At 67.6% G+C, this 55,668-nt stretch carries 55 protein-coding genes (2 of these 55 only partly in view); 34 read left to right on the top strand and 21 right to left on the bottom strand.

Annotated features, from left to right (window positions below; all coding sequences use genetic code 11):
• From lpdA to mdh, 10 genes are all read right to left on the bottom strand, one after another.
• On the bottom strand, positions 1-1,341 hold the 5' portion of the coding sequence (gene lpdA, locus LZ686_RS08725; RefSeq protein WP_349547534.1) for a dihydrolipoyl dehydrogenase. 48 nt of this gene lie to the left of the window's left edge; the window shows 1,341 of its 1,389 coding nt (coding positions 1-1,341); the start codon lies at positions 1,339-1,341; its stop codon lies off the left edge, out of view.
• Between the two features lie 62 nt (positions 1,342-1,403).
• A complete protein-coding gene (locus tag LZ686_RS08730; protein ID WP_252930711.1) occupies positions 1,404-1,805 on the bottom strand; it encodes an MAPEG family protein in 402 nt (133 codons plus the stop codon).
• On the bottom strand, positions 1,805-2,059 hold the full coding sequence (locus tag LZ686_RS08735; protein ID WP_173403896.1) for a hypothetical protein: 255 nt from the start codon (positions 2,057-2,059) through the stop codon (positions 1,805-1,807). Before LZ686_RS08735 ends, LZ686_RS08730 begins: the two co-directional genes overlap by 1 nt.
• Before the next feature lie 98 nt (positions 2,060-2,157).
• Positions 2,158-3,675: a 2-oxoglutarate dehydrogenase complex dihydrolipoyllysine-residue succinyltransferase gene (gene odhB, locus LZ686_RS08740; RefSeq protein ID WP_252930709.1), complete on the bottom strand. Its 1,518-nt coding sequence runs from the start codon at positions 3,673-3,675 to the stop codon at positions 2,158-2,160.
• A 4-nt stretch (positions 3,676-3,679) separates the two neighbouring features.
• A complete protein-coding gene (locus tag LZ686_RS08745) occupies positions 3,680-6,646 on the bottom strand; it encodes a 2-oxoglutarate dehydrogenase E1 component (RefSeq protein WP_349547535.1) in 2,967 nt (988 codons plus the stop codon).
• Positions 6,647-6,680: 34 nt separating this feature from the next.
• Positions 6,681-7,061 carry a hypothetical protein gene (locus LZ686_RS08750; protein ID WP_349547536.1) on the bottom strand — a complete coding sequence of 127 codons (381 nt, stop codon included), beginning with the start codon at positions 7,059-7,061 and terminating at the stop codon, positions 6,681-6,683.
• Positions 7,062-7,126: 65 nt separating this feature from the next.
• Entirely contained in the window at positions 7,127-8,011 is an 885-nt protein-coding gene (gene sucD / locus LZ686_RS08755; protein WP_045999684.1) for a succinate--CoA ligase subunit alpha, read from the bottom strand.
• Positions 8,012-8,092: 81 nt separating this feature from the next.
• The gene (gene sucC / locus LZ686_RS08760; RefSeq protein WP_127898268.1) at positions 8,093-9,286 is read right to left on the bottom strand and encodes an ADP-forming succinate--CoA ligase subunit beta; all 1,194 of its coding nucleotides are present in this window, start codon (positions 9,284-9,286) and stop codon (positions 8,093-8,095) included.
• A 185-nt stretch (positions 9,287-9,471) separates the two neighbouring features.
• Entirely contained in the window at positions 9,472-10,641 is a 1,170-nt protein-coding gene (locus LZ686_RS08765) for a hypothetical protein (protein ID WP_349547537.1), read from the bottom strand.
• Positions 10,642-10,708: 67 nt separating this feature from the next.
• A complete protein-coding gene (gene mdh / locus LZ686_RS08770; protein ID WP_045999436.1) occupies positions 10,709-11,671 on the bottom strand; it encodes a malate dehydrogenase in 963 nt (320 codons plus the stop codon).
• A gap of 166 nt (positions 11,672-11,837) precedes the next feature.
• Between mdh and LZ686_RS08775 the strand changes: the two genes are divergently transcribed.
• The 12 genes from LZ686_RS08775 to LZ686_RS08830 all read left to right on the top strand — a co-directional run bounded on the left by LZ686_RS08775 (position 11,838) and on the right by LZ686_RS08830 (position 20,481).
• The gene (locus LZ686_RS08775) at positions 11,838-12,578 is read left to right on the top strand and encodes a sulfite exporter TauE/SafE family protein (RefSeq protein ID WP_349547655.1); all 741 of its coding nucleotides are present in this window, start codon (positions 11,838-11,840) and stop codon (positions 12,576-12,578) included.
• Positions 12,579-12,660: 82 nt separating this feature from the next.
• Positions 12,661-13,503 (top strand): HpcH/HpaI aldolase/citrate lyase family protein, encoded by an 843-nt coding sequence (locus LZ686_RS08780; protein WP_349547538.1) that lies wholly within the window; start codon positions 12,661-12,663, stop codon positions 13,501-13,503.
• A 42-nt stretch (positions 13,504-13,545) separates the two neighbouring features.
• A complete protein-coding gene (locus LZ686_RS08785) occupies positions 13,546-14,097 on the top strand; it encodes an NnrU family protein (protein WP_349547539.1) in 552 nt (183 codons plus the stop codon).
• 1 nt (position 14,098) lies between these two features.
• A complete protein-coding gene (locus LZ686_RS08790) occupies positions 14,099-14,305 on the top strand; it encodes a DUF1737 domain-containing protein (protein ID WP_045999432.1) in 207 nt (68 codons plus the stop codon).
• On the top strand, positions 14,302-15,336 hold the full coding sequence (locus LZ686_RS08795; protein WP_349547540.1) for a MaoC family dehydratase: 1,035 nt from the start codon (positions 14,302-14,304) through the stop codon (positions 15,334-15,336). The genes LZ686_RS08790 and LZ686_RS08795 overlap by 4 nt, the downstream gene beginning before the upstream one ends.
• 245 nt (positions 15,337-15,581) lie before the next feature.
• Positions 15,582-15,974, top strand: coding sequence for a succinate dehydrogenase, cytochrome b556 subunit (sdhC, locus tag LZ686_RS08800; protein ID WP_045999430.1), 393 nt, complete (start codon positions 15,582-15,584; stop codon positions 15,972-15,974).
• 7 nt (positions 15,975-15,981) lie between these two features.
• A complete protein-coding gene (locus LZ686_RS08805; protein ID WP_349547541.1) occupies positions 15,982-16,371 on the top strand; it encodes a succinate dehydrogenase, hydrophobic membrane anchor protein in 390 nt (129 codons plus the stop codon).
• Between the two features lie 7 nt (positions 16,372-16,378).
• The gene (gene sdhA / locus LZ686_RS08810; protein ID WP_349547542.1) at positions 16,379-18,181 is read left to right on the top strand and encodes a succinate dehydrogenase flavoprotein subunit; all 1,803 of its coding nucleotides are present in this window, start codon (positions 16,379-16,381) and stop codon (positions 18,179-18,181) included.
• On the top strand, positions 18,181-18,549 hold the full coding sequence (locus LZ686_RS08815; RefSeq protein WP_052715122.1) for a hypothetical protein: 369 nt from the start codon (positions 18,181-18,183) through the stop codon (positions 18,547-18,549). Before sdhA ends, LZ686_RS08815 begins: the two co-directional genes overlap by 1 nt.
• Before the next feature lie 4 nt (positions 18,550-18,553).
• The gene (locus LZ686_RS08820; RefSeq protein WP_194885350.1) at positions 18,554-18,868 is read left to right on the top strand and encodes a hypothetical protein; all 315 of its coding nucleotides are present in this window, start codon (positions 18,554-18,556) and stop codon (positions 18,866-18,868) included.
• On the top strand, positions 18,865-19,689 hold the full coding sequence (locus LZ686_RS08825; RefSeq protein ID WP_349547543.1) for a hypothetical protein: 825 nt from the start codon (positions 18,865-18,867) through the stop codon (positions 19,687-19,689). The genes LZ686_RS08820 and LZ686_RS08825 overlap by 4 nt, the downstream gene beginning before the upstream one ends.
• Positions 19,690-19,701: 12 nt before the next feature.
• The gene (locus LZ686_RS08830) at positions 19,702-20,481 is read left to right on the top strand and encodes a succinate dehydrogenase iron-sulfur subunit (RefSeq protein WP_045999425.1); all 780 of its coding nucleotides are present in this window, start codon (positions 19,702-19,704) and stop codon (positions 20,479-20,481) included.
• 147 nt (positions 20,482-20,628) lie between these two features.
• On the opposite strand, the gene glyS is transcribed toward LZ686_RS08830, so the two are convergent.
• From glyS to LZ686_RS08845, 3 genes are read right to left on the bottom strand one after another with little or no spacing between them, the layout of a single operon-like run.
• Complete coding sequence (glyS, locus tag LZ686_RS08835) at positions 20,629-22,938, bottom strand: glycine--tRNA ligase subunit beta (RefSeq protein ID WP_349547544.1); 2,310 nt, start codon at positions 22,936-22,938, stop codon at positions 20,629-20,631.
• On the bottom strand, positions 22,938-23,414 hold the full coding sequence (locus LZ686_RS08840; protein WP_349547545.1) for a DUF6446 family protein: 477 nt from the start codon (positions 23,412-23,414) through the stop codon (positions 22,938-22,940). Before LZ686_RS08840 ends, glyS begins: the two co-directional genes overlap by 1 nt.
• Complete coding sequence (locus tag LZ686_RS08845; RefSeq protein WP_045999422.1) at positions 23,411-24,334, bottom strand: glycine--tRNA ligase subunit alpha; 924 nt, start codon at positions 24,332-24,334, stop codon at positions 23,411-23,413. Before LZ686_RS08845 ends, LZ686_RS08840 begins: the two co-directional genes overlap by 4 nt.
• A 107-nt stretch (positions 24,335-24,441) precedes the next feature.
• On the opposite strand from LZ686_RS08845, the gene LZ686_RS08850 reads away from it, so the two are divergent.
• Positions 24,442-25,725: a peptidoglycan-binding domain-containing protein gene (locus LZ686_RS08850; protein WP_349547546.1), complete on the top strand. Its 1,284-nt coding sequence runs from the start codon at positions 24,442-24,444 to the stop codon at positions 25,723-25,725.
• On the opposite strand, the gene LZ686_RS08855 is transcribed toward LZ686_RS08850, so the two are convergent.
• Positions 25,722-27,173 carry a TrkH family potassium uptake protein gene (locus LZ686_RS08855; protein WP_139597451.1) on the bottom strand — a complete coding sequence of 484 codons (1,452 nt, stop codon included), beginning with the start codon at positions 27,171-27,173 and terminating at the stop codon, positions 25,722-25,724. The two genes, LZ686_RS08850 and LZ686_RS08855, sit on opposite strands and share 4 nt — an antisense overlap.
• 118 nt (positions 27,174-27,291) lie before the next feature.
• Between LZ686_RS08855 and LZ686_RS08860 the strand changes: the two genes are divergently transcribed.
• Together LZ686_RS08860 and LZ686_RS08865 are read left to right on the top strand one after the other, a co-directional pair.
• Positions 27,292-28,413, top strand: a complete 1,122-nt coding sequence (locus tag LZ686_RS08860; protein WP_042245371.1) for a Ppx/GppA phosphatase family protein — start codon at positions 27,292-27,294, stop codon at positions 28,411-28,413.
• Between the two features lies 1 nt (position 28,414).
• The gene (locus LZ686_RS08865; protein ID WP_045999420.1) at positions 28,415-29,158 is read left to right on the top strand and encodes an RlmE family RNA methyltransferase; all 744 of its coding nucleotides are present in this window, start codon (positions 28,415-28,417) and stop codon (positions 29,156-29,158) included.
• A gap of 66 nt (positions 29,159-29,224) precedes the next feature.
• On the opposite strand, the gene LZ686_RS08870 is transcribed toward LZ686_RS08865, so the two are convergent.
• Complete coding sequence (locus LZ686_RS08870) at positions 29,225-30,277, bottom strand: helix-turn-helix transcriptional regulator (protein WP_349547547.1); 1,053 nt, start codon at positions 30,275-30,277, stop codon at positions 29,225-29,227.
• A gap of 86 nt (positions 30,278-30,363) precedes the next feature.
• On the bottom strand, positions 30,364-31,257 hold the full coding sequence (miaA, locus tag LZ686_RS08875; RefSeq protein WP_349547548.1) for a tRNA (adenosine(37)-N6)-dimethylallyltransferase MiaA: 894 nt from the start codon (positions 31,255-31,257) through the stop codon (positions 30,364-30,366).
• Positions 31,258-31,338: 81 nt separating this feature from the next.
• Here miaA and pyrH point away from each other — a divergent pair, with 81 nt between their 5' ends.
• From pyrH to LZ686_RS08920, 9 genes are all read left to right on the top strand, one after another.
• Positions 31,339-32,064: a UMP kinase gene (pyrH, locus tag LZ686_RS08880; protein WP_045999418.1), complete on the top strand. Its 726-nt coding sequence runs from the start codon at positions 31,339-31,341 to the stop codon at positions 32,062-32,064.
• Between the two features lies 1 nt (position 32,065).
• Entirely contained in the window at positions 32,066-32,863 is a 798-nt protein-coding gene (locus LZ686_RS08885; RefSeq protein ID WP_045999417.1) for an ion transporter, read from the top strand.
• Between the two features lie 86 nt (positions 32,864-32,949).
• A complete protein-coding gene (gene frr / locus LZ686_RS08890) occupies positions 32,950-33,513 on the top strand; it encodes a ribosome recycling factor (RefSeq protein WP_045999416.1) in 564 nt (187 codons plus the stop codon).
• A 7-nt stretch (positions 33,514-33,520) separates the two neighbouring features.
• Positions 33,521-34,252, top strand: a complete 732-nt coding sequence (gene uppS, locus LZ686_RS08895) for a polyprenyl diphosphate synthase (RefSeq protein ID WP_045999415.1) — start codon at positions 33,521-33,523, stop codon at positions 34,250-34,252.
• Entirely contained in the window at positions 34,249-35,115 is an 867-nt protein-coding gene (locus tag LZ686_RS08900) for a phosphatidate cytidylyltransferase (protein WP_045999414.1), read from the top strand. Before uppS ends, LZ686_RS08900 begins: the two co-directional genes overlap by 4 nt.
• Before the next feature lie 3 nt (positions 35,116-35,118).
• A complete protein-coding gene (dxr, locus tag LZ686_RS08905; RefSeq protein ID WP_217844505.1) occupies positions 35,119-36,270 on the top strand; it encodes a 1-deoxy-D-xylulose-5-phosphate reductoisomerase in 1,152 nt (383 codons plus the stop codon).
• Positions 36,267-37,589, top strand: coding sequence for an RIP metalloprotease RseP (gene rseP, locus LZ686_RS08910; protein WP_349547549.1), 1,323 nt, complete (start codon positions 36,267-36,269; stop codon positions 37,587-37,589). Before dxr ends, rseP begins: the two co-directional genes overlap by 4 nt.
• Before the next feature lie 102 nt (positions 37,590-37,691).
• Positions 37,692-39,992: an outer membrane protein assembly factor BamA gene (gene bamA, locus LZ686_RS08915; RefSeq protein WP_349547550.1), complete on the top strand. Its 2,301-nt coding sequence runs from the start codon at positions 37,692-37,694 to the stop codon at positions 39,990-39,992.
• On the top strand, positions 39,992-40,660 hold the full coding sequence (locus LZ686_RS08920) for an OmpH/Skp family outer membrane protein (RefSeq protein ID WP_045999411.1): 669 nt from the start codon (positions 39,992-39,994) through the stop codon (positions 40,658-40,660). The genes bamA and LZ686_RS08920 overlap by 1 nt, the downstream gene beginning before the upstream one ends.
• Here LZ686_RS08920 and LZ686_RS08925 read toward each other — a convergent pair.
• Both LZ686_RS08925 and LZ686_RS08930 read right to left on the bottom strand, forming a co-directional pair.
• On the bottom strand, positions 40,657-41,595 hold the full coding sequence (locus tag LZ686_RS08925; protein WP_349547551.1) for a nucleoside hydrolase: 939 nt from the start codon (positions 41,593-41,595) through the stop codon (positions 40,657-40,659). The two genes, LZ686_RS08920 and LZ686_RS08925, sit on opposite strands and share 4 nt — an antisense overlap.
• A gap of 134 nt (positions 41,596-41,729) precedes the next feature.
• On the bottom strand, positions 41,730-42,728 hold the full coding sequence (locus tag LZ686_RS08930; protein WP_045999409.1) for a Fe(3+) ABC transporter substrate-binding protein: 999 nt from the start codon (positions 42,726-42,728) through the stop codon (positions 41,730-41,732).
• 106 nt (positions 42,729-42,834) lie between these two features.
• Here LZ686_RS08930 and LZ686_RS08935 point away from each other — a divergent pair, with 106 nt between their 5' ends.
• Complete coding sequence (locus LZ686_RS08935) at positions 42,835-44,640, top strand: ABC-F family ATP-binding cassette domain-containing protein (protein WP_295167201.1); 1,806 nt, start codon at positions 42,835-42,837, stop codon at positions 44,638-44,640.
• Here the strand turns inward: LZ686_RS08935 and LZ686_RS08940 are convergent.
• On the bottom strand, positions 44,637-45,620 hold the full coding sequence (locus tag LZ686_RS08940; RefSeq protein ID WP_045999407.1) for a zinc-binding metallopeptidase family protein: 984 nt from the start codon (positions 45,618-45,620) through the stop codon (positions 44,637-44,639). The two genes, LZ686_RS08935 and LZ686_RS08940, sit on opposite strands and share 4 nt — an antisense overlap.
• A gap of 249 nt (positions 45,621-45,869) precedes the next feature.
• Between LZ686_RS08940 and rplU the strand changes: the two genes are divergently transcribed.
• From rplU to LZ686_RS08960, 4 genes are all read left to right on the top strand, one after another.
• Complete coding sequence (gene rplU / locus LZ686_RS08945; RefSeq protein ID WP_139597460.1) at positions 45,870-46,283, top strand: 50S ribosomal protein L21; 414 nt, start codon at positions 45,870-45,872, stop codon at positions 46,281-46,283.
• Between the two features lie 12 nt (positions 46,284-46,295).
• The gene (gene rpmA, locus LZ686_RS08950) at positions 46,296-46,568 is read left to right on the top strand and encodes a 50S ribosomal protein L27 (protein ID WP_045999405.1); all 273 of its coding nucleotides are present in this window, start codon (positions 46,296-46,298) and stop codon (positions 46,566-46,568) included.
• Positions 46,569-46,674: 106 nt separating this feature from the next.
• Positions 46,675-47,259 carry a GNAT family N-acetyltransferase gene (locus LZ686_RS08955; protein ID WP_232303256.1) on the top strand — a complete coding sequence of 195 codons (585 nt, stop codon included), beginning with the start codon at positions 46,675-46,677 and terminating at the stop codon, positions 47,257-47,259.
• A 63-nt stretch (positions 47,260-47,322) separates the two neighbouring features.
• Positions 47,323-48,336, top strand: a complete 1,014-nt coding sequence (locus LZ686_RS08960) for an LLM class flavin-dependent oxidoreductase (protein WP_349547552.1) — start codon at positions 47,323-47,325, stop codon at positions 48,334-48,336.
• A gap of 67 nt (positions 48,337-48,403) precedes the next feature.
• On the opposite strand, the gene LZ686_RS08965 is transcribed toward LZ686_RS08960, so the two are convergent.
• Complete coding sequence (locus tag LZ686_RS08965) at positions 48,404-49,138, bottom strand: Bax inhibitor-1/YccA family protein (RefSeq protein ID WP_045999403.1); 735 nt, start codon at positions 49,136-49,138, stop codon at positions 48,404-48,406.
• Positions 49,139-49,242: 104 nt separating this feature from the next.
• Positions 49,243-50,211, bottom strand: coding sequence for an NADPH:quinone oxidoreductase family protein (locus tag LZ686_RS08970; protein WP_349547553.1), 969 nt, complete (start codon positions 50,209-50,211; stop codon positions 49,243-49,245).
• 190 nt (positions 50,212-50,401) lie between these two features.
• Between LZ686_RS08970 and LZ686_RS08975 the strand changes: the two genes are divergently transcribed.
• The 5 genes from LZ686_RS08975 to LZ686_RS08995 all read left to right on the top strand — a co-directional run.
• Positions 50,402-50,761 (top strand): helix-turn-helix domain-containing protein, encoded by a 360-nt coding sequence (locus LZ686_RS08975; protein ID WP_042244532.1) that lies wholly within the window; start codon positions 50,402-50,404, stop codon positions 50,759-50,761.
• Between the two features lie 136 nt (positions 50,762-50,897).
• Positions 50,898-51,683, top strand: a complete 786-nt coding sequence (locus LZ686_RS08980; protein ID WP_349547554.1) for an inositol monophosphatase family protein — start codon at positions 50,898-50,900, stop codon at positions 51,681-51,683.
• 24 nt (positions 51,684-51,707) lie between these two features.
• Entirely contained in the window at positions 51,708-53,066 is a 1,359-nt protein-coding gene (gene mgtE / locus LZ686_RS08985; RefSeq protein WP_045999401.1) for a magnesium transporter, read from the top strand.
• On the top strand, positions 53,063-53,605 hold the full coding sequence (locus tag LZ686_RS08990; RefSeq protein ID WP_349547555.1) for a 5-formyltetrahydrofolate cyclo-ligase: 543 nt from the start codon (positions 53,063-53,065) through the stop codon (positions 53,603-53,605). The genes mgtE and LZ686_RS08990 overlap by 4 nt, the downstream gene beginning before the upstream one ends.
• Before the next feature lie 421 nt (positions 53,606-54,026).
• Positions 54,027-55,668 carry the beginning of a vitamin B12-dependent ribonucleotide reductase gene (locus LZ686_RS08995; protein WP_349547556.1) on the top strand. It continues 1,931 nt past the right edge of the window, so only the first 1,642 of its 3,573 coding nucleotides appear in the window; it begins with the start codon at positions 54,027-54,029; the stop codon falls past the right edge of the window.

Genomic DNA, 55,668 nt, shown 5'->3' on the forward strand with positions numbered 1-55,668 from the left:
GGCTTCCGACACGGTCGGATGCGCGTGGCAGGTCAGGGCCAGATCCTCGGCCGAGGCGCCGAATTCCATCGCCACGCAGACCTCGTGGATCAGGTCGCCCGCCGATGGGCCGATGATGTGGCAGCCCAGGATGCGGTCGGTCTCGGCGTCGGCGATCAGCTTGACGAAGCCATCGCCCAGGAACTGCGCCTTGGCGCGGGCATTGCCCATGAAGGGGAACTTGCCGATCTTGACCTTGCGCCCGCCTTCCTTGGCCTGCTCCTCGGTCAGGCCGACATTGGCGACCTCGGGGGTGGTGTAGATCACGCTGGGGATGACGCCATAGTTCACATGGCCATGCTTGCCCGCGATGACCTCGGCCACCGCCATGCCCTCGTCCTCGGCCTTGTGGGCCAGCATCGGGCCGGGCACCGCGTCGCCGATGGCATAGACGCCCTTGATGCTGGTCGCCCAGTGGTCGTCGACCTTGACGAAGCCGCGATCGGTCATGGTCACGCCAAGCGCGTCGAGGCCCAGGCCCTCCACATGCGGACGGCGGCCCGTGGCGACCAGGACCACGTCGGCGGTCAGGTTATGGGTGCTGTCATCCTTTTTCAGCGCATAGGTAACGGTGGCCTGGCCGTCCTTGGCCTCGGCCGACTGCACGGCGGCGCCCATGACGAAGGACAGGCCCTGCTTTGACAGCATCTTCTGGAACTGCTTCTGCACCTCGCCGTCCATGCCGGGGGTGATGACGTCCAGGTATTCGACCACCGTCACCTTGGCGCCGAGGCGGGCATAGACCGAACCCAATTCCAGACCGATGACGCCTGCGCCAATCACGACCATGGATTTCGGGATCTTGGGCAGGGCCAGCGCGCCGGTGGAATCGACGATCACGCCCGCGTCGTTGTCGACCGTCACGCCCTTCAGCGCGGCGGGGGACGATCCGGTGGCGATGACGATGTTCTTCGTCTCGTGGACGGTGTCGCCGACCTTGACCTTTCCGGCTTCGGGGATCGAGGCCCAGCCCTTGATCCAGTCGATCTTGTTCTTCTTGAACAGGAATTCGATGCCCTTGGTGTTCCCCTGGACCGTGTCGGCCTTGTAGGACTGCATCTTGGTCCAGTCGACGTCGACATGGGCGTTCATCAGGCCCATCTTCTCGAAGTTCTCATGCGCCTCGTGCAGCATGTGGCTGGCATGCAGCAGGGCCTTGGAGGGGATGCAGCCGACGTTCAGGCAGGTTCCGCCAAGAGCCTCGCGGCCCTCGACCACGCCGACCTTCAGGCCCAGCTGCGCCGCGCGGATGGCGCAGACATAGCCGCCGGGGCCGGCGCCGATCACGATGAGATCATACATGGCAGTTCCTTTTATCAGACCGCGGCCGGGGGCTTCGCGCACCCGGGCCCCGCGGGGTATTTTCACAAAGAAGAAATCAGGGCAAAGAGGATCATCAGCACCGTCGCCGCAAAGCCGACAACCCAGATGATCGAGCGGCCCGGCACCCAGCCCCGCACATAGGCGGGGATATAGAGGATGCGCGCGGCCACATAGGTCCAGGCGCAGATCGCGGTCAGCGTGCCGGATGCGTCTCCAAGCGTGACCACGACCACCGCCAGGGTGAACATGATCAGGCCTTCGAAATGGTTGTTGAAGGCTCGCTGCAGGCGGCCGGCCGTCCCGGTCAGCTCGACCTTGCCGCCGTCGCGCGGGCTCATGGCAGCACGGCGGCCGACCTGGCGCTGCGCCATCACGGAATAGGTCGCGAACTGCGCGGTCTGGATCAGGCCGGCGACGGCTAGGGCGGCGACCTCGGGGGGCATCAGACGGTTTCCACGAAATGTGCGTCGGTGGCGGTGACGCCGGCCTGGGTCGCGAAGACCGCCGCCGCGCCGTCCAAGTAATCGCGGGCGGCCTTTGGGTTTCCGACCTGGAACAGCGCCCAGGAATGACCGTCATCCTCGCGCCACAGTTGCAGCAGCGTCAGGCCGTTGCGGCCCCGATCCTCGGCATCGGCGTCGAAGGCCGTGCGGAACGTGGCAGGGTCGGCATGGGTGTAGCGGACGATCAGTTGCATGGGTCAGGCTCCGGTTCGTGACGGCCCAGCTTTGGTCCTGCGCCGGCGGCAGCGCAAGCCCGTGGTACGAGAGGGGCCCCGAAGGGCCCCCGGCGGGATCAGAGATCCATCAGCAGGCGGCGCGGATCCTCCAGCGCTTCCTTGACGCGGACCAGGAAGGTCACGGCGCCCTTGCCGTCGACGATCCGGTGGTCATAGGACAGTGCCAGGTACATCATCGGGCGGATGACGATCTGACCGCCGACGACCACGGGACGCTCCTGGATCTTGTGCATGCCCAGGATGCCCGACTGCGGGGGGTTCAGGATCGGCGACGACATCAGCGAGCCGTAGACGCCGCCGTTCGAGATGGTGAAGGTGCCGCCCTGCATCTCGGCCATGGACAGCTTGCCGTCGCGGCCCTTCAGGCCCAGCTCGCCGATCTCCTTCTCGATCGCGGCAAAGCCCTTCTGGTCGGCGTCGCGTACGACCGGCACGACCAGACCCGACGGTGTGCCCACCGCGACGCCCATGTTGACGTAGTTCTTGTAGACCACGTCGGTGCCGTCGATCTCGGCATTGACCTCGGGGACTTCCTTCAGCGCGTGGCAGCAGGCCTTCACGAAGAAGGACATGAAGCCCAGCTTGACCTTGTGCTTCTTCTCGAAGGCGTCCTTGTACTCGTTGCGCAGGCCCATGATCGCGGACATGTCGACCTCGTTGTAGGTCGTCAGCATCGCGGCGGTGTTCTGCGCGTCCTTCAGGCGGCGGGCGATGGTCTGGCGCAGGCGGGTCATCTTGACCCGCTCCTCACGCGCGGCATCCTCGGCCGGGCGGGGGGCGGCGGGGGCCTTCGCGGCGGGCGCGGGGGCTGCCTTGGCTTTGGCCACGTCCTCCTTCATCACGCGGCCGTCGCGGCCCGAACCCTGGACCTGGTCGCGGGTGACGCCCTTTTCGGCCATGGCCTTCTTGGCCGAGGGTGCATCCTCGACGTCGCGCGGCTTGGTCTCCTCGGGACCGGCATTCGGCAGGACGGTCTCCTGCGCATCCGACGCCTTGGGCGCGGCGGTGCCGGCGGCACCCTCGGTGATGATCGCCAGGCGCGCCTTGGCGTCGACGGTCGCGCCTTCCTCGGCCAGGATCTCGGCTAGGACGCCCGCGGCGGGGGCCGGGACCTCGACCGAGACCTTGTCGGTTTCCAGCTCGCACAGCATCTCGTCGGCCTCGACGCGGTCGCCCGGCTTCTTGAACCAGGTGGCGACGGTCGCCTCGGTCACGCTTTCGCCCAGGGACGGGACCATCACGTCCACGGAATTGCCGCTCATTGTCTTCTGTTCCTCGGTCTTTTCGGCCGGTGCTTCGGCCTTGGCAGGTTTCGGGGCGGGGGCGGCGGCTTCGCCACCCTCGCTGATCTGGGCCAGCAGCGCGTCGGGCCCGACCGTCTCGCCCTCGGCGGCGACGATCTCGGCCAGGGTGCCGGCGGCGGGGCTGGGCACCTCGACGGTGACCTTGTCGGTCTCCAGCTCGCACAGCATCTCGTCAACCTCGACGCGGTCTCCGGGCTTCTTGAACCAGGTGGCGATGGTGGCCTCGGTGACGGATTCGCCCAAGGCGGGCACGCGGACTTCGGTGGTCATCGGATCATCCTTCAAGGTTCAGGGCGTTGGCGACCAGCGCCTCTTGTTCGGCCTTGTGGCGCGATGCCAGGCCCGTGGCGACCGAGGCCGCGGCGTTCCGGCCCGCATAGCGCGCGCGGGTGTGCTTGGCGCCAAGCCGCTCCAGCACCCATTCCAGATAGGGCTCGACAAAGCTCCAGCCGCCCTGGTTCTTGGGCTCTTCCTGGCACCAGACGACCTCGGCCTGCTTGAAGCGACCCAGTTCCTTAACCATCGACTGTGCCGGGAACGGATAGAACTGTTCCAGACGCAGCAGATAGGTGTCGGTGATCCCGGCCTCGTCGCGGGCCTTCAGCAGGTCGTAGTAGACCTTGCCCGAACACACCACGACGCGCTTGATCTGGTCGTCGGCCACCAGCTTGGTGTCCGAACGGCCGCGCTGCGCGTCGTCCCACAGCACGCGGTGGAAGGTCGAACCCGACTGGAACTCCTCGGCGCGGCTGATGGCCAGCGGGTGGCGCAGCAGCGATTTCGGCGTCATCAGCACCAGCGGCTTGCGGAAGCCGCGGTGGATCTGCCGGCGCAGGATGTGGAAGTAGTTCGCGGGCGTGGTGCAGTTCGCGACGATCCAGTTGTCCTCGGCGCATTGCTGCAGGAACCGCTCCAGACGGGCCGAGCTGTGCTCGGGGCCCTGGCCCTCGAAGCCGTGCGGCAGCAGCATCACCAGGCCGGACATGCGCAGCCATTTCTTCTCGCCCGAGGAGATGAACTGGTCGAACATGATCTGCGCACCGTTGGCAAAATCGCCGAACTGCGCCTCCCACAGGGTCAGCGTGTTGGGCTCGGCCAGCGAATAGCCGTATTCGAAACCCAGCACCGCGTATTCCGACAGCATGCTGTCGATGACCTCATAGCGGGCCTGACCCTCGGCGATGTTGTTCAGCGGATAGTAACGGTCCTCGGACTTCTGGTCGATGAAGGCCGAATGCCGCTGGCTGAACGTGCCGCGGGTGCTGTCCTGACCGGACAGGCGCACGCCATGCCCCTCGGTCACCAACGAACCGAAGGCCAGCGCTTCGGCCGTGGCCCAGTCAAAGCCTTCGCCCGTCTCGAACATCTGCTTCTTGGCTTCCAGCAGGCGGCCCACGGTCTTGTGCAGGGTCAGCCCATCCGGCGCGTTGGTCAGCGCACGGCCGACCTGGGTCATCACCTCGGGGGTGATGCCGGTCTCGCCGGCGATATAGTCCGTGCCCTCGCGGTTCAGGCCCGACCACTTGCCGTCCAGCCAGTCGGCCTTGTTCGGCTTGTAGTTCTTGCCGATCTCGAACTCTTCGTTCAGGTGCGCCTGGAAGGCGGCCTTCATGTCCTCGATCTCGCCCTCGGGGATCAGCCCGTCGGCGACCAGGCGTTCGGTGTACAGCTGCAGCGTGGTCTTCTGCGCCTTGATCTTGGTGTACATCGCCGGGTTCGTGAACATCGGCTCGTCGCCTTCGTTGTGACCGAAGCGGCGATAGCAGATGATGTCCAGAACCACGTCCTTGCGGAACTTCTGGCGGAACTCGATGGCCACGCGGGCGGCATGGACCACGGCCTCGGGGTCGTCGCCATTCACGTGGAAGATGGGCGCCTCGACCATCAGCGCGATGTCGGTCGGATAGGGCGAGGTGCGGCTGAACGCCGGCGCGGTGGTAAAGCCGATCTGGTTGTTCACCACGATGTGGATGCAGCCGCCCGTGCGGTGACCGCGGATGCCCGACAGCTGCAGGCATTCGGCCACGACGCCCTGGCCCGCAAAGGCCGCGTCGCCGTGCAGCAGGATCGGCAGGACCGAGCTGCGGTCCGTCAGGTCGCCCAGCTGGTCGCCCTTGGCGCGCGCCTTGCCCAGCACGACCGGGTTCACGGCCTCCAGGTGGCTGGGGTTGGCGGTCAGCGACAGGTGGACATTGTTGCCGTCGAATTCACGGTCGGCGCTGGCGCCCAGGTGGTATTTCACGTCGCCCGAACCGTCCACGTCCTCGGGCTTGAAGCTGCCGCCCTGGAACTCGTGGAAGATCGCGCGATAGGGTTTCGACAGCACGTTGGCCAGGACCGACAGGCGGCCGCGGTGCGGCATGCCGAACACGATCTCCTTCACGCCAAGCGCGCCGCCGCGCTTGATGATCTGCTCCATCGCGGGGATCAGCGCCTCGCCGCCGTCCAGGCCGAAGCGCTTGGTGCCCATGTACTTGACGTGCAGGAACTTCTCAAAGCCCTCGGCTTCGACCAGCTTGTTCAGGATGGCGCGACGGCCTTCGCGGGTGAAGGCGATCTCCTTGCCGTAACCCTCGATCCGCTCCTTCAGCCAGGCGGCTTCCTCGGGGTTCGAGATGTGCATGTACTGCAGCGCGAACGTGCCGCAATAGGTACGGGTCATCAGGTCGGTGATCTGGCGGATCGACGCGATCTCCAGGCCCAGGACGTTGTCGATGAAGATCGGACGGTCCATGTCGCCGGGACCGAAGCCGTAGGTCGAGGGCTTCAGCTCGCCATGATCGGGCACTTCGCGCAGGCCCAGGGGGTCCAGCTGCGCGTGCAGGTGTCCGCGGATGCGGAAGGCGCGGATCAACATCAGCGCGCGGATGCTGTCCAGCACGGCCTGACGCATCTGGTCGGTCGACAGCTTCAGGCCCTTTTCCTCGGCCTTGGCGGCGATCTTCTTGATCGCGGCGTCGGCGTCGCCCCTGGACGCGGAGGGCCATTCGCCGGTCAGGGCGCTGGTGGTGTCATCCTGGGGGACCGGCGGCCAGTCGGCGCGCTTCCAGCTTGCACCCTCGGATTCGCGGACGGCCACGTCCTGATCGTCGCCAAGCGAGCGGAAGAAGCTGTCCCAGGCTTCGTCCACCGCGCCTGCGTCCTTGGCCCACTGGCCGTACAACTGTTCCACATAGGCCGCGTTATGGCCCTGCAGGAACGAGGAATCGTGGAAATCGGTGTTCTTTGGCTGGTCGGTCATGGCTGGTCCCCGTTCAGGGCAAATATGGGTTGGATCAGGCGCAGTAGATGTCGAAGATGCGGGCGCCGGGATCGGCGGTCGGGTCAAGCCGGGGCTGCTGCTGGATCCGCAGCGGGGCCCGACGTTCAAGGCCGCACAGCGCGACGGCGGTGCGGCTTTCGGCATTCGGCGGGGCATAGGCGGGGCGATAGATCACCCGCCACCCGAAATCCCGACGAGAGACGGTGCGCACCGATTCCGGCGGCAGGCCGCTGGCCTGGTGCAGGTTGGTGCGCGCCGGGATGCCGCCGGGCAGGATGTCGTTGGTCATCCTGTCCCCGCAGCCCGCAAGGCCCAGCAGCGCCACAAGCGACAGCCACCGGCCCGCGCGGGGTGCGGATGCTGTCATGTCGCGTTGGCCTGCCTGCTGGTCCACGGTCTTTCCCTTTGCGTCAATCCGCCCCCCAACAGGTGGGTACCGGGGGGCGGACTGTCAAATCATCAACCCTTGATCGCCTTCAGCACGGCCTCGCCCAAGCCCGCGGGGCTGTCGGCGACGATGATGCCGGCCTTCTTCATGGCCTCGATCTTGGATTCCGCGTCGCCCTTGCCGCCCGACACGATCGCGCCGGCATGGCCCATGCGACGGCCCGGAGGCGCGGTGCGGCCCGCGATGAAGCCCGCGGTGGGCTTCCACTTGCCCTTGCGCTTCTGCTCGGCCAGGAACTCGGCGGCCTCTTCCTCGGCCGATCCGCCGATCTCGCCGATCATGATGATCGACTCGGTCTCGGGATCGTCCAGGAACATCTGCAGCACGTCGATATGCTCCATGCCCTTGATCGGGTCGCCGCCGATGCCGACCGCCGAGGACTGGCCCAGGCCCACGTCCGAGGTCTGCTTGACCGCCTCATAGGTCAGCGTACCCGAACGCGACACGACGCCCACCGACCCGCGGCGGAAGATGCTGCCCGGCATGATGCCGATCTTGCATTCGTCGGGGGTCATGATGCCGGGGCAGTTCGGCCCGATCAGGCGCGACTGCGACCCGGCCAGCGCGCGCTTGACGCGCATCATGTCCAGCACCGGGATGCCTTCGGTGATGCAGACGATCAGCGGGATCTGCGCGTCGATGGCTTCCAGGATCGAATCCGCCGCGAACGGGGGCGGGACATAAATCACGGACGCATTGGCACCGGTCTTGGCCACGGCCTCGTGGACCGAGTTGAAGACGGGCATGCCCAGGTGATCCGTGCCGCCCTTGCCCGGCGTCACGCCACCGACCATCTGCGTGCCATAGGCGATCGCCTGTTCGGTGTGGAAGGTGCCCTGGGATCCGGTGATCCCCTGGCAGATGACTTTGGTATTCTTGTCGACGAGAACGGCCATCATGGCCTCCTTGCGTAAGCGGCGCCAGACGCACCGCGATGTTCCAGAGGAGGACGCGCGTGACCCGCGCGCCCGGATGGATCAGCCCTTGACCGCTTTCACGATCTTCTCGGCGCCGTCCTTGAGGTCGTCGGCGGCGATCACGTTCAGGCCGCTGTTGGCAATGATCTCCTTGCCCAGCTCTACGTTCGTGCCTTCCAGGCGGACGACCAGCGGGACCTGCAGACCGACTTCCTTCACGGCGGCGATGATGCCCTCCGCGATGATGTCGCAGCGCATGATGCCGCCGAAGATGTTGACCAGGATGCCTTTGACGTTCGGGTCGCTGGTGATGATCTTGAACGCCTCGGTGACCTTCTCGGTCGTGGCGCCGCCGCCGACGTCCAGGAAGTTGGCGGGCTCGGCGCCGAACAGCTTGATGATGTCCATCGTGGCCATCGCCAGGCCTGCGCCGTTCACCATGCAGCCGATCTCGCCGTCCAGCGCGATGTAGTTCAGGTCGAACTTGGAGGCGGCCAGCTCCTTGCTGTCCTCCTCGGTCTCGTCGCGCAGCGCCATGATGTCGGGCTGGCGATAGAGCGCGTTGTTGTCAAAGCCCATCTTGGCGTCCAGGCACTTGATCTGGCCTTCGGGCGTGACGATCAGCGGGTTGATCTCCAGCATCTCCATGTCCTTCTCGATGAACATGCGATACAGGTTCTTGACCAGGGCCACGCACTGCTTGACCTGCTGGCCTTCCAGACCCAGGGCAAAGGCCACGCGGCGGCCGTGGAAATCCGACAGGCCCGACGCCGGATCGACGCTGAAGCTGACGATCTTCTCGGGGGTGTGCTCGGCCACTTCCTCGATGTCCATGCCGCCCTCGGTCGAGGCGACGAAGCTGACGCGCGAGGTCTGGCGGTCCACCAGCAGCGCCAGGTACAGCTCGCGCGCGATGTCGCTGCCGTCCTCGATATAGATGCGGTTGACCTGCTTGCCGGCCGGTCCGGTCTGGTGCGTGACCAGGGTGCGGCCCAGCATCTGGCGGGTCAGCTCCTCGGCTTCCTCGACCGACTTGGCCAGGCGGACGCCGCCCTTCTCACCGGCCGCAGCCTCGGTGAAATGGCCCTTGCCACGGCCACCGGCGTGGATCTGCGCCTTGACGACCCACAGCGGACCGTCCATCTCGCTGGCGCAGGTCTTGGCCTCGTCGGCCTTCATCACGATGCGGCCTTCGCTGACGGGCGCGCCGTATTGACGCAGCAGCGCCTTGGCCTGGTATTCGTGGATGTTCATCTCGACCCCCTCATTCGGTTCGACAGATTTGGGGCCTTGTGCCACGCATGAAGGGCACACAGAAACGAATTCCCCGTAAATTGCCGAAAACCGGCGGGAAGCCGCCGAATGTGATCACAGCCAGATTTGCCGTGATCACAAACATCCGCGCCGATAGCGCAAGCAGGTTGATTCGCGCGCCGCGGTCAGTTCAGGAGCAGCATGTAAAGCCCCGCCTGGCCCTGAAAGCCGTTCAGGAACCGGTCCCAGTTGTCGCGCCCGACGGTCAGGCCGGGGCGGGCATAGGGCAGGGCGGCGGTGCCCTGGACCCAGTCCGCCACATCGACCGGGCGCGGATCGTCCAGCCACATCGCCAGGTCGACCCCATGTCCGGGGGCAAAGCGCCAGAAGGGGATCAGCATCCGGCCGGCCAGTGCCTGGTCGACCTCGTCCAGGATCGCCAGCCACATCGACCCCGTCTCCGGCGGCAGGGCAAAGCCAAGCGCCGCCTGCTGGGCATCGTTGGGAATCCATTCGCGGTCGTCGTCGGTCTCCTGCGCGACCTCGGTCCAGAAGACGCGGTTGGCGGCGACCATCGCCCGCAGATGATCCCCCGCGGCGCGGGTCAGCGCAGGGTCGGGCTGGCGGCGCAGCGTCTGGATCACCACCGCCACCCGGTCCACGATCGGGCCGAAGGCGCGGGCCTGTATGTCGAAATTGGGCGCGCGGGCCATCTGGCCGGGCGGTTGGGCAAACTGTTCGGCCAGCGCCGCATCCAGCGCGATCCGCTGCGCCAGCGCGGGTTCGGGATCGAAGGCCAGGATCAGCGTCGCCACCCCGTCGATCAGATGCGTATAGGCACGCAGCCAATGGATGTCGGCGGTGTCGAACCGCACCACAGCTAGGCCTTCGGGCAAAGGCAGGCCCGACAGCGCCGCCAGATCCTCGGCCGGACCGCGCGTGCCGTCGCCGTCGACGTCCAGCCACAGGTCGCGCACGTCCAGGGTCAGCGTCGCGGGGCCGTCGGGCAGGGCGTCGCGGGTGTCCTGCATGGCCTGCGATAGGTCGCGCATCATCGCGGTGACGAAATCGGCCGTCATCGGTTGCGGATCGGGGTTCGGCGGCAGCGTCGCCCCTAGCAGCGGCAGGGGCACCAGCGGGTCCGTCGCGCCGATCCGGTGGCGGGCCTGGAACGCGGCCTCGACCCCGCCCAGGAACCGTGTCGCGGCGATGGCCAGGTCGCGGTCGGCCGAGGGCGCCTGCGCCAGCAGCTGCGTTCGTGCCCCCATCAGGCCCCGGTCCGCGATCAGCGCCGACGTCTCCTGCGCCAGGGCGGGCGCGGCAAGCAGCGACAGGACAGCAAGAAGGCAGCGCATGGCACACCTGAAACGGGAAACGGCGCGCCGATCATGGCGCGCCGTTCCGGGATTTCGCAAGCGAAGATCAGGCCAGCGAGGAATCGATGCCCTTGCAGGCTTCGACCAGACCCTTCACGGCCTCGATCGACTTGTCCATCATCGCCTGTTCGTCGCGGTCCAGCTTGATGTCGATGATCTTTTCCACGCCGCCGGCGCCGATCACGGTCGGCACGCCGACATACATGCCCTTCAGGCCATAGGCACCGTCCACATGCGCCGCGCAGGGCAAGACGCGCTTCTGGTCTTTCAGATAGGCCTCGGCCATCTCGATGGCGCTGGTCGCGGGGGCATAGAACGCGCTGCCGGTCTTCAGCAGGCCCACGATCTCGGCGCCGCCGTCGCGGGTACGCTGAACGATGCCGTCCAGTTTCTCCTGCGTGGTCCAGCCCATCTTGACCAGGTCCGGCAGCGGGATGCCGGCCACGGTTGAATAGCGGGTCAGCGGCACCATCGTGTCGCCATGGCCGCCCAGCACGAAGGCCGTCACGTCACGCATCGACACGTTGAACTCCAGCGACAGGAAGTGCCGGAAGCGCGCCGAATCCAACACGCCGGCCATGCCGCAGACCTTGTTGTGGGGCAGGCCGCTGAACTCGCGCAGCGCCCAGACCATCGCGTCAAGCGGGTTGGTGATGCAGATCACAAAGGCGTCGGGGGCGTGCTTGGCGATGCCCTCGCCCACGGATTTCATGACCTTGAGGTTGATGCCCAAGAGGTCGTCGCGGCTCATGCCCGGCTTGCGCGGAACGCCCGCGGTCACGATGCAGACGTCGGCGCCGGCGATGTCGGCATAATCGTTGGCGCCCTTCATGCGGGCGTCGAATCCTTCGGACGGGCCCGATTGCGCGATGTCCAGCGCCTTGCCCTGCGGCGTGCCTTCCGAGATGTCGAACAGGACGACGTCGCCCAGTTCCTTCATCGCGGCCAGATGCGCCAGCGTGCCGCCGATCTGCCCCGCACCGATCAGTGCGATTTTGGGTCGGGCCATGGATAACCTCCGATTGGGTGGTGAAAAGTTGCGGCAGGGGTAAGCGGTCGCGCAAGGAATCGCAAGACGGTCCCACGGCCGGGTGGCATGGTTGTGCTAACACTTGTCTTCATCCCCGCCACGGGCCACAGATTGCACGTCGTGCAGGGAGAGGCCCATGCTGGAATTGTCGGGCGCGGGCTGGGCGCTGGCCGTGATCGCGGCGATCGCCGTGGGCCTGTCCAAGGGCGGGCTGGCGATGGTGGGCATCATCAGCGTGCCCCTGATGTCGCTGGTGATGTCGCCGGTGCAGGCGGCGGGGCTGCTGCTGCCGATCTACGTGGTGTCCGACGTGGGCGGGCTGATCGCGTTCCGCCGCAACCTGGACCGGCGCGTGCTGATGCTGGCGCTGCCCGGGGCGATGGCGGGAATCGCGGTGGGCTGGGCGACGGCCAGCGTCGTGCCGGTGCGGGGCGTCACGTTGATCGTGGGGGTCATCGGGTTGGGATTCGCGCTGAACGCGCTGATCCGGCCGGCACTGGACGCCGTGCCCCGGCCCGCGCGGGGCAGGGCGGCCACCATCTGGGGCGGGCTTGCGGGTTACACCAGCTTCGTCAGCCATGCGGGCGCGCCGCTGTGGCAGGTCTATGCCCAGCCTTTGCGTCTGTCGCCGCTGATCTATGCGGGCACGACGACCTGGTTCTTTGCCATCGGCAACTGGGTCAAGCTGATCCCCTATGCCGCCTTGGGCCAACTGTCGCCGGCGAACCTGGCCACGGCGGCGGTGCTGATGCCGGTGTCGCTGGCGGCGGTCTGGGTGGGGCTGCGGCTGGTGCGGATCATTCCACCCGCGCTGTTCTATCGGCTGATCACCTGGGGCCTGCTGGCGGTGTCGCTGCGGCTTATCTGGCAGGGGCTGGCGGGCTGATCGCCGCAGTGCGGCATTTTTCGCTTGCCATATATGGCGCAACGCGGCACCAAGGCGCAACATTGTTGCCCGGAGGTTTCTCATGGCTCGTCCCTACCGCTCGGTTCTGTACATCCCCGCTGCCAATGCCCGTGCGATGGAAAAGGCCCGCGGCCTTGCCGCCGACGCGATCATCTTTGACCTCGAGGATGCCGTGGCCCCTGATGCCAAGGCCACCGCGCGCGATGCGCTGGCCCAGGCCCTGACCCAGGATTACGGCCCCCGCGCGCGGATCGCGCGCATCAATGCGCTGTCCACGACATGGGGCGTGGACGATGCCAGCACCTGCGCCGGGCTGGACATCGATGCGGTGCTGGTCCCCAAGGTGGACGGCCCGGACGATCTGGACCGCGTGGCCGCGCTGATCCCCGACACGCCGCTCTGGGCGATGATGGAGACGCCCCTGGGCATGCTGAACGCCGCCGCCATCGCGGCGCATCCGCGGCTGGCGGGGATGGTGATGGGCACGAACGACCTGGCCAAGGATCTGGGCAGCCGCTTTCGCGCCGACCGCCTGCCGATGATGGCCGGGCTGGGGCTGTGCCTGCTGGCGGCCAAGGCGCATGGGGTGGTGATCGTCGACGGCGTCTTCAACGCCTTCAAGGACGATGACGGCCTGCGCGCGGAATGCGAACAGGGCCGCGACATGGGGTTCGACGGCAAGACCCTGATCCACCCCGCCCAGCTGGAGATCGCCAACGCAGCCTTCGCGCCCACCGAGGCGGAGGTCGCCCTGGCCCGCCGCCAGATCGAGGCCTTTGATGCAGCCACCGCGCAGGGGCAGGGTGTGGCCGTCGTCGATGGCCGCATCGTCGAGAACCTGCACGTCGCCACCGCGCGCCAGACGCTGGACCGTGCGCAGGCGATTGCGGCCATGGCGCAATAAGGGCAGTCTGCGCGCCACAAGCTCCAGCAAGAGGAAAGCCAGATGCTGATCCTGATCCTAGGCGTGGCCCTGTGGTGGGCGGCGCATCTTTACAAGCGGGTGGCCCCCGCCAGCCGCGCCTCGATGGGCGAGCGGGGCAAGGGCATGGTCACGGGCCTGTTGGTCCTGTCGATCATCCTGATGGTCATCGGCTATCGCGGGGCCGAGGGCGCGTTCTTCTGGGGGCCGAACCCGGCACTGGTGGGAATCAACAACCTGCTGGTCCTGGTGGCCCTCTATCTGTTCGCGGCCAGCGGCATGAAGACCCGCGTGACCGCGATGACGCGCCACCCGATGCTGTGGGGCTTTGCCCTGTGGGCGGCGGCGCATCTGCTGGTGAACGGCGACACGCCGTCCTTCATCCTGTTCGGCGGCCTCTTGGCCTGGTCCTTCGTCGAGATGGTGGCGATCAACCGCGCCAGCCCCTGGGTCCGCCCGACCGGACCCTTCCCCGCCCGCAAGGAGGCGATGGCCGCCGTCGGCGCCGTCATCGTCATGATCGTGATCGGCCTGATCCACGGCTGGATCGGCCCCTGGCCCTTCGGAGGAGCCTGACATGCCCCTGATCTATCGCTGCATCACCGACGACGACACGTCCAAGTTCTGCCACCGCGTCAGCGAGGCCCTGTCCAAGGGCTGGTCGTTGCACGGCAGCCCGTCCATGGCCCATGACCCGATCAAGGGCGTGATGCGCATGGGGCAGGCCGTCACCAAGGAGATCGAGGCCGAATACCACCCCGACATGAAGCTGGGACAGCAATGACCAAGACCAATCCCGGCCGGTTCTTCGAGGATTACACCGTCGGCCAGACCATCCGCCACGCCGTGCCCCGCACCGTGGCGGAAGGCGAACGGGCGCTGTACCACGCGCTGTATCCGGCGCGGCACGCGCTGTATTCGTCGGACGAATTCGCGATCACCTGTGGTTTGGACGGCAGCCCGCTGGACGATCTGCTGGCCTTTCACACGGTCTTCGGCAAGACGGTGCCCGATGTCAGCCTGAACGCGGTGGCCAATCTGGGATACGCCCAAGGGCGCTGGCTGCGGCCGGTCTGGCCCGGCGACACGCTGCGCGCCGAAAGCCAGGTGATCGGCCTGCGGCAGAACTCCAACGGCCAGTCGGGCGTGGTCTGGGTGCGGACCCAGGGCCTGAACCAGGTCGAGGAGGTCGTGCTGGACTATGTCCGGTGGGTCATGGTCCGCAAGCGCGACCCCCAGTCCCCCGCGCCCGAGGCGGTGGTTCCCGATCTGGCCGACAGCGTCGATCCAGCCGACCTGATCGTGCCGGAAGGGTTGAGCTTTGCCGAATACGACTTTGATCTGGCAGGGGAACGGCACCGGTGGGGCGATTATGCCGTGGGCGAGGTCATCGACCATGTCGACACCGTCACCATCGAGGAGGCCGAGCACATGCTGGCCACCCGCCTGTGGCAGAACACGGCCAAGGTGCATTTCGACGCCACGCATCGTCCCGACGGGCGGCGGCTGATCTATGGCGGCCATGTCATCAGCCTGGCGCGCGCGCTGTCCTTCAACGGGTTGGCCAACGCGCAGATGATCGTGGCGCTGAACGCCGGCGCGCATGCCAATCCGTGCTTCGCCGGCGATACGGTGCGCGCCTGGTCCCAGGTCCTGGACCGTGCGCCGACGGATGCGCCGGGCGTCGGCGCGATCCGCCTGCGGCTGGTCGCGACGCGGAACGGCGCGCTGGCCGGCACGCTGCGCGACGATCAGGGCAAGTATCTGCCGGACGTGCTGCTGGATCTGGACTATTGGGCGCTGATGCCGGTGTGACGGCGCGTCGAGTCGCGACGTTTCGATGTCCGCCGCTAACGGCGGGAAACCTGTGATCACAGCCGCCGCGCCTGTGATCACAAAGCCCCATTTCCGCGTCATTTGCGCGCGCGGGGTGGTATCTGCGGATGACAGATGGCATCTGTAGCGTCAAGAACGGCACCAATCGCCAGCCCGCGCGGCCAGCCCGGTCCCTTCCGGGCCCCTGCGACGGGACAAGCTGAACCGACAAAGGAGGGCCGCCGATGGCCGACGTGAACCGGGGCAACCGGCCCCTTTCCCCCCATCTTCAGGTCTATCGCCTGCCGATCCCCGCGGTCACCTCGATCCTGACGCGCATCACCGGGCACGCGCTGTCGGCGGGCATCCTGCTGCTGGTCTGGTGGCTGGTCGCCGCGGTTAGCAGCCCCGGCGCCTTCGCCACGGCCGATTGGGTCCTGCGGTCCTGGCTGGGCTTCCTGATCATGACCGGCTCGACCTGGGCGCTGTGGTTCCATGCCCTGTCGGGCGTGCGTCACCTGTTCTACGACAACGGCCTGGGCCTTGAGATCGACGAGGCCAAGCGCGGCTCCTGGGCCATCATCATCGGTTCGGTCGCGCTGACCGTGCTGAGCCTGATCATCTTCTTCATCGGCTGAGGGCATCATGCGTTACATCACCCCCCGCAAGGCCGCCCAGGGTCTGGGCTCTGCCCGCGCCGGCACCGCGCATCACTGGAACATCACGATGAGCAGCTATGCGCTGATCGTGCTGACGCCCTTGTTCCTGATCGCCGTGGGCGGCGCCATCGGCCTGCCCCAGGATCAGGTCGTGGCCCATTTCGGCCGACCCTTTCCCGGCATCATCACCGCGCTGTTCGTCATCGTGGGCATGATCCATTTCATCAGGGGCTCTCAGGGCGGGGCGATCGCGGACTATGTCCACGGCACCGCCCAGCAACTGACGATGGTCGCCATCGCGATCTTTGGCTGGGGCGTGATCGCCGCCGCCATCTTTGCGCTGGCCAAGATGGCCTTCACCCTTCCCGCGATCTGAGGACGACATGGCAGCTTACGAAACAATCGTTCATGACTATGACGTGGTCGTCGTCGGGGCCGGCGGCGCGGGTCTGCGCGCGACGCTCGGCATGGCCGAACAGGGGCTGCGCACGGCTTGCGTGACCAAGGTGTTCCCGACGCGGTCGCATACCGTGGCGGCTCAGGGCGGCATCGCCGCGTCGCTGTCCAACATGGGCCCCGACAGCTGGCAGTGGCACATGTACGACACCGTCAAGGGGTCGGACTGGCTGGGCGACACCGACGCCATGGAATACCTGGCGCGCGAGGCCCCCAAGGCCGTCTACGAACTTGAGCATTACGGCGTTCCGTTCAGCCGGACCGAGGACGGGCGCATTTATCAGCGCCCCTTCGGCGGTCACACCACCGAATACGGCGAAGGCCCCCCGGTCCAGCGCACCTGCGCCGCGGCCGACCGCACCGGCCACGCCATCCTGCACACCCTGTACGGCCAGTCGCTGAAGAACAACGCGGAGTTCTTCATCGAATATTTCGCGCTGGACCTGATCATCACCGATGGCCGCTGCACCGGCGTCGTCTGCTGGAAGCTGGACGACGGCACGATGCACGTCTTCAACGCCAAGATGGTGGTGCTGGCGACCGGCGGCTATGGCCGTGCCTATTTCAGCGCGACCAGCGCCCATACCTGCACCGGCGACGGTGGCGGAATGGTCGCCCGCGCGGGCCTGCCGCTGCAGGACATGGAATTCGTGCAGTTCCACCCGACCGGCATCTATGGCTCGGGCTGCCTGATCACCGAAGGCGCGCGGGGCGAAGGCGGTTACCTGACGAACTCGGCAGGCGAGCGGTTCATGGAGCGCTATGCGCCCACTTACAAGGACCTGGCCAGCCGCGACGTCGTCAGCCGCTGCATGACGATGGAGATCCGCGAAGGTCGCGGCGTCGGTCCCGACAAGGACCACATCTTCCTGAACCTGATGCACCTGCCGCCGGAGACGCTGGACCTGCGCCTGCCCGGCATCAGTGAAAGCGCCAAGATCTTTGCCGGTGTCGATCTGACCCGTGCGCCGATCCCGGTCCTGCCGACGGTTCACTACAACATGGGTGGAATTCCCACGAACTATTGGGGCGAAGTCCTTGCGCCGACGGAAGAAAATCCCGATGCGATCTTCCCCGGCCTGATGGCCGTGGGCGAGGCTGGCTGTGCGTCGGTGCATGGTGCGAACCGTCTTGGGTCGAACAGCCTGATCGACCTGGTGGTGTTCGGCCGCGCCGCCGCGATCCGCGCCGGCGAGGTCGTGGACCGTGCCGGTGCCGTTCCCGCAACCAACAAGGCCGAGGTCGACCGCGCGCTGGACCGTTTCGACGGGCTGCGCCATGCCAAAGGCACCATGGCCACCGCGGAGCTGCGCGACCAGATGCAGCGCACGATGCAGCTGGATGCTGCCGTCTTCCGCACCGACAAGACCCTGGCCGAGGGCGTGGTCAAGATGGAGGGCATCGCGGGCAAGATGGATGACATCAAGGTTACCGATCGCGGATTGATCTGGAACACGGACCTGATGGAAACGTTGGAGCTGACGAACCTGATGCCCAACGCCCTGACAACGATCGTCGCGGCCGAGGCCCGCAAGGAGAGCCGCGGCGCCCATGCGCACGAGGATTACCCTGAGCGGGATGACGCCAACTGGCGCAAGCATTCGCTTGCCTGGGTCGATGGGAACAAGGTTAAACTGGCCTACCGCCCCGTCCACCTGGAGCCGTTGACCACGGCCGAGGAAGGCGGGATCGACCTGCAAAAGATCGCTCCGAAGAAAAGGGTTTACTGATGCGCTTCAATCTCATCGCCGCTTTCGGCATTGCCGCCGCCACCCTGGCGGGCTGCGTCGCCCCGGTCCCCATGACCGGCCCCGCCGTGCCGACCGCCCCCGGCGTCGCGCCCGCGCCGACCGTGCTGGACGCGGCGTCGCGCCAGATCGCCCGCAACGTCGTCGACAGCGAGATGCAGCGCCGCCTGCCGGGCGTCAACGTCACGCCCTATACCGACTGCGTGGTCAACAACGCCTCGACCGCCGAGCTGATCGACATCGCGCAGATGTCGCGTTCGGGCGTGACCGGCACCGCCGACAGCGTGGCCGCGATCGTGTCGCGTCCGGCGACGACGCAGTGCATCGCCGCCGCGGCGCGCACGGCGTGATCTGATGATCGCGCGGGCAATCTTCGTGGGTCTGCTGCCTGTGGTGGCGGCCTGCGGTCCGGTCCCGGTGGACCAGGCCGAACGAAGCTGCCTGCGCGACGCCGAAATGGCCGAACGCCCCCGCGGCAGCATCGCGATGGGCGTCGGCTCGGGGTCGGGGGGAACGCGCGGCTTCGGCAGCGTCGAGCTGGAGATCAGCAGCGACTACATCCGCGGCCGCGATCCGTCCGACGTCTTCAACCGCTGCGTCCAGCGCCGGTCGGGCCAGATGCCCGAGCGCGCGCTGGCCGACCAGCCCGGCTGGCGGGGGACGCGGTGAGCCGTCCGCTGTTCCTGCATGTCGGCGTCCAGAAGACCGGCACCACCAGCCTGCAGCGGTTCCTGCGCCGTTCGGCCCCGGCGCTGGCGGACGCGGTCGTGATCCGCACGCCCGAGGAGGGGACGCCGATGCGTCCGCTTGGACGTGCGGCCATCGCATGCAGCCTTGCACCCGACGATGATCACCGCGCCACGCTGGTCGCGGCATTCGAGACGGTGCTGGACGGTCTGCCGGACGACGACCGCCCGGTGATCCTGTCCCATGAGAATCTGGCCGGTGCGATGCCCGGCAACGGCGGAGAGACCCGTCTGTTCCCGGCACTGCCCGCGATGCTGGCGACGCTGGTGCAGGTCGCGGCCGATCGCGGCTTTGCTCCGCATGTCGTGATCTATACCCGTCGGATGACGGCGTGGCTTCCATCGGTCTGGGCGCAGGCCGTGCGCACCGACGGCTATGCCTTGACGCTGCCCGAATTCCGCGCGCAGACGTCCGAACTGCCCGGATGGGGCGACCTGCTGTGGCGGTTGGACGACGCGCTGTCGACTGTTCCCGTTACCCGGCTGCGGCTTGAGGACGAGGCGGACGCCGATCGTCCCGGCCGTCAGCTGCTGTCGCTGGCGGGCGTCCCTGACGCGCGTTTGGACGCATTGCCGCCGCTGGAATCCCGCGCGATGGAGCGTCTGACGCCCGGCGCCACCGAATTCCTGCGCCGCCTGAACGGGCTGGCGCTGAACCCTCATGCCCGCGACCGGGTGGCCGATCTGGTGGCCCGGTCGCAACCCCTGTTTGCGGCCCATGTGCCGTCCGAAGGCACTCTCTGAAAGGAGCTACCCATGGTCCAGTTCACCCTGCCCAAGAACAGTCAGATCCGCGTCGGCAAGACTTGGCCCAAGCCCGAGGGCGCAACCAACGTCAAGAAGTTCAAGATCTACCGGTGGGACCCCGAGACTGGCGAGAATCCGCGTCTGGACACGTATTTCGTCGATCTGGACAAGTGCGGGCCGATGATGCTGGACGCCCTGATCAAGATCAAGGCAGAGATCGACCCGACCCTGTCCTTCCGCCGGTCCTGCCGCGAGGGGATCTGCGGGTCCTGCGCGATGGTGATCGACGGCGGCAACAAGCTGGCCTGCATCTTCGGCATCGACGAGGTCAAGGGCGACGTCGCGATCTATCCGTTGCCGCACATGCCGGTGGTCAAGGACCTGGTGCCGGACCTGACGCATTTCTATGCGCAGCACGCGTCCGTGAACCCCTACCTGCAGACCAAGACGCCGACCCCCGGCAAGGAGTGGAAGCAGTCGATTGAGGACCGCAAGAAGCTGGACGGTCTGTACGAGTGCATCCTGTGCGCCTCCTGTTCGACGGCCTGCCCGTCCTATTGGTGGAACGGCGATCGGTACCTGGGGCCGGCCGCGCTGCTGCACGCCTATCGCTGGATCATCGACTCGCGCGATGAAGCCACGGGCGAGCGTCTGGACGAGCTGGAGGATCCCTTCAAGCTGTACCGCTGCCACACGATCATGAACTGCACCAACACCTGCCCCAAGGGGTTGAACCCCGCCAAGGCCATCGCGTCGATCAAGCACATGATGGTGGAACGCGCGGTCTGACTGCGTCCCGCGACGGCGGGCGGGGGGCCAGCCCCCCGCACCCCCCGCCGAGGGGACGTGCCGTCCCGTCGGGCTCCCCTGCGGCAGGGCGGACATACAAAGACGGCCCGGAGAGCAATCTCCGGGCCGTTTTCGTTTGGTGGGGCTTTAGCCTTCGATGCGGGTGAAGTCGGCGATCTGGCGACCGGCTTCGCGGATGCGGGACAGCAGGTTCAGGCGGTTGCGCCGGACGATCTGGCTGCCGGTGTTGACCTGCACGGCCTCGAAGAACGCGTCGATCGGCGTGCGCAGGGCTGCGATGGCGGTCATGGCTGCGGGGAAGTCCTGCCTGGCCATCGCGTGGCGGATCGCCGGTTCGGCGGTGTCCAACGCAGTGAAGAGGGCGCGTTCCTGGTCCGTCTCGGCGAACTTGACGTCGGCGCCGAAGCTGTATTCGACGCCGTCCTTCTCCTCGGCCTGCGCCAGGATGTTTCCGGCGCGTTTCAGGCCTTGGGTCAGGTTCTTGCCGTCCTCTGTCGCCAGCATGGCATTCAGCGCGGTGGCGCGGTTCACCACCTGCACGAGGTCGTCGCTGCCCTCCTGCGCCAGCACCGCGTCGATGATGTCGTGGCGGATGCCCTGATCTCGCAGATAGACCTTGAGGCGGTCGTGGAGGAAGGACAGGAGGTCAGCACTATCCTCATCAAAGACCGAATAAGAATCCTTGTGCTTTAGGCGCGTCCCGTCCGACAGGCTCCAGAAATCATCCAGCGGTATTCGCGTGGTTTCTTTCCTCAAGAGGGTGGGCAGCTTCTCTTTGGCTAGCAGCCTAAGCGCCGCAACAGCATTTTCTCGTTCGGTTTGAGTAGACGTAGCCAGTCCAAGACTATTCAGGACTTCCTCATAGTGCTTGGCGCCGGCATCCATCTCCAACCCAATTTGACGTTGGTAGAATGGTGCAAGAGCCAACTCAAACAGGGGAACCAGATTGATTTGCCAGTTTCCTGCATTGATGAGGCGGATGACTCCTAATGCTCCTCGCCGGAGTGCATAGGGGTCCTTTGAACCAGTCGGCTTCTCCGCGATAAACCAGAAACCCGCCAGCGTGTCGATCTTGTCGGCTAGCGCCACGGCGACCGAGACGGGCGCGGTCGGAACCGCGTCGGAGGGACCAAGGGGCGAATAGTGGTCGCGGGCGGCGTCGGCGACGGCCTCGGGTTCGCCGGCCTCCAGCGCGTAGTAGCGGCCCATCGTGCCCTGCAGTTCGGGGAACTCTCCGACCATGGCCGAGCGCAGGTCCAGCTTGGCCAGGCGCGCGGCGCGTTCGGCCTGATCGGGATCGGCGCCGACCAAGGGAGCGATTTCGCGGGCCAGGGCCGCGATGCGTTCGATCCGGTCGGCCTGCGAGCCGAGCTTGTTGTGGAAGGTGACCGAGGACAGGCCCGCGGCCCAGGCCACCATGCCCGATTTCGCCTCGCGCAGGTCGTTTTCCCAAAAGAAGGCCGCGTCCGACAGGCGCGCGGCCAGGACGCGCTGGTTGCCGGCCAGGATCGTCGCGCCGTCGTCGGGCGTCTGGATGTTGGCGACGGTCACGAACCCTTCGATCCGGCCCGTTGACGGATTGCGGGCCGAGAAGAACTTCTGATGCTCCTTCATCGAGGTCTGCAGCACCTCGGGGGGCAGGGCCAGGAAGCGGTCCTCGATCACGCCCATCAGGGGCACGGGCCATTCGACCAGGCCCGCGACTTCGGCCAGCAGGGCGTCGTCGGGGACGATCTGCCAGCCGCGGGCAAAGGCCAGGTTGTCGGCCTGCGACCGGATCTCGGCGGCGCGCTCCTGGGTGTCCAGCATCACGCGGGCGCGGCGCAGCTTGGCGGCATAGTCGTCAAAGCCGCTGACCGTGAACGCGTCTGGCGCCATGAATCGGTGGCCGCGGGTGGTGTTGCCCGCCGCGATGCCGTCGACGGTCAGCGGCACGACGGTCGCGCCGGCCTCGTCCGACAGGATGCACAGGATCGAATGCAGCGGGCGCACCCACCGCAGGCCGCCCGTCCCCCACCGCATGGATTTGGGCCAGGGGAAATTGCGGATCGTCGCCTCCAGCACCTCGGCCACGATGTCTGCGGCGGGGCGGCCGGGCTTGGTGACGGTGGCGTACCAGACCTGTCCCTTCTTGTCGTCGCGGGCCTGCAGCTGGTCGCGGGTCAGCCCGGTGGAGCGCAAAAAGCCCTCCAGCGCGGCATCGGGGGCGTCGGTGCGGGGGCCCTTGCGGTCCTCATGCGTGGTGGGGCTGGCGGCGGTCAGGCCCTCGACCGCCAGAGCCAGGCGGCGCGGCGTGCTGAAGGCACCGGCGCTGGCATAGGTCAGGCCGGCCTGAACCAGGCCATCGGTCACCAGGCGCTTGAGGTCCTCACGCGCGCGGGCCTGCATGCGGGCGGGAATTTCCTCCGAGAAAAGCTCGATCAGCAGGTCGGGCATCAGTCCATCACTCCGCGTTCCGGGGTCTTGTCGTTGTATTGGTGCCAGCCGTAGACGCGGCCGTCGGGATAGATCGCCAGCACGCGGTCCACGTCGGGGCGGATCTCGCTGACCGACAGCACGGCGCGGGCGGCGCCGCTTTCCAGGTCGCCGCCGATCCGCGCCGCGTCGAAGCAGGCGAACCAGCCGGGCGCGTTCAGGGGCGTGGCGCCGTCGAAGGGCAGGGCGTCGGTGGGAACCGTGTCCACCGTGGCGCAGGCCCGCCAGCGCAGCGGGCTGCTGTCGGCATCGATCCCCTCGAACCCGGTCAGGGTCAGGGGTCGTTCGCCGGCGGGGGTGGTCACCGCAATGGCGGCATCGAGGCCGGTCGGGTCGATCGGGTCATAGTACAGGTATTCCTGCGCGTACCACATGCCCGCGCCCGCGGCGATGGTGCTGCCCAGCAGGGCCAGCGCCGCGACCTTGCCCCAGTTCACGCGGGCGACCCCGCCGCATCGGTGGTCAGGAACAGATCGGCGCAGCCCTTGGCCAGCGCCCGAACCCGGCCGATATAGGCCTGGCGTTCCGTGACCGAGATCACGCCGCGCGCGTCCAGCAGGTTGAACAGGTGGCTGGCCTTGATCGCCTGGTCATAGGCGGGATGCGCCATCGGGATGGTGCGGCCCGCGCCGTCGGTGCGGTCGGCGGCCAGGATGCGGGCGCATTCAGCCTCGGCGTCCTTGAAATGCTGGAACAGCATGTCCGTGTCGGCCTGGTCGAAGTTCCAGCGCGAGTATTCCTGTTCGGTCTGGCGGAAGATGTCGCCATAGGTCAGCGCGATCGGGCTGTCCGGGTCGTTGAAGGGCATGTCCATCACGTGTTCCGCGCCCAGCACGTACATGGCCAGGCGTTCCAGGCCATAGGTCAGCTCTCCGGAGACGGGGCGGCAGTCATGACCGCCGACCTGCTGGAAATAGGTGAACTGGCTGACCTCCATGCCGTCGCACCAGACCTCCCAGCCCAGGCCCCATGCGCCGAGCGTAGGCGATTCCCAGTCATCCTCGACGAAGCGGACGTCATGGACCATCGGGTCCAGGCCGATGGCGCGCAGGCTGCCCAGATACAGCTCCTGCAGGTCGGGGGGCGACGGTTTGATGATGACCTGGAACTGATAGTAGTGCTGCAGGCGGTTGGGGTTCTCTCCGTACCGGCCATCGGTGGGGCGGCGCGACGGCTGGACATAGGCCGCGGCCCAGGCCCGCGATCCAAGAGAGCGCAGCGTGGTCCCGGGGTGGAACGTCCCGGCGCCCACCTCCATGTCATAGGGCTGCAGGACGGCGCAGCCCTGGCCTGCCCAATAGGTCTGCAGCGCCAAGATGATCTCCTGGAAACTGCGGGGTCGGTTGGGGCTGGTCATCGGGCCATCCTTTTGCGTAGATCGGGCAAGGCGTCTTCTAGGCGCGCGATGCAACAGGGTCAATGAAGGCCCGACGGCGGGGGGACACCCGCGACAGGATGGACAGGATGACGACGCCTTTGCGCTTGGTGATGGGATTGGTCCTGGCGGGGGCGCTGCCCGGTGCGGCGCTGGCCCAGGGCGCGGTGATCCGTCTGGAGGCCAAACGCGATCCCCAGGCGGCGGCGCTGGCGGCGCAGGGATGGGCCGACCGGTTCGACGGGGTCGTGACGCTGGCCCTGCCGGGCGGCTGGACGGGGATCGCCATCGGACCGCTGCCCGAGGATCGCGCCGGGCCCCTGCTGGAGCGGCTGAAGCAGGCCGGCAAGGTGCCCCAGGACGCGTTCGTCAGCACGCCCGCGCCGGGGACCGCGCTGGTGCCGGTGGGCGATACTTCGGCGACGGCCCCGGCTGTGGTGGCCCCGCCGCCCCCCGACGCCTATCTGCGGCTGGAATCGGTTCAGGCCGAACCCGAGGCCCGCGCCGCGCTGGCGCGGATCCGGGCCGATTTCCCCGAGGCCGGGCTGTGGCGCCTGCCCGACGGGTGGTTCGCGGTGGCGCTTGGCCCGGTGGCCGACGATGCGGCCGCCGCCTGGCTGCCGGTGCTGGCCAAGGCCGACATGATCCCGGACGACGCCATGCTGGCCCGCGCCGCCGATCTGGGCGAGGCGCTGGACGCGGGCCAGGCCCCGGACCTGCCCGCGCCCGGCGCGCCCGAACCCCTGCCGCCGCTGGACCAGGTCCAGCGCGCGTTGCGGTGGGCGGGGCATTACGACGGCCAGATCGACGGCAAGGACGGTCCCCGCACCCGCGCCGCGATCCAGGCCGAGATCACGCAGACCCGCGCCTCGACCGATCCGGGCACGGCGCTGCGGCTGCTGGCGGAACGCCGTGCGGCTTGGGCCGACGCGCAGGGGCTGGCACCGCTGGTCGACGCGGCGACCGGGCTGACGGTCACCGCCCCCCTGCGCGCGCTGACCTTCGACCGGGCCGAACGGGCGCTGTCGATCTATGGTCCGAAGGACGGATCGGGCGCGGCGCTTATCCTGTTCAGCCAGCCGGGTGGCCAGCAGGAGCTGCTGGATCTGGCCGGTCTGGTCACGGCGCTTGGCTGGGTGCCCCGGCCCGACCGCGTGGTCAAGCCGGGCCACGTGACCCTGCATGGCGCGAATGACGCCCATATCGGTGCCGCCGAAGGCTGGGTCCGCGATGGCCGGGCCGAAGGCTTCGTGCTGATCTGGCCGGCGTCGGACGCGGAAACCCAGACCCGCCTGCAGGCGGAACTGAGCGACAGCCTGACGCGCCACGGTCCCGGCGCGAATGCCGGCGCCGCGCCCACCGCGCTGCCCTAGTCGCGCCAGAACCGCGGCAGCAGCAGGACCAGGACCGACACCAGCTCCAGCCGGCCCAGGAACATTCCCACGGTCATCAGCCACTTGGCCGAGGTCGGAAATTCCGCGATCGAGCCGTTGCGCGTCACCTCGGGGCCCCAGACGGGGCCGATATTCGCGATGGCGGTCCAGGCGGCGGTCAGCGCGGTGCGCGGGTGCAGGCCGGTCAGCGACAGCCCCACGATCAGCAGGCCGAAGGTTAGGAAGAACAGCGTGAAGAACGCCATGACCGAATCGACCACGTCCTGTTCCAGCGGCTGGCCGTCATAGCGCAGCGGATAGACGCGGTGGGGCGAATGCATCCGGCGGATCTGGGCGCGCACGGCCTCGAACAGGACCAGATAGCGGAAGACCTTGACCGAACAGCCGGTCGATCCGGTGCAGCCGCCGATCAGCCCGCAGATCACCAGGATCATCAGCGGCAGATGGCCCCACTGCGTCACGTCGGTGGAGGCGAAGCCGGTCCCCGAGAAGGTCGAGATGACGTTGAACACGGTCTCCCGCAGCATCTCCTCGGGGTGGCCGGTCTGGCCCAGCCACAGGACGCGGTACAGCAGGATGATCACGCAGGCATAGCCGATCCAGCGCAGATAGGCGCGCACCTGGATGTCGCGCCACAGCGGTTTCGCCTGGCCGCGCATCAGCTGGACCATGCGGATGAACGGGATCGACGCCAGCACCATGAAGACCGACGACGCCCATTCCGCAGGCCCCAGGAACGCCCCGAAGCTGGCGTCGTAATTCGAGAAGCCCCCGGTCGAGATCGTGCTGAACGCCTGGACGACGGCGTCGAACCCGGTCAGGCCCAGGATCAGATACGTGATGATGCAGGCCCCGGTCAGGATCAGGTACAGCTGCGTCATCTCGGTCGCGATCTGGCCGGCGCGGGGCAGGACCTTGCCAAGCGTGTCAAAGCCTTCCGACCGGAAGAACTGCATGCCGCCGACCTTCATTACCGGCAGGAAGACCATCGCCACGACGACGATCCCCAGGCCCCCGGCCCAGTGCAGGATCGCGCGCCACAGGTGGATGCCGCGCGCCAGCGAATCCAGCTGCGGCAGGACCGTGGTGCCGGTGGTCGTGAAGCCTGACATCGATTCGAACATCGCGTCGGTGAAGGTCGCGTTCGGCGCGCCCAGCATGAACGGCAGGGCGCCGAACAGGGGCAGGACCAGCCAGATCCCCGACGTCAGCAGGAACGCCTGATGCAGCGACAGGTGGTCATAGCGCCCGGCCGTCGCCACCGCGACGAAGACGCCCGCCGCCATGGTGATCACCGCCGATTGCAGGAACACCATCCAATGCGGGTCGCCATGCCACCAGTCGACCACCATCGGCGCCAGCATCATGCCACCGATCGCGGTCAGGATCTTGCCGATCGGATGGGCAACGGGACGGATGTCGATCATCGCTTCTGGTTGCCGCGCCCCCGCGCGCCCGTCAAGTGGCCGCGGCGGTCGCGGCCCCTTGAATGGTCGCCGATGGCAGGTTACGTTTTGTTCAACTTGTCATCGGAGGGCGTGTGTTATGACGCCCAAGCGTCCTGCGGGTGCGGACGCGTTCCCGAGAAATACGGTCGAGCCGTCGGGCACCCGACAACCTGATGAAGGGGCGCTGTATGCTGCCTTGGATTTGGGAACGAATTCTTGCCGGATGCTGATTGCCCGACCGACGGGCAGTCAGTTCCAGGTCGTCGACAGCTTCTCCAAGCCGGTTCAGCTTGGTCAGGGGCTGGAAGCTTCGGGACGCCTGTCCCGCAGCTCGATGGCGCGTACCGTGCACGCGCTGCAGGTCTGCAAGCGCAAGCTTGATCAGCACAAGGTGCGCAACATGCGCCTTGTGGCGACCGAGGCATGCCGGCGCGCGCGCAACAGCCGCGATTTCCTGCGCACGATCCGGCGCGAGACCGGCCTGCCCATCGAGATCATCGGCGCCGAGGAGGAAGCACGGCTGGCCGTCATAAGCTGCGCGCCGCTGGTCAGCCACAAGACCGAGACGCTGATGGTCGTCGACATCGGCGGCGGATCGACCGAACTGGTCTGGATCGACCTGGAGGATGTGGAGCCCAAGGAGCGACCCCGCGCGATCATGCGCCTGTCGGACGGTTTCGGGAACCCGCAGCCGGGCGGCGCCCGCGTGGTCGACTGGATCAGCGTGCCGTTGGGGGTCGCGACGCTGCGCGACCAGTTCGCGGATGTCGAGGACGACCAGGGTCGCTTCGCGCTGATGTCGTGGTTCTTCGAGGAGGCGCTGGCGAATTTCACCCCCTATGCGGACGGATCGCCCGACGAGGGGTTCCAGATCATCGGCACATCAGGGACGGTCACCACGGTCGCGGCCAGTTTCCTGGGCCTGCGCCGCTATGACCGAACCAAGGTGGACGGGCTGGAGATGACCAGCGACCAGATCGACCGGGTGATCCATTCCTATCTGCAGCTGGGCCCCGAGGGGCGGCGCACGGACCCGCGCATCGGGCGCGAACGCCATGCGCTGATCATGTCGGGCGCCGCGATCCTGCAGACGCTGATGCGGGTCTGGCCCACGAACAAGCTGTCGGTCGCGGATCGCGGCCTGCGCGAGGGGTTGCTTTATGCCCAGATGGTGCGCGATGGGGTGCTGGCGCCGGAAGGTTTGAACGGAGTGGCATGAGATGACGAAGACACCGACCAGCCGGGACGGCAAGACCAGCGGCCGCGGTGCGCGCGATCTGCGCGTGCGGGTGAAATCGGCCAAGGGGCGCAAGCTGTCCTCCACCCTGTGGCTGGAGCGGCAGCTGAACGACCCCTATGTGGCCCGCGCCAAGCGCGAGGGCTACCGCGGGCGCGCGGCCTACAAGATCTTGGAGCTGGACGACAAGTACCGCTTTCTAGTGCCCGGCGCGCGGGTGCTTGACCTGGGCTGCGCGCCCGGTGGCTGGTGCCAGGTGGCGGTGGCCCGCGTGAACGCCTTGGGCACGAAATCGGGCAAGAAGGTCGGGCGGGTGCTGGGTCTGGACCTGCAGGAGGTCGATCCGATCGCGGGGGCCGAGATCCACGTGCTGGACTTTCTGGAGGACGGGGCCGACGACAAGGTCAAGGCCTGGCTGGGCGGACCTGCGGATGTGGTGATGTCCGACATGGCGGCGGCATCGTCGGGGCACAAGAACACCGACCACAACCGGATCGTGGCGCTGGTCGAGGCTGCGGCGCAGCTGGCCTTCGACGTGCTGGAGCCGGGCGGTACTTTCGTCGCCAAGGTCCTGGCGGGCGGTGCCGAGACCGACATGCAGACCATGCTGAAGAAGAACTTCACCAAGGTCGCGAACGTGAAGCCCCCCGCCAGCCGCAGCGATTCGTCCGAGAAATTCGTGGTGGCCACCGGGTTCAGGGGCCGCGAGACCCCCGCCGAGGACTGATCACCCCTTGCGTCCCGCGACGCCGGGGGACTGGCCGTCCCCCGGACCCCCTGCTGGGCGCCCAGCCTAATCGTGGGGTGGGGCGTTTCGCATCTGGCTGCGGTACGCCTCGGGCGTGCGGCCGGTCGCGGCGGCAAAGGCGCGGGTGAAATGGGCGTGGCTGGCATAGCCAAGGTCCTGAGCCAGGCGCGGAACGGGTCGGTCGGTATGGCGCAGCAGTTCGGCCGCGCGGTCCACCCGAAGTTCATGCAGCAGGTCGATGGCGCGATGGCCCCGCGCCTCGATGCAGGCGTGGTCCAGATGGGTCAGCGTGGTGCCCAAGTCCTGCGCCAGATCGGCCAGGGTCCGGCACGACCCCATCTCGACCGCGGCCAGCGCCAGGAAGCGGTCGACCAGCGGGCGATCCGTGTGGACCGCGCCGGGATCGGTCCGGTGATCCCGCGGCGGGTCCAGACGCGACAGGCGCAGCGACAGCATGTTCAGATAGCAGCCTAGGGTGCGGTGATCGGGGCTGCGGGCGGCCTCGGCCATCAGTTCGGCCAAGGTGGCCGACAGCAGCGCGGCACCGGTGCCCGGGCATCCCGCGACCACCGAACGGGGCAGGGGCGGATCGACCTGCGCGGTCAGTTCGGGCGCGATCAATAGCACCTGACCCTCTGCCCCGTCCAGTGGGCGGGCGGCGAAGGCGGTTCCGGCGGGGACGAAGCGGACGTCGCCTGCGACGAGAATGCCGCCGCTGCGCGGAAAGTCGATGCGCATGCGCCCGTCGGTCACCCAGATCAGCACATGGTCGGGGCGCGTGCGCGGCTGGACGGGCACGGCACGCCCGCCCCAGGTGAAGGCGCCTGCAGGCAGCAGGCGAAGGCTGGCCTGCCGCGGCCCGAACCGGTGCGAGGCGGGCGCAACGCGGACGGACAGCGCCTGCGGAACGGCCACGCGGTCCGCGGCCCTTGCCCGCTGCACGGGCATGGGCATGGGGGCGGTGCCTTCGGTCTGCAGGTGAGGGCCGTTGACGTCGATCTGGCCGCCTTGCCCGCGGATGCCCCGACCAAGTGGCGCCAGCCGGGTCGGCGTGAATGGAAACCCCTTGGTCCAGTCAGAGCGATCCCATACCGACATGACACCCTCCCACATCACGGATCCTATCGGCGGATTATCGCCGATCTGTGGGAAAACTCAATGAACGCCGTATGGGTTTCCGGGAATTAAACCGTGATCAGCCCGGCGTTGCCCGCCTGCCACATCTGCCAGTCGCGCATTCGGCCGCGGAACCAGACCCGCTGCGCCTTGGCATATTGCCGTGAGGCGATGATGGCGCGTTCGGTGGCCTCGGCCAGGGTCGCATGACCCTGCAGGTGGGCGACCAGATCGGGCGCGCCGATGGCCTTGGCCCATTGCGCGGCCGGGTCCCACAGCGGCAGCATCGCGCGTACCTCCTCCAGGGCGCCCTGGTCCAGCATCGCGTGAAAGCGCGCGGCGATCCGGTCCGCCAGCCAGTCGCGGTCACTGGTGATCAGCACGCGCTGACAGTCGTCGGGGGCCAGCAGGGGCGGGGGCGTGTCGTCCTGCCAATCGGCGATGCCGCGGCCGGTGGCGGTCAGAACCTCCCAAGCGCGCTGGACGCGGACCGGGTTCGCAAGATCGATCTGCGCGCGTGTGCGGGGGTCCAGTTCGGCCACCATCGCGGCCCGACCACCGCCCGCGATGCGCGCGTCCGCCGTGGCGCGGATGGCGGGGGGCGTCGGCGGAATCTGCGCCAGCCCGCGGGTCAGCGCGGTCAGGTACAGCCCCGTGCCGCCCACCACGATCAGCCGCCCCCGCAGCGCCGCGACCTGGCGCAGCCAGTCGCCGACCGACCAGGCGGTGCCCGGCGCGACATGTCCGTAGAGGGCGTGGGGCGCCTGTGCCAGGTCGGCGGCGGACGGGCGGGCGGTCAGCACCTGCCAGCAGGACCAGACCTGCAGGGCATCCGCATTGACCACCGTGCCGCCCTGTGCCCGCGCGACCGCCAGTGCCAGCGCAGATTTGCCGCTGGCGGTGGGTCCGGCGATCAGCAGGTGGCGGGCGGCGTCGATCTGTGTCAGGTCAGGGTCACGCATGGCCGATCCGGGCAGTTGATCCGGCAGCCCTTTTGCGACATTTAACGGCGCGATGAAAGCAGCCGGCGACAGGAGCCCCCTATGACCACCGAAGTCCCCAAGCAATATGGCCGCGTGATGCTGAAAATCTCGGGCGAGGCGCTGATGGGCGATCAGGGATACGGCCTGCATCCGCCCACCGTCGCCCGCATCGCAAGCGAGGTCGAGGCCGTCCAGGCGATGGGCGTCGAGGTCTGCATGGTCATCGGCGGCGGCAACATCTTCCGCGGTCTGCAGGGCAGCGCCCAGGGGATGGAGCGGACCACCGCCGACTATATGGGCATGCTGGCGACGGTCATGAACGCGCTGGCCATGCAGTCGTCGCTGGAAAGCCGCGGCCTGCATTGCCGCGTCATCAGCGCGATCCGCATGGACGAGGTCTGCGAGCCCTACATCCGTCGCCGCGCCATCCGCCACCTGGAAAAGAAGCGGATCGTGATCTTTGCCGCCGGCACCGGCAACCCGTATTTCACCACCGACACCGCAGCCACCCTGCGCGCGTCGGAGATGAACTGCGAGGCGATCTTCAAGGGCACCAAGGTCGACGGCGTCTATGACAAGGACCCGGTCAAGCATGCCGACGCGAAGCGGTACGGCAATGTCAGCTATGACGAGGTGCTGCAGAAGCATCTGGGCGTGATGGACGCATCGGCCATCGCGCTGGCCCGCGACAACAAGCTGCCGATCATCGTCTTCTCGCTGGACGCGCCGGGCGGGTTCCGGTCGATCCTGGAAGGCCGCGGCACCTATACGCGGGTCCACAACTGATATGACCACCAGCCTGCGGGGCCGCGTCGACGGCTTCATCCACGGGCCCCGGGCCCAAGGCGTGATCACGGCCGTGATCCTGTTCAACGCGCTGATCCTGGGGCTGGAAACCTGGCCGCGGGTGATGGCGGCGGCCGGCCCGCTGCTGATCGCGCTGGACCGGGTGTGCCTTGCGATCTTCGTGATCGAGATCGGGCTGAAGCTCTATGCCCGCGGGCTGCGGTTCTTCCGTGACGGCTGGAACGTGTTCGACTTCATCGTCGTGGGAATCGCCGTGCTGCCCGCGACCGAAGGGCTGTCGGTCCTGCGCGCCATGCGCATCCTGCGGCTGCTGCGCATCGTGTCGGTCACGCCCCGCCTGCGCCGCGTGGTCGAGGGATTCCTGTCCGCGCTGCCCGGCATGGCGTCGGTCTTCCTGCTGATGGGTATCATTTTCTACATTTTCTCGGTCATGGCGACCAAGCTGTTCGGGCCGACCTTTCCGGACTGGTTCGGGGACATGGGCAATTCGGCCTATTCGCTGTTCCAGATCATGACACTGGAAAGCTGGTCGATGGGCATCGTGCGCCCGGTGATGGAGGTTCACCCGAACGCCTGGCTGTTTTTCCTGCCTTTTATCCTGGTCACCACCTTTGCGGTGATGAACCTTGTGGTGGGTCTGATCGTGAATTCGATGCAGGAGGCCCACCAGGAGGAAGGCACCGCTGCGACCGAGGCCTATCGCGACGAGGTCCTGGCCCGGCTGGCCCAGATCGAGGCGCGGCTGTCCGCGGGCGAACCCCCGCGGAACGATCCCTGACGGGGCCGAAAAGCGGGCAAAGGCTTTGCCAAGCTGCGGCATTCCCGTTACAAGCGAAAAAAATTCAAAGCAGAGGCAGTCCGACAATGGCTGAGGACATCGAGATCGATATTGACGACCTGGAGCGCCGCATGAAGGGCGCGATGGAAAGCCTGCGGGGCGAATTCGCCAGCCTGCGGACCGGCCGGGCCTCGGCCTCGATGATCGAGCCGGTGCAGGTCGAGGCCTATGGCCAGATGACCCCGATCAACCAGCTGGGCACCGTCAACGTGCCCGAACCGCGCATGGTCACGATCAACATCTGGGACAAGGGCATGGTCAACAAGGTTGAGAAGGCCCTGCGCGAAAGCGGCCTGGGGATCAATCCGCAGACCAACGGCACGATCATCATGCTGCCGATCCCGGAACTGAACGAGGAGCGTCGCCGCGAGCTGACCAAGGTCGCCGCGCAATACGCAGAGAGCGCCCGCGTCTCGATCCGCAACGTCCGCCGCGACGGCATGGACCAGGTCAAGAAGGGCAAGGCCAACGGCATGCCCGAGGACGACCAGAAGCTGTACGAGACCGAAATCCAGTCCCTGACCGACCGTATGATCGCATCGGTCGACGAGGCGCTGACGGCCAAGCAGGCCGAAATCATGCAGGTCTGATCCGACGATGGCGTGGGGCTTGTCGAGAGCTGCCGAAACTGGGGGGACGACCCGTCCCCGCCATGTCGCGGTCATCATGGATGGCAATGGCCGGTGGGCCACCGAACGCGGCTGGCCGCGTCTGGTCGGTCACCGTCGCGGGGCCGAGCGGGTCAAGCAGATCGTCCGTGCCTGCCCCGACTTGGGGGTGGACTGGCTGACCATCTATGCCTTCTCGACCGAGAACTGGAAGCGCTCGACCGAAGAGGTTCTGGGTCTGATGAAGATCTTTCGCCGCTATATCCAGCGCGAGGCCGAAGACATGTCGGCCGAGGGCGTGCGGATGCGCTTCATCGGCGAACGCGGCCGTCTGGACCGCAAGCTGCAGGACCTGATGGCCTCGATCGAGGCGCGGACGGCGGGCAACACGCGGCTGAATCTGACGGTCGCCATCAACTATGGCGGCCGGGACGAGCTGGTCCGTGCCACCGGGCGTCTGGCCGAACGCATCGCCCGCGGCGACGTGATCAACCCGACAGAGGCCGACCTGGCCGATTGCATGGACACCGCCGGGCATCCGGATCCCGACCTGGTGATCCGCACCTCCGGTGAGACGCGGACCTCGAACTTCCTGCCCTGGCAGGCGGCCTATTCGGAATACGAATTCACGCCGACCCTGTGGCCCGACTTCACCCCCGATCACCTGGCGACGATCCTGGACCGCTTCGGCCTGCGCGACCGGCGCTTTGGGGGCGCATGACCTCAGCACGGCATTCCGCCGGGTCCGTGCCCGGCGCTGGCGGTCCCGGCAAGTCGGGCGGCAAATGGGGCGACCTGTCGCGTCGTGTGGCGTCTACCCTGGTCCTTCTGGGCATCGGCGTGATGCTGGCGGTGGCGCAGGGACCGTGGCTGCGCCTGGGCATGGCGGTCATCTCCGCGATCACCTTCTGGGAGCTGGCGGCCATGACCGGCTGGCGCAACCCGGCGCGGCACGTGACGCTGTTCGGACGGTCGCGCCCCATCGCGCTGGCCGCGATCGCGGGCGTGTCGCAGGCCTTTGCGCTGACCGGGATGCCCTGGGCGTGGGTGGCGCTGGCCGTTCCGATCCTGCTGGGCCTGCCGGGCGCGGCACGGCGCGACCGCGCGACCTATACCCTCTTCGGCATCGCGATCCTGATCGTGGCCTTCGGCCTTGTTGGGTTTCGTGAGAATTACGGACTGAACTTTGTCCTGTGGCTGATGGGGGTCATCATCATCTCGGACACGGCGGGGTATTTCTTTGGCCGCATCCTGGGTGGCCCCAAGTTCTGGCCCGCGCTCAGCCCAAAGAAGACCTGGTCGGGCACCATCGCAGGCTGGATCGGCACCTGCCTGTTCGGCGCGATCCTGTGGATGGCGGGGCAGGGTGACGCAACGCTGATCTGGGTGTCGCCCATCGTCTGCCTTGCCGGGCAGATGGGCGATCTGGCCGAAAGCTGGCTGAAACGGCGCGCGGGAGTCAAGGACAGCTCGAACCTGATACCGGGGCATGGCGGGTTCATGGATCGTTTTGACGCAGTGACCGGCGCGGTCCTGGCGACCATGCTGATCGGGTTTCTGACGAAACTGCCCGTGGTGAACTGACCGATGCGACGCATTTCCATCTTCGGCGCGACCGGGTCGGTCGGCGCGAACGGCGTCGATCTGATCCGCCGCGATCCGCAATCCTATCAGGTCGTGGCCCTGACCGGCGGGCGCAACATCGCACGGCTGGCGCAGATGGCGCGCGATCTGCGCGCCCAGATCGCCGTCACCGCGCATCCCGAACTGCTGGACGACCTGCGGACCGCTCTTGCCGGCACCGACGTCCAGGCCGCCGCCGGCGAGGCCGCGCTGATCGAGGCCGCGCACCGGCCCGCCGACTGGATCCTGTCGGCCATCGTCGGCGCCGCGGGCCTGGCGCCGGGTCTTGCGGCGCTGTCACAAGGCGGTGTGCTGGCCTTGGCCAACAAGGAATCGCTGGTCTGCGCAGGCGCGCTGCTGCGGGATACCGGCGCGCGGTCGGGTGCCACGATCCTGCCCGTCGACAGTGAACATTCCGCTTTGTTTCAGGCGATTGGGGCCGATAAGCTGGAATCCGTCAAGGATGTGACCATCACCGCATCGGGCGGCGCGTTCCGCGATTGGCCGCTGGAGCGGCTGGCGGCCGCGACGGTGGCCGAGGCATCGACCCATCCGAACTGGGCAATGGGTCAGCGGATCACCATCGACAGCGCCTCGATGTTCAACAAGGCGATGGAGGTGATCGAGGCCAAGGAGTTCTTCGGCCTGACCGCCGACCGCATCAAGGTTCTGGTCCACCCGGAATCGATCATTCACGCGATGGTCACCCATCATGACGGCGGCACCATAGCCCATCTGGGCGCCCCCGACATGCGCCATGCGATCGGCTATGCGCTGCACTGGCCCGAACGGCGGCCGCTGCCCGTGGCCGCGCTGGATCTGGCCGCGCTTGGCAGCCTGACCTTCCGCGCCCCCGACGAGACGCGCTGGCCCGCCCTGCGCCTGGCGCGCGAGGTGATGGCCGCGGGCGGGGCCGCCGGCGCGGTCTTCAACGCCGCCAAGGAACAGGCGCTGGACGATTTCATCGCCGGGCGCATTCGCTTTACCGACATGGCCCCCCGGGTCGAGGCCACGCTGGAGGCGCTGTCCGCCCAGCCCGGCTTTGCCCGCGACCCCGAAGACCTGCCCGCCGTCCTGCATTGGGATGGCCTGGCCCGACGAAAGGCCGCCCAGTGATCGACGCCTTTGCCCAGACCGCCGGCACGCTGCTGGCCTTCGTCACCGCCCTGGCGGTCATCGTGACCGTCCACGAATACGGCCATTACATCGTCGGCCGCTGGTCGGGCATCCGGGCGGAGGTGTTCAGCGTGGGCTTTGGCCCGCGCCTGTTCTTTCGCCGTGATCGTCGCGGGACGCTGTGGCAGGTCGCGGCGCTGCCGCTTGGCGGCTATGTGCGGTTCCTGGGCGACGACAACGCGGCCAGTGCCGGGCCGGGGCGCGCTGTCGACCCCGTCCTGCGCCGCCAGACCTTGCAGGGCGCGCCGCTGTGGGCGCGGTTTGCGACGCTGCTGGCGGGGCCGGTGTTCAATTTCGTGCTGTCGATCCTGGTCTTCGCGGGCTTCGCGATCGTCCAGGGCCTGCCCGTGGACGAGGTGCGCGTGGGCGCCGTCAGCGAGGCGCCGCCCGCCATCGTCAACGACCTGCAGCCCGGCGACCGCATCCTGGCCCTTGGCGGCCAGCCGGTCGCCACCTGGCGCGACATTGGCGCGCTGACCGAAACGCTGCCGGTGGCCGGGCAGCAGGACTGGCAGGTCGAACGCGACGGCCGGACGCTGACCGTGACAGGCCCCGACCCGATGCCGGCGCGCATCGGCGGCGTGGCGCCGCGCAGTGCCGCGGCCGATGCCGGCATGCGCGCGGGCGACGTGGTGCTGGCCATCGACGGCCAGCCCGTCACCCGCTTTACCCAGATGCGCGAGGCGGTCGAGGCTGCCGAGGGCCGGCCCCTGGCCCTGCGCCTGTGGCGCCCCGGCACCGGAGAGCTGGACGTGACCCTGTCGCCCAAGCTGTCGGACCTGCCCGCCGATGGCGGCGGGTTCGAGCAGCGCTGGCTGATCGGGGTGACGGGCGGCGAAAGCTTCTTCTCGCCCCAGACTCGCAGTGCCGGGCCGCTGGAGGCGCTTGGCCTGGGCGTCGGGCAGACCTGGGGGATCATCACGTCGTCGCTGACGGGGATGTGGGCGATGATCTCTGGGCAGATCGGCACCTGCAACCTGGGCGGCGCGATCAGCATCGCGGAAAGCACCGGTCAGGCAGCCAGCGCGGGCGGCGCCAACTTCCTGTGGTGGATCGCGGTCCTGTCGGCGGCAATCGGGTTCCTAAACCTGCTGCCGATCCCCGTGCTGGATGGCGGCCACCTGATGTTCTACACCTACGAGGCCGTCCGCGGACGCCCGCCGTCGGACAAGGCGCTGAACCTGCTGACCGCGATCGGCATGGCGGCGGTCCTGTCACTGATGATTTTCGGGCTCACGAACGATCTTTTCTGCCCTTGACGCGCTTGCGGTTTTGACAGCCCCGCCCCGATGGGGCTACAGACCATAGGCAAAACGACAGCCCGAACCGGGCGCGTGCAGGCGGATACAAGAGGGGCCATCATGGAACGGAAACTGGGCAAGGGCGCATTGGCGCTGGTGACGTCCCTGGCGATCGCGGCGCCAATCGGAATGATCCCGCAGCAGGCCGCCGCCGTGGTCTTCGGCAGCATCCAGGTTCAGGGCAACCAGCAGATCGAGACGGGCGCCGTGCTGTCCACGCTGGCCTTGCCGCAGGGCCAGGACCTGAGCCCCGGCCAGATCAACGACGGTTTGCAGCGCCTGCAGAATTCCGGCCTGTTCGAGACGGTCGAACTGATCCCGCAGGGGTCCATCCTGGTCGTGCGCGTCAGCGAGTACCCGATCGTCAACCAGATCACCTTCGAGGGCAACCGCCGCCTGAACGACGAGCGTCTGGCCGAGATCGTGCGCAGCCAGTCGCGCCGCGTCTATCAGCCCAGCCAGGCCATCCAGGATGCCCAGGCCATCGCCCAGACCTATGCCGCCGAGGGGCGCCTGGCCGCCCGCGTCGATCCGCGCATCATCCGCCGCAGCGGCAACCGCGTCGATCTGGTCTTCGAGATCCGCGAAGGCAACGTCACCGAGATCGAGCGCGTCAGCTTTGTCGGCAACCGCGCCTATTCGGACCGCCGCCTGCGCAACGTGCTGGAGACCAAGCAGGCGGGCCTGCTGCGGACCTTCATCCGCCGCGACACCTTCGCGCCCGAGCGCATCCCCCTGGACGAACAGCTGCTGACCGATTTCTATCGCTCGCAGGGTTACGCCGATTTTCGCGTGCAGGGCGTGGCGCCCGAAATCGCGCGTGAACGTGACGCGTTCTTCATCACCTTCAACATCTCGGAAGGGCCGCGCTATCGCTTTGGCCGGGTCGAGACCGTCTCGGAGATCCCGGGCGTCGATGCGTCGCTGTTCGCCGAGCAGAGCCGTGTCCGGCGCGGGTCGTTCTACAACCCGTCGGTCATCGACACGTCGATCCGCCGGATGGAGACGATCGCCATCCAGCAGGGCCTGAACTTCGTCAACATCGAGCCTCGCGTCACCCGCAACCCGGAAAACCAGACGCTGGACTTGACTTTTGCGCTGACCCGCGGCCAGCGCGTCTTCGTCGAGCGCATCGACATCGAGGGCAACACCACGACGCTGGACCAGGTGATCCGCCGCCAGTTCACCACCGTCGAGGGCGACCCCTTCAACCCGCGCGAGATCCGCAATTCGGCCGAACGCGTGCGGGCGCTTGGCTATTTCGCGGATGCGCAGGTCCAGACCCGCGAGGGCAGCAGCCCCGACCAGGTCATCGTTGGCGTCAATGTCGAGGAACAGCCGACCGGGTCGCTGTCCCTGGGCGCCAGCTATGGCGTTAATTCGGGCGTGGGCTTCAACATCGGCCTGACCGAGCAGAACTTCCTGGGCCGCGGCCAGACCCTGGGCCTGCAGCTGCAGACCGCGACCGACGACCGCGCTGCCGGGGTCACCTTCATCGAGCCGTTCTTCCTGGGCCGCGACCTGCGCTTTGGCTTCTCGGCCAACTATACCGAGACCGAGGGCCTGAATTCGGATTTCGACACCCGTCAGATCCGCATCCAGCCGTCGCTGGAATTCCCGATCTCGGCCAATGCGCGGATCGAGCTGCGCTACCGCATTTCGGAGGACAAGCTGTCCAACGTGACCGAGGACAGCTCGGCCCTGCTGATCGCCGAGGAGGGCACGCGCCTGACTTCGTCGCTTGGCTATACCTACAACTGGGATTCGCGCCGCACCGGGCTGGATCCGCTGACCGCGTACCGGTTCCGCTTCTCGCAGGATTTCGCGGGTGCGGGGGGCGACACGAAGACGATCACCACGACCGCGCTGGCCGGCGTCGAAAGCACCGCCTGGCGCGAGAGCGTGACCCTGCGCGGCGAGGTCGAGGCGGGGGCGATCTATACCTACGGCGATTATTCGACCTGGATCCTGGACCGCTTCCGCACCGGCAACCGCGTCCGCGGGTTCGAGCCGAACGGCATCGGGCCGCGCGACCTGGCCGCGGTGAACGAGGACGGCCTGGGCGGCAACTTCTACTGGGCGGCGCGCGGCGAGGCGCAGTTCCCCATCGGCCTGCCCGAGGAATACGGCATCCAGGGCGGTCTTTTCGTCGATGTCGGCTCGCTGTGGGGTCTGGACCGGACCATCGGCACCGGCGGCGTCCCGGTCGATGACGACATGTACACGCGCGCCGCGGTCGGCGCGTCGATCTTCTGGACCACGCCGATCGGTCCGCTGCGCTTCAACTTCTCGCAGGCGCTGCAGAAGGAAGACTATGACCTGGAACAGAATTTCGACCTGACGATCCAGACGAACTTCTGATGCCGGTCCTTCGGACGGGACTGGGGCTGGTGGCGGCGGCGTTGATGGCGCTGCCCGCTGCCGCGCAGGATGCGACGGTGCCCGACATCCCGGCGCCCGAGATCCCGCCGATCGCCACGCCGCCCGTCCTGCCCAACAGCACCATCCCCAGCCCCGAGGAGGCGGCCGAAAGCGCGCCGATCCTGACGCTGGACCAGGAGGTTCTGTACCTGTCCTCGGCCTGGGGTCTGCGCGCGCAGGCCCGGCTGGAGGCCAAGGGCGAGGAGGTCACTGCCGAGAACGACCGCCTGACGCAGCTGCTGTCGTCGGAGGAGGCGCGCCTGACCGAACAGCGCAGCACGCTGCCCGCGGCCGAATTCCGCGAGCTGGCCGAAAGCTTCGACATCCGCGCGACGCGCATCCGCCGAGAGCGCGCGCAGGCGGTCCAGGACCTGAATGCCTGGGCCGAGGCCGACCGGGCGGCCTTCTTTCGGGCCGCGCTGCCGGTGATGGGTCAGGTGATGCAGGACCGGGGCGCCGTGGCGGTTCTGGACCGGCGCACGATCTTCGTGTCGCTGGACGCGATCGACGTCACTGAACAGCTGGTCGCGGCGCTGGACGATCGCATCGGCGACGGAGAGGGGGTCGTGCCGCTGCCCGAACCGCCCCCGTCCGAGGATGCGCCCTAGGGCAGCCGCGCGATGCGGTCGTGGATCATGTCAAACAGCGCGTCGCGGTCCACGTCCTTGAGGAACAGCGCGTTGGGTGTCCGCCCGCTGACGCGCCACCAGTCTGCGACGGTCATGCCGGTGGTCCAGCGGCCCTCGATCTCGATCTCGACGTTGATGTGGCGGCCCTGGAACAGGTCGGGGTCCAGCAGCCAGGCGATGGTGCAGGGATCATGCAGCGGCGCGCCGAGGCTGCCGTATTTCGCGGTATCGAAGCGTTCGAAGAAGTCGGTCCAGCCCGCGACGGCCGGGCCGCAGCGGCCGGGCAGGGCGCGCATCGCCTCGACCCAGGCCCGGTCGGTCAGCGCCTTGTGCGTCACGTCCAGCGGCATGACGACCAGCGGCACGCCCGCGGCGAACACCTCGGCCGCGGCCTCTGGATCGACATAGATGTTGAATTCGGCCGCGGGGGTGATGTTGCCCACCTCGAAATAGGCGCCGCCCATCAGCACGATCTGCTGCACGCGTCCGATGATGTCGGGGGCGCGGCGGAATGCCTCGGCGATGTTGGTCAGCGGGCCGATGGGCACCAGCGTCACGGTGCCCGCATCATGGGTGCGCAGGGTCTCGACGATGAAATCGACGCCGTCCTGCGCCTGCAGGGGCAGGGTGGGCGCGGGCAGCTCGATTCCGTCCAGCCCGGTCTTGCCATGCACGTGTTCGGCCGTCACCAGATCGCGCGCCAGGGGTCGGTCGCGGCCTGCAAAGACCGGCACGTCGGTCCGGCCCGACAGTTCGACCACCTTGCGGGCGTTCACCTCCGTCAGGGCCAGCGGCACGTTGCCGGCCACCGCGACGATGCCCAGGACCTGCAGTTCCGGAGAGGCCAGCGCCAGCAGGATGGCCACCGCGTCGTCCTGACCGGGGTCCGTGTCGATGATGATCTTCTGTGCCAAACCGCGTCTCCAAGGCTCACAAGCGGCGATGATTGCGTCAGCAACGAAAAAGGCGCAAGCCCGCGCCTGCGCCTTTTGCGGACATCTGTAAGTTTCCTTGCGTCGGGGGGTTGGGGCCCCGACGCAAGAGGCCGTCACCCGTCGAAGTTGACGCGCTCGATCAGGTCCAGCGCCTGCGGGCGCAGGTCCGAGATCTCGGTCAGCGTCAGGTCGTCGGCGGTGAAGTCGCCCCAGCTGGCCACCAGCTCGGACCGCTCGACACCCTCGGTCACGGGGAACTCGTTGTTGGTTTCGGCATAGATGCGCTGTGCCTCTTCGCCGGCCAGGAACTGCATCAGCTGCAGGGCCGCGTCGCGGTTCGGCGCGGACTTGGTCATCGCCACGCCGGACACGTTCACATGCGTGCCGCCATCCTCGAAGGTCGGGAAGACGATACGGACCGATTCGGCCCATTCCTTCTGCTCGTCATCCTTCAGCATCGCGCCCATGTAGTAGGTGTTGCCCAGGCTGATGTCGCATTCGCCGGCCCAGATCGCCTTGACCTGGTCGCGGTCGCCGCCCTCGGGACGCTTGGCCAGGTTCGACTTGACGCCCTCCAGCCAGGCAACGGTCTCCTCCTCGCCGTGATGGGCCAGGTAGGCCGCGGTCAGCGCGACGTTATAGTCGTTGGTGAAGCTGCGGGTGCAGATGCGGCCTTCCCATTTCGGATCGGCGAGGTCCTCGTAGGTGGTGACCTCTCCGTCGGCCACGCGCTCCTTGCTGGCATAGACGATGCGGGCGCGGGTGGTCAGGGCGAACCACTGGTTCTCGTCGTCGCGCAGGCCGGCGGGGATCGCCTCCAGCGCCGGGTCCTCGACCGGCTGCAGGACGCCCGCGTCCTTGACCTCGCCCAGGCGGGCCACGTCGACGGTCAGCACCAGGTCGGCGGGCGAACGGTCGCCCTCGGCCTGCAGGCGCTCGACCATGCCCTTGTCGACGAAAGCCACGTTGACCGGAATGCCCGTCTCGGCGGTGAAGGCGTCGATCAGCGGCTGGATCAGCTCGGGCTGGCGGTGCGAATAGACGTTCACTTCCTGCGCCAGGGCCGGCATGGCGGTGGCACCCAGCAGCGTGGCGATGATCAGGGGACGCATGTTGACTCCTTTGGTCAGAATTCCCGCGTCTTGTGGCAATTCCGACCGAACCTGTCAAGCAATGCGGTGGATTGACCCCGACGCGGCGCCGGGCTAGGGCGCGGTCATGGCACGCGCACCCCTTTTGCAACTCTCCGAGATCTCGCTGACCTATGGCGGCGATCCCATTTTCGAGGGCCTGTCCCTGAACGTCCAGCCGGGCGACCGCGTCGCGCTGGTCGGTCGGAACGGGTCGGGCAAGTCCACCCTGATGAAGGTGATGGCCGGTTTCGTCGAACCCGACCGGGGCGAGGTGGTCCTGGCCGCCGGTGTCTCGACCGGCTACATGGAGCAGGACCCGGACCTGTCGGGCTTCGAGACGCTCGGCGAGTTTGCCCGCGACGGGTTGGAGCCGGGCGAGGATTACCGCGTCGACATGGCCGCCGAGGGCCTGAAGTTCGACCCCGATCGCCCCGTGGCCACCGCATCGGGCGGCGAGCGTCGCCGCGCGGCCCTGGCCCGCCTGCTGGCGCAGGCGCCCGAGTTGATGCTGCTGGACGAGCCGACCAACCACCTGGACATCGAGGCCATCGGCTGGCTGGAGGACCATCTGTCCCAGACCCGTGCAGGTTTCGTGCTGATCAGCCACGACCGCGCCTTTCTGCGCCGCCTGACCAAGGCGACGCTGTGGATCGACCGCGGCCAGGTCCGCCGGCAGGAACGGGGCTTCGAAGGCTTCGAGGATTGGCGCGAGGCGACCTGGGCCGCCGAGGATGACGCCCGCCACAAGCTGGACCGCAAGATCAAGGCCGAGGCCCGGTGGGCCGTCGAGGGCATCAGCGCGCGCAGGAAGCGCAATCAGGGCCGGGTCCGCGCCCTGGCCGCCCTGCGGGCCGAGCGCAGCAGCCAGATCCGCCGTCAGGGCACCGCCGCAATGGCGTTCGACAGCGGCACTACCAGCGGCAAGAAGGTGGTCGAGGCCACCGGCATCGCCAAGGCCTTCGGCGACAAGACCATCCTGCGGCCCTTCGACTTGCGCATCCAGCGCGGCGATCGCATCGCCTTTGTCGGGCCGAACGGCGCGGGCAAGACCACGCTGATCAAGATGCTGACCGGAGAGATCGCCCCCGACCAGGGCACGGTCACGATGGGCACCAACCTGGAGATTGCGGTCTTCGACCAGGCCCGCGCCGCGTTGAACCCCGACCAGACGCTGTGGGAATCGCTGACCGGCGACCCCGAGATGCGCGTGTCGGGCCGCGCCGACCAAGTGATGGTGCGGGGCCAGCCCAAGCATGTCGTGGCCTATCTGAAGGATTTCCTGTTCGACGACGCCCAGGCCCGCGCGCCGGTCCGCAGCCTGTCGGGCGGCGAGAAGGCGCGTCTGCTCTTGGCGCGGCTGATGGCGCGGCCGTCGAACCTGCTGGTCATGGACGAACCGACCAACGATCTGGACGTCGAGACGTTGGACCTGCTGCAGGACCTGCTGGGCGAATATGACGGCACCGTGCTGCTGGTCAGCCACGATCGCGATTTCATCGACCGCGTGGCCGACACCACCGTGGCGATGGAGGGTGACGGCCGCGCCACCGTCTATGCCGGCGGGTGGAGCGATTATCAGGCGCAGCGCGGCGAGACCGTGGTCGAAGAGCCCGTCGCGGTCGCCAAGACCGCGCCGGTGACGGAAAAGCCCAAGGCCGCGCGCGATGGCCTCAGCTTCACCGAACGGCACCGGCTGGACGCGCTGCCCGGCATCATCGCCAAGCTGGAGGCGGAGATCGCCAAGCTGTCGGAATTCATGTCCGACCCGACGCTGTTCCAGACCGCCCCGGCCAAGTTCGAAAAGGCCAGCCTGGCCTTGTCCGAACGCCAGGCTGCCCTGGCCGACGCCGAGGAGGAATGGATGTCGCTGGAGGAAAAGGCCGCCGTCTAGGCGGCCTTCCCCTCGCCGCGGGCAAGGTGGTTCTGCAGCCAGCCATGGGCGAAGGCGATCTTGTGCCGGACCGGCACGGTCAGCACGAACGGGTAGAGGTCGCTGTTGTCCAGCGCGCGATTGATGTCGTTGACCGCGATGGTGATCTCGGCCGCGATGTTCAGCAGGCGGTAGGGATCGGTCTCGGAATAGGGATGATAGTCCGGCGGCACCCCCGGCATGTCCAGATGCGTGCTGCAGAAGCTGTCGGCCACGTCCGTCAGGTGCAGCAGGTGGGCGACCGTCTCGGCCCAGTCCTCGTGCGGGTGCGAGGTGGCATAGCTGGTGATGAAATCGCCTGCCGGGTCGCGCGGATCGGCATAGTGGTTCTTGAGGGCCTGGGCGTAATCGGCCCGCTCGTCGCCGAAGACGGCGCGGAAGGCGGGCAGGAAATCGGGCAGCACCTTCAGGCGGTCGAACAGGAAATGCGCGATCTCGTGGCGGAAATGGCCGACCATCGAGCGGTACTGCTCGCCCAGCTTCAGCTGGCGTTTCAGGCGGATCAGCTCGTCCGCCTCGGTCACGTTGATGGTGATCTCTCCGTTGGCATGGCCCATGATGATCTGCTGGTCGCGCCCGCCGGTATGTTCCGACAGCATCAGGAACCGCGGACGCCGCCCCGGATCGGCCGGCGTGAACCAGTCCCATTCCGCAAGGTTGGCCAGAACCCACCGCTTGGCGCGTTCGGCGCTGGCCAGCAGGCGCTGGTTGTCGCCGATGTTCATCACCGGCACGACATGCGACATGGCGCAGGACGCGCAGAAGCCGCCCGGAACCTCGGCCGCCCAGTTGCAGGCGATGCGCGGGCGGTTGGCACAATGGGGGGCGTCCGCCACCATCCGCCGCAAGACCGGCGCATAGACCAGCGGCTCTCCGCACAGACAGATCAGGTTGTGGAAATAGGCGCGCGTGCCGCAATGCGGGCAGGAGAAGCGTTGCATCAGCTGGGGTCCGGTCCTGTCAGTGGCAGGGTACAAGCCCCGCGGTGCCGCAGGGTTCCGCACCATCGCACCGGCCTTGACAGGCAGGCCCGGATCGGGCAAATGCAGCGCACCGGCAGGGCATCCGCCCTTGGCCGGTCGATTGTTTTTAACGACACCCGCACAAGGGTGCGCCGTCCGAAGGCGGGGTTCGCCCCCCAACGCCGACATTGTCGGGGCCGCAGGACGCGGTGATGAAGGAAGAAAGCGATGTTCGCGGTTCTGAAAACTGGCGGCAAGCAGTACAAGGTGCAGGCGGGCGACGTCCTGCGCGTTGAAAAGCTGAATGCCGCGGCTGGCGATACGGTCCAGTTCAACGATGTGCTGATGGTCGGCTCGACCCTGGGTGCGCCCCTGGTCGCCGGTGCCTGCGTGCAGGCCACCGTGATCGAGCAGATCAAGGCCGACAAGGTCATCACCTATGTCAAGCGCCGCCGCAAGCACAGCTCGCAGCGGACCCGCGGTCACCGCCAGCAGCTGACGCTGCTGCGCGTCACCGACGTGCTGGACAAGGGTGCGGACAAGACCGGCGTCAAGACCGCCGTCGGCGCCCGCACGAAGGTCGAGGCCGCCGATGCGCCCGCCAAGACCAAGAAACCGGCCAAAGACGCCGCTGAAGCCTAAGGAGAACGACCCATGGCACATAAGAAAGCAGGCGGTTCTTCCCGCAACGGCCGCGACAGCGCGGGACGCCGTCTTGGCGTCAAGCTGTTCGGTGGCCAGGCCGCCATCGCGGGCAACATCATCGCACGTCAGCGCGGCACCACCTGGTGGCCGGGCGTGAACGTCGGCATGGGCAAGGATCACACCCTGTTCGCGCTGACCGACGGCCATGTGAGCTTCAAGAAGGGCCTGAAGGGCCGGACGTTCATTTCGATCGTCCCCGCCGAGCTGGAAGCAGCCGAGTAACCTTAGCGTAATATTCTGATGCTAAGGGGGGATCGGCGAGAGCCGGTCCCCCGAACCGTTTTATCGTCACATTTATTGATCGGTTTCTTGGGGAGGAAACATGGTGATGTCTGCACCCATGCGCGAGGGGAGTCGTCTGGACGACCTTGCGCCCGTCTTGGCCGATGGCCCGGCCCAGCCCGTGATCGCGACAGAGCGGTTCACGCTGCGACCGCTGCGGGCCTCTGATGCCGGCCTGATTGAACATTACACCGCCGACCGACGCGTGGCCGAAGGCACGCGCGCCATCCCCCATCCCTTGCCCCGCGGCGCCGCCGAGAGTTTCGTCGCCCGCTCCCTGGCCGCAGATCGGTCCGAGGATGTCTGGGCCATCGACGGGTCGGACCACAAGCTGGCCGAGCTGCTGGGCGTCGTGTCGCTGACCCGCATGGAGGGGTCGCAATCGGAACTGGGCTTCTGGATCGGCGCGGGCTTCTGGAACACCGGCTTCGCGACCGAGGCCGTGGCGGCCCTTGTCGCGGCGAACCCGCACGGGGCACGGACCCTGTTCGCCGAGGCGTTTCAGGACAATCCAGGATCGGCCCGGGTGCTGACCAATTGCGGCTTCGTCTATCTGGGCGATGCCGAAAGCTGGTCCGTCGCGCGGGGCGGCCGGGTGCCGACCTGGACCTATCTGCGCAAGATGGCCTGAACGACTGCCTGATATGTCCTGTCCCGTTATTGCAAAGCGGGGCAGGCGGCCTAGATCAGGGGAATGACACAGCATCTTCCCTATTCCGTTCTCGACCTGTCGCCGGTTCCCGAAGGGTTCACGGCGCAGGACGCCATCCGCAACACGATCGACCTTGCCCAACATGCCGAGGGCTGGGGCTATCACCGCTTCTGGTTGGCCGAGCATCACAACATGCCCGGCATCGCCAGCGCCGCGACCGCGGTCCTGATCGGACTGGTCGCACAGGCGACCACGACGATCCGCGTGGGGGCGGGCGGCATCATGCTGCCCAACCACGCGCCGCTGACCGTGGCCGAGGCCTTTGGGACCCTGGCCACGGCCTTTCCCGACCGCATCGACCTGGGCCTGGGCCGCGCGCCCGGGGGTGACGGCGCGGTGATCCGCGCCCTGCGCCGGGATCCGATGGCCGACAGCTTTCCGCAGGACGTGGTCGAGCTGCTGGACTATCTGGGCCCTGAACGCGCGGGCGCGGCCGTCCGCGCGCTGCCCGGAGAGGGGACGAACATCCCCGTCTGGATCCTGGGAAGCAGCCTGTTCGGCGCGCAGCTGGCGGCGCATCTGGGCCTGCCCTATGCCTTTGCAAGCCATTTCGCCCCCGAACAGCTGGAACAGGCGCTGAGCATCTATCGCGAACGGTTCCGACCCTCGCCTTGGGGGCGGAAGCCTTATGCGGTGCTGGCGGCGAACGTCTTTGCCGCCGACGACGCCGGAGAGGCCGCCTATCTGCGCACGACGATGCAGCTGGCCTTCGCGCGCCTGCGGACCGGCCAGCCCGGCAAGCTGCCGCGCCCGGTCCGCGACATCGACGCCGAGATCGGCGCGCAGATGCGCCAGGCCGTCGACGGTGCGCTGCGCATCAGTGCCGTGGGCGACCGCGAGCGCGTCCGCGACCAGCTGTCGCGTCTGGTCGAGACCTATCGCCCCGACGAGGTCATCCTGACCGGCCAGATCCACGATCACACGGCCCGGCTGCGCAGCTTCGAGATCGCGGCCGAGGCGGCATCGTCCCTGCCGCCGGTCCGGCAGGCCGCCTGAGACCCCGCCATGCAAAAGCAAAAGGCCCCCGTAAGGGGGCCTTTTTTCATGTCGCAGGTGCGTTGGATTATTCGCGGTTGCCCATGAAGGACAGCAGGAACATGAACAGGTTCAGGAAGTCCAGGTACAGCTTCAGCGCGCCCATGATGGCGGACTTGCCCAGGAAATCCGCACCGGAACCCTGCATCTGCAGGTAGGTGTTCTTGATGTTCTGCGTGTCATAGGCGGTCAGGCCCGCGAAGATCAGCACGCCGATGACCGAGATCGCGAACTGCATGGCCGAGGAGGCGATGAAGATGTTCACGATCGACGCGACGATCAGGCCGATCAGGCCCATCAGCAGGAACGTGCCCCAGCCCGACAGGTCCTTCTTGGTTGTATAGCCCCACAGGGACAGGCCCGCGAAGGCGATGGCCGTGACCAGGAAGGTCTGGACGATCGACACCCCGGTATAGACCAGGAAGATCGAGCTGATCGAGACGCCCATCAGCGCCGCGAAGGCGTAGAAGACCCCGGTCGCCGCCGAGACGGACAGCCGGTTCAGGGCCGCGCCAAAGGCGAACACCATCAGCAGCGGCGCGAACATGATCACCCACCGTAGCGGCGAGTTGTACAGCGTGTTGGCCACGGCCGGGTTGGTCATGGCGGCGGTCGCGGTGCCATAGGCGGTCGCGGCGGTTACACCCATGCCGACCGCCATCAGCCCATAAACCTTGTTCATGTAGGCCCGCAGGCCCTGGTCGACCGCCGCCGTGCGGTGGCCTACGCCCTGCGCGGTACGGTACGTGTTGTAATCTGCCATCGATGTCTCCCTTGGAAGGCATGCCGACGCAGCGCCGGCTTGGGTCCAATATCGGTGGAAAGGCAGGATTTTTCAATGCCGCGCTTGGCTCAAATGCGTCAGGATCACAGCGTGATGACCACTTTGCCGACGCTGCGCCGCTCTCTCAGCATGGCGTAGCCCTGGGCCAGATCGTCCAGGGGCAGAGTGGCGCCCGCGACAGGGTCCAGCCGGCCCGCGCGGAACAGGTCGAACAGCGCGTCGATGCTGTCCCGCAGCGCCTGCGGGTCCAGCCCGCGATAGCCGCCCCAGTAGAAGCCATGGATGGCGATGTTCTTGACCAGCGTGTGGTTCAGCGGCAGCACCGGGGGGCGACCGCCGGCAAAACCGATGACCAGGAACCGCCCGCCGGGACGCAGGGCGCGGAACGCAGCCTCGCCCGGTTCGGCGCCCACGGGGTCATAGACCACGTCCGCGCCGCCAAGATCGCGCAGCGCCGCGCGCAGATCGGGGCAGGTGGCGCTGTCGATCACGTGGGATGCCCCCGCCTGGCGGACTATATCGACCTTGTCGGCGCCGCGCGCGATGCCGATCACCCGGGCCCCCATCGCGGCGCCGATCTGCACCGCGGTCAGCCCGACCCCGCCCGCGGCCCCCAGAACGACCAGCGTCTGTCCCGCCTGCAGCGCGCCGCGCCCGGCCAGGGCCAGGTGACTTGTCCCATAAGCCACCTGAAAGCCCGCCGCCTGTTCCAGCGTCATGGCGTCCGGAATGGCCTGGACGGCCCCCGGATCGACCGCCATCACCTGCGACATCGTGCCCGGTGCCGAAACGACCACGCGTGTGCCGACAACCAGGCCCGATCCGGCAGGCGCCGAGAGGACGGTGCCCGCCCCCTCCAGCCCCGGCACGAAGGGCGGATCGGCCGGTTCCTGGTACTGTCCCTTGGCTTTGAGCAGGTCGGCAAAATTCAATGCCGCCGCGCCCATGCGCAAAAGCACCTGATCGGGACTGGCCACGGGGGGCGGAACATCCCGGATCACCGGGTCCTGCCCCAGGGCCGAGATGAAGGCTGCGCGAATCATTTGTGACATGTATTGTGGCCCTCGGATGTTGTCTGCACGTTCGCATCCCCGCTGGCCAAGTCAACGCGATGCCGATATGGCCGCAAGGACACCCCTGGACCTGTCTTTATGGTCAGGAAAGCCCCGATTAACCAAGTTGACACTCGAAAATTGTGCCTTTCCGGGCTAGAGCATCCTGAGATTGCAAAAGGTTGGGGCAATGAAGCATAGTGTAGATGTTCACGTTGGTAAGCGTATCCGCCATCGTCGCTGGATGATTGGCATGACTCAACAGCAACTCGCCGACAAGGTCGGCATCAAGTTCCAGCAGATCCAGAAGTACGAGACCGGCATGAACCGCGTCTCGGCCTCGCGTCTGTGGGACATCGCGCGGGCGGTCGACGTTCCGGTCAGCTTCTTCTTCGAGGGCCTGTCCGAGGGCGAGGTTCCCGGCGTGGTCGAAGGCGACATCTTCGCCGACAAGGAAGCGCTGCAGCTGGTGCGCGCCTATTACGCCATGCCCGAGGCACAGCGTCGCCAGATCTTCGAGCTGGCCCGCGTCCTGTCCGACGCCGCCTGAAAGGCCTGACCGCCAGAAGGCGGATGACCCTGCCGCCGTCCCGCGCCGCTTGACCGCCGGACGACGGCCCCCTTTGACCGCTGGTCCCCCGGCGCATGACAGGCTACACCCGGCGTGACGACACGCAGGGGGCCGCATGCAGGACGCAGACCAGATCACCCGCACCGCGCATCTGATGGCAGACGCTGCCCGTCGGGCGATCCTGCCGTGGTTCCGCCACGCGGATCTGGCGGCCGACAACAAGCGGTCGGCCGATTTCGACCCCGTGACCCAGGCCGACCGCGATGCCGAACGCGCGATGCGCGACGTGCTGGCGCGCGAGCGGCCCGATGACGCCATCCTGGGCGAGGAATATGGCGCGACCCCCGGCACCAGCGGGCTGACCTGGATCCTGGATCCGATCGACGGCACGCGCGCGTTCCTGTGCGGGGCGGCCAGCTGGGGCGTGCTGATCGGCCTGTCCGACGGGCGGGACGTCATCTATGGCCTGATCGACCAGCCCTATGTCGGCGAGCGGTTCGAGGGCGGGCTTGGCCATGCCCGGCTGACCTCGGCCGCGGGCGAACGGGCGCTGCGCGTGCGCGGCGGCACGCCGCTGGAGCGCGCGACGCTGCTGACGACCTTTCCCGAAATCGGCACGGCGGCCGAGGCCACGGCCTTTCGCCGCGTGGCCGACCGGGCGCGGCTGACGCGATACGGGCTGGACTGCTATGCCTATGGCCTGCTGGCCTTGGGCCAGGTCGATCTGGTGATCGAGGCGGGGCTGCAATCCTATGACATCGCGGGTCCGCTGGCGGTGGTGCAGGCCGCGGGCGGCATCGTGACCGACTGGCAGGGCGGGTCCGCCGCCCAGGGCGGTCAGGTGATCGCCGCCGCGTCCGAGGCGCTGCACCGCGCGGCGCTGGATCTGCTGAACGGCTGACACGACAAGAACGCAGGGGGCAGCATGGCCGACGAAAACCGCGCGACCGAAACCGACGATCTGCTGGACCGCGTCGACGCGGCGGTCGAGGCCGGCGACCGCGCCGCACTGGACGCGGCCCTGGAGCCGATGCACCCGGCCGACATCGCCGACCTGATCGAGCGGCTGACCCCCGGCGACCGCCGCGCCTTCCTGACGCTTTACGCCGACGGCATCGACGGCGATGTCCTGTCCGAAATCGACGAATCCATCCGCGAGGAGGTGCTGGAGCAGCTGCCCCGCGCGGTCCTGGACGATGCTGTCCGCGAGATGGACAGCGACGACGTCGTCGACCTGGTCGAGGACCTGGACGACGCCGAGCGGGCGCTGATCCTGGCCGCGCTGGATGCGGGCGACCGCGCGGCGGTCCAGCAGTCGCTGGCCTATCCAGAATATTCCGCCGGCCGCCTGATGCAGTCCGAGGTCGTCACCGCGCCCGAGCATTGGACCGTGGCCCGCGCCATCCAGTTCCTGCGCGCCGAGGAATGGCTGCCCGAACAGTTCTATCACATCGTCCTGGTCGATCCGCGCCGTCATCCGGTGGGCTATGTCACGCTGGGTCGCCTGCTGGCATCGCGCAGCGACGCCACGCTGCGCGAGCTGGCCGAGGACAGCTTTCGCACCATCAGCGCCTTTGCCGAGGAGGCCGAGGTCGCCTATGTCTTCAACCAGTATCACCTGATCTCTGCCCCCGTCGTGGACCGCGATGACCGCCTGGTGGGCGTCATCACCATCGACGACGCGATGCAGGTCCTGGACGAGGAGCATGAGGAGGACATCCTGCGCCTGGCCGGGGTGGGTGACGAATCCAGCATCTCGGACAGCGTGATGCAGACGGTGCGCCAGCGCGTGCCGTGGCTGGCCACCAACATCGTCACCGCCCTGGCCGCCGCCAGCGTCATCGCCTTCTTCGAGGACGCCATCGCCCAGCTGGTGGCTTTGGCCGTGCTGATGCCGATCGTGGCGTCGATGGGGGGCAACGCGGGGACGCAGACGCTGACCGTCGCGGTGCGCGGCCTTGCGACGCGCGACCTCAGCCGGGCCAACGCCCTGCGCGTCGTCCGGCGCGAGGTCATCGTGGGGCTGACCAACGGGGTGTTCTTCGGGGTCATCATGGCTGCGATCACCTGGGTCTGGTTCCGCGATCCGGGTCTGGCGGCGGTGATCGGGTCGGCGATGATCATCAATCTGCTGGTCGCCGCGCTGGCGGGCATCCTGATCCCGCTTGGCCTGAACAAGCTGGGCGCGGACCCGGCGCTGGCGTCGGGAACCTTCGTGACCATGATGACCGACGTGATCGGTTTCCTGGCCTTCCTGGGGCTGGCCACGGCGGTGCTGCTGTGACCGCGGACAAGGCCCGGCTGCGCGCGCAGGCGCTGGTGGCCCGTGCGGCGGGCGGCGACGGGCAGGCCCTGTCGCGCAACCTGATCGCGACGCTGGCACCCCACGCAGGCGCGGTTCTGGCCGGATACTGGCCCATGCGCGACGAGGCCGATCCCCGCGCCGCGATGGCCGCGCATGACGGGCCGCTGGTGCTGCCGGTGGTGACCGGCAAGGCGCGCCCGCTGGTCTTTCGCAGCTGGCGCGACGAGCCGCTCGTGCCCGGACCCTTCGGCACGGCGCACCCGGCCGATTCGGCCGAGGTGCTGACGCCCCGCGTGCTGATCGTTCCGCTGGCGGGGTTCGACCGGCAGGGAAACCGCCTTGGCTATGGCGGCGGGTTCTATGACAGGACGTTGGAATTGCTGCGCAAATCGGGCCCGGTGACGGCGATCGGGCTGGCCTATGCCTGCCAGCAGCTTGACCTGATCCCGGCCGAGCCGACGGACCAGCCGCTGGACCTGATCGTGACCGATGATGGTGTTATGACGCCCATGCGCTGATTTCCGCCAGGCGTGGCAGATCTGCATCGGCTGTGCGCAACCGGGGGATGAATTACGGATAAGCCTGTGGACAAGTCTTGGAGTGCCGATGGCAAGAGCCTGTTCGGACGTGATTTTTGACGCCGTATGCCGCGTGCACCGCCTGTTCCTGCATGTCTCTGTGCGCGAATCTTGCACGCAGCCATGGGGCGGTCTGTCAACGGCCTTCGCGAGGCTGATCGCTAAAAAATTCGGTTGAAACAGCGTCGAAGCGGCGGCAGTTTGTGGGCAATCGCCAGTGTGGCACAAGATGTGGTGGTCCTAATCGGGGGCGACCACAGGAACGTCGCAGCAGTCCTGATCTGACGGCCGTCCCCTGGGGCGGACGCGCCCTGCACGGGCGGATCGCGGCTGCGCGCAGGGGACCGGAAGGACAAGCAGGATGAAGATCGAGCGGCGCTTTACCACGGAAACCGGCGGGGCCTATGGCGGCATCGCGTTCACCACCACCCTCAGCGAGATCCGCAATCCGGACGGCACGGTGGTCTTTCGCAACGACGCGGTCGAGGTCCCCGAGGGCTGGAGCCAGGTCGCAAGCGACGTCATCGCGCAGAAATACTTTCGCCGCGCCGGCGTTCCCGCGCGGCTGAAGCCCGTCCGCGAAAAGGGCGTGCCCGAATTCCTGTGGCGCCACGTTCCCGACCATGCCGCGATGGCCGACCTGCCCGAGGACGCCCGCTTCGGCGGAGAGACCAGCGCCGCGCAGGTCTTTGACCGCCTGGCGGGGGCCTGGACCTATTGGGGCTGGAAGGGCGGCTATTTCACGACCGAGGCCGATGCCCGCGCCTATCTGGACGAGATGCGCCACATGCTGGCCCGCCAGATGGGTGCGCCCAACAGCCCGCAATGGTTCAACACCGGCCTGCATTGGGCCTATGGCATCGACGGGCCGGGGCAAGGGCATTTCTATGTTGATCACAAGACGGCCACGCTGACCGCATCGACCAGCGCCTATGAGCATCCCCAGCCGCATGCCTGCTTCATCCAGTCGGTCAGCGACGATCTGGTGAACGAGGGCGGCATCATGGACCTGTGGGTCCGCGAGGCGCGCCTGTTCAAGTACGGCAGCGGCACCGGCACCAACTTCTCGTCGCTGCGCGGCGAGGGTGAGCGGCTGTCCGGCGGCGGCAAGTCGTCGGGCCTGATGGGATTCCTGAAGATCGGCGACCGGGCCGCGGGTGCGATCAAGTCGGGCGGCACGACGCGCCGCGCGGCCAAGATGGTCATCTGCGACATGGACCATCCCGACATCGAGGCCTTCGTGAACTGGAAGGTGATCGAGGAGCAGAAGGTCGCGTCCCTGGTCGCCGGCTCCAAGCTGCACGAGCGTGAGCTGAACGGCATCTTCGCGGCGATCCGCACCGGCGGTGGAGAGGTCGATCCGGCCCGCAACGACGCCCTGAAGGCCGCGATCCGCAGCGCCAAGCGCGCGATGATCCCCGAGACCTATGTTAACCGCGTGCTGCAATACGCGCGCCAGGGCTTCGACAGCATCGAGTTCCCGACCTATGACACGGACTGGGATTCCGAGGCTTATGTGTCGGTGTCGGGCCAGAACTCGAACAACTCGGTCCGGGTGACGGATGCCTTCCTGCGCGCGGTGCGCGAGGATGCGCCGTGGGAGCTGATCCGCCGCACCGACGGGACGGTCGCCAAGACCGTGTCTGCGCGCGACCTGTGGGATCAGATCGGCCACGCGGCCTGGGCCTGCGCCGATCCGGGCATCCAGTTTCACGACACGGTCAACGCCTGGCACACCTGCCCCGAGGACGGGCCGATCCGCGGGTCGAACCCGTGCAGCGAATACATGTTCCTGGACGACACCGCCTGCAACCTGGCGTCCATGAACCTGCTGACCTTCTGGACCGGCGGCCGGTTCGACGCCGACGCCTATGTCCATGCCAGCCGGCTGTGGACCGTCACGCTGGAGATCAGCGTGCTGATGGCGCAGTTCCCCAGCAAGGAAATCGCGCAGCGCAGCTATGATTTCCGCACGCTTGGACTGGGATACGCCAATATCGGCG

The sequence above is a fragment of the Paracoccus sp. NFXS7 genome, from assembly GCF_040148865.1.
Taxonomy (GTDB): domain Bacteria; phylum Pseudomonadota; class Alphaproteobacteria; order Rhodobacterales; family Rhodobacteraceae; genus Paracoccus; species Paracoccus marcusii.

Excerpts from the sequence above, each read along its gene's own strand:
- LZ686_RS08795 (WP_349547540.1), top strand. The coding sequence starts at position 14,302 with ATGACCAAGACCAATCCCGGCCGGTTCTTCGAGGATTACACCGTCGGC.
- LZ686_RS08930 (WP_045999409.1), bottom strand. The coding sequence starts at position 42,728 with ATGCGTCCCCTGATCATCGCCACGCTGCTGGGTGCCACCGCCATGCCG.
- glyS (WP_349547544.1), bottom strand. The coding sequence starts at position 22,938 with ATGCCCGACCTGCTGATCGAGCTTTTCTCGGAGGAAATTCCCGCCCGC.
- LZ686_RS08735 (WP_173403896.1), bottom strand. The coding sequence starts at position 2,059 with ATGCAACTGATCGTCCGCTACACCCATGCCGACCCTGCCACGTTCCGC.
- sdhC (WP_045999430.1), top strand. The coding sequence starts at position 15,582 with ATGGCCGACGTGAACCGGGGCAACCGGCCCCTTTCCCCCCATCTTCAG.
- LZ686_RS08785 (WP_349547539.1), top strand. The coding sequence starts at position 13,546 with ATGCTGATCCTGATCCTAGGCGTGGCCCTGTGGTGGGCGGCGCATCTT.
- dxr (WP_217844505.1), top strand. The coding sequence starts at position 35,119 with ATGCGACGCATTTCCATCTTCGGCGCGACCGGGTCGGTCGGCGCGAAC.
- LZ686_RS08960 (WP_349547552.1), top strand. The coding sequence starts at position 47,323 with ATGACACAGCATCTTCCCTATTCCGTTCTCGACCTGTCGCCGGTTCCC.
- LZ686_RS08885 (WP_045999417.1), top strand. The coding sequence starts at position 32,066 with ATGACCACCAGCCTGCGGGGCCGCGTCGACGGCTTCATCCACGGGCCC.
- sucD (WP_045999684.1), bottom strand. The coding sequence starts at position 8,011 with ATGGCCGTTCTCGTCGACAAGAATACCAAAGTCATCTGCCAGGGGATC.
- LZ686_RS08860 (WP_042245371.1), top strand. The coding sequence starts at position 27,292 with ATGACGCCCAAGCGTCCTGCGGGTGCGGACGCGTTCCCGAGAAATACG.
- LZ686_RS08815 (WP_052715122.1), top strand. The coding sequence starts at position 18,181 with ATGCGCTTCAATCTCATCGCCGCTTTCGGCATTGCCGCCGCCACCCTG.
- LZ686_RS08845 (WP_045999422.1), bottom strand. The coding sequence starts at position 24,334 with ATGACCAGCCCCAACCGACCCCGCAGTTTCCAGGAGATCATCTTGGCG.
- pyrH (WP_045999418.1), top strand. The coding sequence starts at position 31,339 with ATGACCACCGAAGTCCCCAAGCAATATGGCCGCGTGATGCTGAAAATC.
- LZ686_RS08900 (WP_045999414.1), top strand. The coding sequence starts at position 34,249 with ATGACCTCAGCACGGCATTCCGCCGGGTCCGTGCCCGGCGCTGGCGGT.
- LZ686_RS08790 (WP_045999432.1), top strand. The coding sequence starts at position 14,099 with ATGCCCCTGATCTATCGCTGCATCACCGACGACGACACGTCCAAGTTC.
- mdh (WP_045999436.1), bottom strand. The coding sequence starts at position 11,671 with ATGGCCCGACCCAAAATCGCACTGATCGGTGCGGGGCAGATCGGCGGC.
- LZ686_RS08865 (WP_045999420.1), top strand. The coding sequence starts at position 28,415 with ATGACGAAGACACCGACCAGCCGGGACGGCAAGACCAGCGGCCGCGGT.
- LZ686_RS08935 (WP_295167201.1), top strand. The coding sequence starts at position 42,835 with ATGGCACGCGCACCCCTTTTGCAACTCTCCGAGATCTCGCTGACCTAT.
- LZ686_RS08980 (WP_349547554.1), top strand. The coding sequence starts at position 50,898 with ATGCAGGACGCAGACCAGATCACCCGCACCGCGCATCTGATGGCAGAC.
- LZ686_RS08850 (WP_349547546.1), top strand. The coding sequence starts at position 24,442 with ATGACGACGCCTTTGCGCTTGGTGATGGGATTGGTCCTGGCGGGGGCG.
- LZ686_RS08745 (WP_349547535.1), bottom strand. The coding sequence starts at position 6,646 with ATGACCGACCAGCCAAAGAACACCGATTTCCACGATTCCTCGTTCCTG.
- LZ686_RS08820 (WP_194885350.1), top strand. The coding sequence starts at position 18,554 with ATGATCGCGCGGGCAATCTTCGTGGGTCTGCTGCCTGTGGTGGCGGCC.
- LZ686_RS08780 (WP_349547538.1), top strand. The coding sequence starts at position 12,661 with ATGGCTCGTCCCTACCGCTCGGTTCTGTACATCCCCGCTGCCAATGCC.
- odhB (WP_252930709.1), bottom strand. The coding sequence starts at position 3,675 with ATGACCACCGAAGTCCGCGTGCCCGCCTTGGGCGAATCCGTCACCGAG.
- LZ686_RS08830 (WP_045999425.1), top strand. The coding sequence starts at position 19,702 with ATGGTCCAGTTCACCCTGCCCAAGAACAGTCAGATCCGCGTCGGCAAG.
- LZ686_RS08805 (WP_349547541.1), top strand. The coding sequence starts at position 15,982 with ATGCGTTACATCACCCCCCGCAAGGCCGCCCAGGGTCTGGGCTCTGCC.
- LZ686_RS08730 (WP_252930711.1), bottom strand. The coding sequence starts at position 1,805 with ATGCCCCCCGAGGTCGCCGCCCTAGCCGTCGCCGGCCTGATCCAGACC.
- LZ686_RS08855 (WP_139597451.1), bottom strand. The coding sequence starts at position 27,173 with ATGATCGACATCCGTCCCGTTGCCCATCCGATCGGCAAGATCCTGACC.
- bamA (WP_349547550.1), top strand. The coding sequence starts at position 37,692 with ATGGAACGGAAACTGGGCAAGGGCGCATTGGCGCTGGTGACGTCCCTG.
- LZ686_RS08940 (WP_045999407.1), bottom strand. The coding sequence starts at position 45,620 with ATGCAACGCTTCTCCTGCCCGCATTGCGGCACGCGCGCCTATTTCCAC.
- LZ686_RS08870 (WP_349547547.1), bottom strand. The coding sequence starts at position 30,277 with ATGTCGGTATGGGATCGCTCTGACTGGACCAAGGGGTTTCCATTCACG.
- sdhA (WP_349547542.1), top strand. The coding sequence starts at position 16,379 with ATGGCAGCTTACGAAACAATCGTTCATGACTATGACGTGGTCGTCGTC.
- uppS (WP_045999415.1), top strand. The coding sequence starts at position 33,521 with ATGGCGTGGGGCTTGTCGAGAGCTGCCGAAACTGGGGGGACGACCCGT.
- rpmA (WP_045999405.1), top strand. The coding sequence starts at position 46,296 with ATGGCACATAAGAAAGCAGGCGGTTCTTCCCGCAACGGCCGCGACAGC.
- miaA (WP_349547548.1), bottom strand. The coding sequence starts at position 31,257 with ATGCGTGACCCTGACCTGACACAGATCGACGCCGCCCGCCACCTGCTG.
- LZ686_RS08765 (WP_349547537.1), bottom strand. The coding sequence starts at position 10,641 with ATGCGCTGCCTTCTTGCTGTCCTGTCGCTGCTTGCCGCGCCCGCCCTG.
- LZ686_RS08920 (WP_045999411.1), top strand. The coding sequence starts at position 39,992 with ATGCCGGTCCTTCGGACGGGACTGGGGCTGGTGGCGGCGGCGTTGATG.
- LZ686_RS08955 (WP_232303256.1), top strand. The coding sequence starts at position 46,675 with ATGTCTGCACCCATGCGCGAGGGGAGTCGTCTGGACGACCTTGCGCCC.
- rplU (WP_139597460.1), top strand. The coding sequence starts at position 45,870 with ATGTTCGCGGTTCTGAAAACTGGCGGCAAGCAGTACAAGGTGCAGGCG.
- frr (WP_045999416.1), top strand. The coding sequence starts at position 32,950 with ATGGCTGAGGACATCGAGATCGATATTGACGACCTGGAGCGCCGCATG.
- LZ686_RS08970 (WP_349547553.1), bottom strand. The coding sequence starts at position 50,211 with ATGTCACAAATGATTCGCGCAGCCTTCATCTCGGCCCTGGGGCAGGAC.
- LZ686_RS08975 (WP_042244532.1), top strand. The coding sequence starts at position 50,402 with ATGAAGCATAGTGTAGATGTTCACGTTGGTAAGCGTATCCGCCATCGT.
- LZ686_RS08965 (WP_045999403.1), bottom strand. The coding sequence starts at position 49,138 with ATGGCAGATTACAACACGTACCGTACCGCGCAGGGCGTAGGCCACCGC.
- mgtE (WP_045999401.1), top strand. The coding sequence starts at position 51,708 with ATGGCCGACGAAAACCGCGCGACCGAAACCGACGATCTGCTGGACCGC.
- sucC (WP_127898268.1), bottom strand. The coding sequence starts at position 9,286 with ATGAACATCCACGAATACCAGGCCAAGGCGCTGCTGCGTCAATACGGC.